This is a genomic window from Streptomyces sp. NBC_00442 (assembly GCF_036014195.1).
Taxonomy (GTDB): Bacteria; Actinomycetota; Actinomycetes; order Streptomycetales; family Streptomycetaceae; genus Streptomyces.
Genome location: NZ_CP107918.1, coordinates 5,933,719 through 5,991,389 on the forward strand (window position 1 = coordinate 5,933,719; position 57,671 = coordinate 5,991,389).

The 57,671-nt window shown below is 71.0% G+C and carries 45 protein-coding genes and 1 tRNA gene (2 of these 46 only partly in view); 23 read left to right on the forward strand and 23 right to left on the reverse strand.

Annotated features, from left to right (window positions below):
- The 7 genes from OG432_RS26605 to OG432_RS26635 form a co-directional block, all read right to left on the reverse strand.
- Positions 1-1,023: the 5' portion of an ABC transporter ATP-binding protein gene (locus OG432_RS26605; RefSeq protein WP_328313494.1), read on the reverse strand. It extends 51 nt beyond the left edge of the window; 1,023 of the gene's 1,074 nt are visible here — the first part of the coding sequence; it begins with the start codon at positions 1,021-1,023; the stop codon falls past the left edge of the window.
- On the reverse strand, positions 1,020-1,934 hold the full coding sequence (locus OG432_RS26610) for an ABC transporter permease (protein WP_328313495.1): 915 nt from the start codon (positions 1,932-1,934) through the stop codon (positions 1,020-1,022). Before OG432_RS26610 ends, OG432_RS26605 begins: the two co-directional genes overlap by 4 nt.
- Positions 1,922-2,815 (reverse strand): ABC transporter permease, encoded by an 894-nt coding sequence (locus OG432_RS26615; RefSeq protein ID WP_328313496.1) that lies wholly within the window; start codon positions 2,813-2,815, stop codon positions 1,922-1,924. The genes OG432_RS26610 and OG432_RS26615 overlap by 13 nt, the downstream gene beginning before the upstream one ends.
- A gap of 10 nt (positions 2,816-2,825) precedes the next feature.
- Positions 2,826-3,989, reverse strand: coding sequence for an ABC transporter substrate-binding protein (locus tag OG432_RS26620; protein ID WP_443058465.1), 1,164 nt, complete (start codon positions 3,987-3,989; stop codon positions 2,826-2,828).
- A gap of 387 nt (positions 3,990-4,376) precedes the next feature.
- A complete protein-coding gene (locus OG432_RS26625) occupies positions 4,377-5,528 on the reverse strand; it encodes a sensor histidine kinase (protein ID WP_328313497.1) in 1,152 nt (383 codons plus the stop codon).
- A gap of 7 nt (positions 5,529-5,535) precedes the next feature.
- Entirely contained in the window at positions 5,536-6,189 is a 654-nt protein-coding gene (locus OG432_RS26630; RefSeq protein WP_328313498.1) for a response regulator transcription factor, read from the reverse strand.
- Positions 6,190-6,276: 87 nt separating this feature from the next.
- Entirely contained in the window at positions 6,277-7,071 is a 795-nt protein-coding gene (locus OG432_RS26635) for a S1 family peptidase (RefSeq protein WP_328313499.1), read from the reverse strand.
- Between the two features lie 293 nt (positions 7,072-7,364).
- On the opposite strand from OG432_RS26635, the gene OG432_RS26640 reads away from it, so the two are divergent.
- Positions 7,365-8,258: a hypothetical protein gene (locus OG432_RS26640; protein WP_328313500.1), complete on the forward strand. Its 894-nt coding sequence runs from the start codon at positions 7,365-7,367 to the stop codon at positions 8,256-8,258.
- A 318-nt stretch (positions 8,259-8,576) separates the two neighbouring features.
- Positions 8,577-11,657 carry an endo-alpha-N-acetylgalactosaminidase family protein gene (locus OG432_RS26645; RefSeq protein ID WP_328313501.1) on the forward strand — a complete coding sequence of 1,027 codons (3,081 nt, stop codon included), beginning with the start codon at positions 8,577-8,579 and terminating at the stop codon, positions 11,655-11,657.
- 473 nt (positions 11,658-12,130) lie between these two features.
- Here the strand turns inward: OG432_RS26645 and OG432_RS26650 are convergent, their stop codons facing one another.
- Positions 12,131-13,912: a glycoside hydrolase family 35 protein gene (locus OG432_RS26650; protein WP_328313502.1), complete on the reverse strand. Its 1,782-nt coding sequence runs from the start codon at positions 13,910-13,912 to the stop codon at positions 12,131-12,133.
- A 128-nt stretch (positions 13,913-14,040) separates the two neighbouring features.
- Between OG432_RS26650 and OG432_RS26655 the strand changes: the two genes are divergently transcribed.
- From OG432_RS26655 to OG432_RS26680, 6 genes are all read left to right on the forward strand, one after another.
- Positions 14,041-14,928 (forward strand): helix-turn-helix domain-containing protein, encoded by an 888-nt coding sequence (locus tag OG432_RS26655; protein WP_328313503.1) that lies wholly within the window; start codon positions 14,041-14,043, stop codon positions 14,926-14,928.
- 11 nt (positions 14,929-14,939) lie between these two features.
- Complete coding sequence (locus OG432_RS26660) at positions 14,940-15,242, forward strand: chorismate mutase (protein WP_267053774.1); 303 nt, start codon at positions 14,940-14,942, stop codon at positions 15,240-15,242.
- Between the two features lie 109 nt (positions 15,243-15,351).
- Positions 15,352-16,227, forward strand: coding sequence for an arylamine N-acetyltransferase family protein (locus OG432_RS26665; protein ID WP_328313504.1), 876 nt, complete (start codon positions 15,352-15,354; stop codon positions 16,225-16,227).
- A gap of 78 nt (positions 16,228-16,305) precedes the next feature.
- Complete coding sequence (gene pepN / locus OG432_RS26670; RefSeq protein ID WP_328313505.1) at positions 16,306-18,792, forward strand: aminopeptidase N; 2,487 nt, start codon at positions 16,306-16,308, stop codon at positions 18,790-18,792.
- 300 nt (positions 18,793-19,092) lie between these two features.
- Positions 19,093-20,523: a pyridoxal phosphate-dependent decarboxylase family protein gene (locus tag OG432_RS26675; RefSeq protein WP_328313506.1), complete on the forward strand. Its 1,431-nt coding sequence runs from the start codon at positions 19,093-19,095 to the stop codon at positions 20,521-20,523.
- Positions 20,520-21,923: a lysine N(6)-hydroxylase/L-ornithine N(5)-oxygenase family protein gene (locus tag OG432_RS26680; RefSeq protein WP_328313507.1), complete on the forward strand. Its 1,404-nt coding sequence runs from the start codon at positions 20,520-20,522 to the stop codon at positions 21,921-21,923. The genes OG432_RS26675 and OG432_RS26680 overlap by 4 nt, the downstream gene beginning before the upstream one ends.
- 43 nt (positions 21,924-21,966) lie before the next feature.
- Here OG432_RS26680 and OG432_RS26685 read toward each other — a convergent pair whose 3' ends face one another.
- Positions 21,967-23,787 carry a bifunctional metallophosphatase/5'-nucleotidase gene (locus OG432_RS26685; protein ID WP_328313508.1) on the reverse strand — a complete coding sequence of 607 codons (1,821 nt, stop codon included), beginning with the start codon at positions 23,785-23,787 and terminating at the stop codon, positions 21,967-21,969.
- 180 nt (positions 23,788-23,967) lie between these two features.
- On the opposite strand from OG432_RS26685, the gene OG432_RS26690 reads away from it, so the two are divergent.
- Positions 23,968-24,663: an SIMPL domain-containing protein gene (locus OG432_RS26690; RefSeq protein WP_328313509.1), complete on the forward strand. Its 696-nt coding sequence runs from the start codon at positions 23,968-23,970 to the stop codon at positions 24,661-24,663.
- Between the two features lie 158 nt (positions 24,664-24,821).
- Positions 24,822-26,258 (forward strand): pyruvate kinase, encoded by a 1,437-nt coding sequence (pyk, locus tag OG432_RS26695; RefSeq protein WP_328313510.1) that lies wholly within the window; start codon positions 24,822-24,824, stop codon positions 26,256-26,258.
- Positions 26,259-26,306: 48 nt separating this feature from the next.
- On the opposite strand, the gene OG432_RS26700 is transcribed toward pyk, so the two are convergent.
- Together OG432_RS26700 and OG432_RS26705 are read right to left on the reverse strand one after the other, a co-directional pair.
- Entirely contained in the window at positions 26,307-27,092 is a 786-nt protein-coding gene (locus OG432_RS26700) for a transcriptional regulator (RefSeq protein WP_328313511.1), read from the reverse strand.
- A 110-nt stretch (positions 27,093-27,202) separates the two neighbouring features.
- Positions 27,203-27,275 (reverse strand) — tRNA-Leu (locus tag OG432_RS26705).
- Between the two features lie 99 nt (positions 27,276-27,374).
- On the opposite strand from OG432_RS26705, the gene OG432_RS26710 reads away from it, so the two are divergent.
- Positions 27,375-28,028, forward strand: a complete 654-nt coding sequence (locus OG432_RS26710; protein WP_328313512.1) for an ANTAR domain-containing response regulator — start codon at positions 27,375-27,377, stop codon at positions 28,026-28,028.
- Between the two features lie 82 nt (positions 28,029-28,110).
- Here OG432_RS26710 and OG432_RS26715 read toward each other — a convergent pair whose 3' ends face one another.
- From OG432_RS26715 to OG432_RS26750, 8 genes are all read right to left on the reverse strand, one after another.
- Complete coding sequence (locus tag OG432_RS26715; protein WP_328313513.1) at positions 28,111-28,827, reverse strand: ABC transporter ATP-binding protein; 717 nt, start codon at positions 28,825-28,827, stop codon at positions 28,111-28,113.
- Entirely contained in the window at positions 28,824-29,684 is an 861-nt protein-coding gene (locus tag OG432_RS26720) for an ABC transporter ATP-binding protein (RefSeq protein WP_443058608.1), read from the reverse strand. Before OG432_RS26720 ends, OG432_RS26715 begins: the two co-directional genes overlap by 4 nt.
- 5 nt (positions 29,685-29,689) lie before the next feature.
- A complete protein-coding gene (locus OG432_RS26725; protein WP_328313515.1) occupies positions 29,690-31,492 on the reverse strand; it encodes a branched-chain amino acid ABC transporter permease in 1,803 nt (600 codons plus the stop codon).
- A 5-nt stretch (positions 31,493-31,497) separates the two neighbouring features.
- Positions 31,498-32,427, reverse strand: a complete 930-nt coding sequence (locus OG432_RS26730; protein WP_328313516.1) for a branched-chain amino acid ABC transporter permease — start codon at positions 32,425-32,427, stop codon at positions 31,498-31,500.
- 100 nt (positions 32,428-32,527) lie between these two features.
- Positions 32,528-33,745, reverse strand: a complete 1,218-nt coding sequence (locus tag OG432_RS26735; RefSeq protein WP_328315249.1) for a branched-chain amino acid ABC transporter substrate-binding protein — start codon at positions 33,743-33,745, stop codon at positions 32,528-32,530.
- Positions 33,746-34,156: 411 nt separating this feature from the next.
- The gene (locus tag OG432_RS26740; protein WP_328313517.1) at positions 34,157-34,684 is read right to left on the reverse strand and encodes a hypothetical protein; all 528 of its coding nucleotides are present in this window, start codon (positions 34,682-34,684) and stop codon (positions 34,157-34,159) included.
- A gap of 104 nt (positions 34,685-34,788) precedes the next feature.
- Positions 34,789-35,256: a PaaI family thioesterase gene (locus OG432_RS26745; RefSeq protein ID WP_328313518.1), complete on the reverse strand. Its 468-nt coding sequence runs from the start codon at positions 35,254-35,256 to the stop codon at positions 34,789-34,791.
- 117 nt (positions 35,257-35,373) lie between these two features.
- On the reverse strand, positions 35,374-37,671 hold the full coding sequence (locus OG432_RS26750; protein ID WP_328313519.1) for an FdhF/YdeP family oxidoreductase: 2,298 nt from the start codon (positions 37,669-37,671) through the stop codon (positions 35,374-35,376).
- A gap of 126 nt (positions 37,672-37,797) precedes the next feature.
- Between OG432_RS26750 and polA the strand changes: the two genes are divergently transcribed.
- From polA to OG432_RS26770, 4 genes are all read left to right on the forward strand, one after another.
- Positions 37,798-40,509: a DNA polymerase I gene (gene polA / locus OG432_RS26755; protein WP_328313520.1), complete on the forward strand. Its 2,712-nt coding sequence runs from the start codon at positions 37,798-37,800 to the stop codon at positions 40,507-40,509.
- Positions 40,510-40,775: 266 nt separating this feature from the next.
- Positions 40,776-42,548: a lytic transglycosylase domain-containing protein gene (locus OG432_RS26760; protein ID WP_328313521.1), complete on the forward strand. Its 1,773-nt coding sequence runs from the start codon at positions 40,776-40,778 to the stop codon at positions 42,546-42,548.
- Positions 42,549-42,685: 137 nt separating this feature from the next.
- A complete protein-coding gene (locus OG432_RS26765) occupies positions 42,686-42,841 on the forward strand; it encodes an SPW_0924 family protein (protein ID WP_107090671.1) in 156 nt (51 codons plus the stop codon).
- Positions 42,842-42,876: 35 nt separating this feature from the next.
- Entirely contained in the window at positions 42,877-43,872 is a 996-nt protein-coding gene (locus tag OG432_RS26770; RefSeq protein WP_328313522.1) for a DUF3068 domain-containing protein, read from the forward strand.
- Here the strand turns inward: OG432_RS26770 and hrpB are convergent.
- Positions 43,862-46,366 (reverse strand): ATP-dependent helicase HrpB, encoded by a 2,505-nt coding sequence (gene hrpB, locus OG432_RS26775; protein ID WP_328313523.1) that lies wholly within the window; start codon positions 46,364-46,366, stop codon positions 43,862-43,864. The genes OG432_RS26770 and hrpB overlap by 11 nt on opposite strands.
- A 171-nt stretch (positions 46,367-46,537) precedes the next feature.
- Positions 46,538-47,386, reverse strand: coding sequence for a class I SAM-dependent methyltransferase (locus OG432_RS26780; protein ID WP_328313524.1), 849 nt, complete (start codon positions 47,384-47,386; stop codon positions 46,538-46,540).
- A 375-nt stretch (positions 47,387-47,761) separates the two neighbouring features.
- Here OG432_RS26780 and rpsA point away from each other — a divergent pair, with 375 nt between their 5' ends.
- The 5 genes from rpsA to OG432_RS26805 all read left to right on the forward strand — a co-directional run bounded on the left by rpsA (position 47,762) and on the right by OG432_RS26805 (position 52,178).
- A complete protein-coding gene (rpsA, locus tag OG432_RS26785) occupies positions 47,762-49,261 on the forward strand; it encodes a 30S ribosomal protein S1 (RefSeq protein WP_053729297.1) in 1,500 nt (499 codons plus the stop codon).
- 243 nt (positions 49,262-49,504) lie between these two features.
- Positions 49,505-50,386, forward strand: coding sequence for a PAC2 family protein (locus OG432_RS26790; RefSeq protein WP_443058610.1), 882 nt, complete (start codon positions 49,505-49,507; stop codon positions 50,384-50,386).
- Between the two features lie 22 nt (positions 50,387-50,408).
- Positions 50,409-51,008: a dephospho-CoA kinase gene (coaE, locus tag OG432_RS26795; RefSeq protein ID WP_328313526.1), complete on the forward strand. Its 600-nt coding sequence runs from the start codon at positions 50,409-50,411 to the stop codon at positions 51,006-51,008.
- 275 nt (positions 51,009-51,283) lie between these two features.
- On the forward strand, positions 51,284-51,670 hold the full coding sequence (locus OG432_RS26800) for a DUF3592 domain-containing protein (protein ID WP_328313527.1): 387 nt from the start codon (positions 51,284-51,286) through the stop codon (positions 51,668-51,670).
- Positions 51,671-51,767: 97 nt separating this feature from the next.
- Complete coding sequence (locus OG432_RS26805) at positions 51,768-52,178, forward strand: tetratricopeptide repeat protein (RefSeq protein WP_328313528.1); 411 nt, start codon at positions 51,768-51,770, stop codon at positions 52,176-52,178.
- A gap of 42 nt (positions 52,179-52,220) precedes the next feature.
- Here OG432_RS26805 and OG432_RS26810 read toward each other — a convergent pair whose 3' ends face one another.
- The gene (locus OG432_RS26810; protein ID WP_328313529.1) at positions 52,221-52,484 is read right to left on the reverse strand and encodes a DUF6343 family protein; all 264 of its coding nucleotides are present in this window, start codon (positions 52,482-52,484) and stop codon (positions 52,221-52,223) included.
- Positions 52,485-52,741: 257 nt separating this feature from the next.
- Between OG432_RS26810 and OG432_RS26815 the strand changes: the two genes are divergently transcribed.
- On the forward strand, positions 52,742-53,638 hold the full coding sequence (locus OG432_RS26815; protein ID WP_328313530.1) for an acyltransferase domain-containing protein: 897 nt from the start codon (positions 52,742-52,744) through the stop codon (positions 53,636-53,638).
- A 38-nt stretch (positions 53,639-53,676) separates the two neighbouring features.
- Here OG432_RS26815 and OG432_RS26820 read toward each other — a convergent pair whose 3' ends face one another.
- Positions 53,677-54,048, reverse strand: coding sequence for a hypothetical protein (locus tag OG432_RS26820; protein WP_328313531.1), 372 nt, complete (start codon positions 54,046-54,048; stop codon positions 53,677-53,679).
- A gap of 381 nt (positions 54,049-54,429) precedes the next feature.
- Between OG432_RS26820 and OG432_RS26825 the strand changes: the two genes are divergently transcribed.
- Both OG432_RS26825 and OG432_RS26830 read left to right on the forward strand, forming a co-directional pair.
- The gene (locus tag OG432_RS26825) at positions 54,430-55,884 is read left to right on the forward strand and encodes a carboxylesterase/lipase family protein (RefSeq protein ID WP_328313532.1); all 1,455 of its coding nucleotides are present in this window, start codon (positions 54,430-54,432) and stop codon (positions 55,882-55,884) included.
- A gap of 271 nt (positions 55,885-56,155) precedes the next feature.
- Positions 56,156-57,671 carry the 5' portion of a DEAD/DEAH box helicase gene (locus OG432_RS26830; protein ID WP_328315250.1) on the forward strand. Its footprint extends 1,448 nt past the window's final position, so the window shows 1,516 of its 2,964 coding nt (coding positions 1-1,516); the start codon lies at positions 56,156-56,158; the stop codon falls past the right edge of the window.

Below are 57,671 nucleotides of genomic sequence, written 5' to 3' on the forward strand. Positions count from 1 at the left end.
GACGCCCGCGCCCGCGCCGAGCGACCCCGCGGCGTGCGAGGGCAGGTCGGCCTTGACCTCGGTGCCGTCCGCGAGGCGAATGCTCAGGCGGGTGCTCGCACCGTGGAAGGAGGAGGCCGTCACCGTGTCGGGGCCGCCCTCCGTGACCTCCAGGGCCTCCGGGCGCAGCAGGAACACCGAGCCGTTCGCCGATCCGTCCGCGCGGCCGTCGGCCGGGCGATCGACCGGAAGGCGCACGCCCAGCACCTCGGCGAGACCGTCGGAGGTCACCGTGCCGGGGACGCGGTTCATCGTCCCGATGAACGACGCCACGAACGCGGTCGCCGGACGGTCGTACAACTCGGCGGGCGCCGCGCACTGTTCGAGCCGGCCGCCGCGCATCACCGCGACCTTGTCCGCCATCGAGAGGGCCTCCTCCTGGTCGTGGGTGACGAAGACGGTGGTGATCCCGAGCTCCCGCTGAAGGCGCCGGATCTCCTCACGCAACTGCACGCGGACCTTGGCGTCAAGGGCGGAGAGCGGCTCGTCGAGGAGCAGCAGCCTCGGCCGGAGGGCGAGCGCGCGGGCCAGTGCCACCCGCTGCTGCTGGCCGCCGGACAGCTGGTGCGGGAAGCGCCCGCCGTGCTCGGGCAGGCCGACAAGGTCCAGCAACTCCGCCGCACGTGCCCGGCGTTGGGGCGCCGCGACCTTACGCATCCGCATGCCGAACGCCACGTTGTCGGCGGCGTTCAGATGCGGGAAGAGGCTGTAGGACTGGAAGACCATGCCGGTGTCGCGCCGGTTGGCCGGCACCGGCACGATGTCCTCGCCGTCGAGCAGCACCTCGCCCGCGTCGGGCCGTTCGAAGCCCGCGAGGACGCGAAGCGCGGTGGTCTTGCCGCAGCCCGACGGCCCGAGCAGCGCCAGGAGTTCACCCGGCGCGACGTCGAGGTCGAGCCCGTCGAGGGCCACGGCGGACCCGAAGGCGCGGCGCAGGCCCCGGATGGTGAGGGCGGTGCCGGTGCGCGGCGGTGCGGTGGTCATCGGACGGCTTCCTTCCTGCGAGTGGTACGTGTGGTGCGGGTGGTGCGCGTGTGTGCGGATGAGGCGAGGGGGCGGGTGGTGCGGGCCGGACGGCCGGTGGCGCCGCGGGTACGGGCGAGGCCCGTCACGACGAGCAGCAGTCCCCACGTGAGCAGCAGGCTGAGCAGCGAAACCGCCACCGACAGCTGGGCGTTCGCCCCGGAGGCCTGCACGATCCACACCGCGAACGGCTGGAACCCGAGCAGCGAAGCCACCGTGAACTCGCCGAGCACCAGGGCCAGCGCCAGGAACGAGGCGTTGAGCAGCGCGGTGCGCAGATTGGGCAGGACGACCGCGAACAGCGCCCGCGGCCAGGACGCGCCCAGATCGCGGGCCGCCTCCACCAGGGTGCGCACCTCCACGGCCCGCAGGCCCGCGTCCAGGGAGCGGTACACGAACGGCAGCGCCATCACGACGTACGCGAAGACCAGGACCAGCGGGAACGACGGGTTCTGGATCGCCACGAACGTCTCGTACAGCGGGGTAGTCGCCAGGTGGTCGGGACCCCATTTCAGGACCGTGCCCAGACCCGCGACCAGCGCGACCGGGGGCACCACGAGCGGCAGGGTGCACACCACTTCGAGCGCCGCCCGCAGCCGGCCCGAGCCCGAAAGGCGCACCGCGAGCGCGGCCGGCACCGTCAGGAACAGGGCGAGCGCCACGGTGGCCAGGGCCAGGCCCAGCGACCTGAGCAGGGCCGCGGTGAATCCGTCGGCGGCGAAGATCTGCGTGTACGAGCCGAGGGTGAAGCCCTGGCCCGGCACGTCCACCGTGAACACCAGGGAGGCGAGCAGCGGCACCGCGAAGTAGGCCCCCGCGACGAGCAGGACCGCGCCGCGCCACGGGCGCGGGGGATGGGTCAGGCGAGCCATCGGGCGCTCCTTCGCTGAAGCGGCAGGTGCACGGCCATCACCAGCAGGGCGATGATCACCATGTCGAGGCTGAGCGCGAGCGCCACGTTCTCCTGTCCGACCAGGACGTTGCCGGACAGCGCGTCCGCGATCTGCAGGGTCACCAGCGGCACCGAACTGCCCACCATCGAGGCGGCCGTGGCATACGCGGCGAACGCGCTGCCGAACAGCAGCACGAAGCCGCCGAGCAGGGTGGGCAGCAGCACCGGGATGCCGACGTGGCGCCAGTACTGCCAGGCGCTCGCCCCGCTGTTCTGGGCGGCCTCGCGCCACTGCGGGCGCAGCCCGTCCAGGGCCGGCGCCACGGTGAGGACCATCAGCGGAACGAGGAAGTAGAGATAGGTCAGGGCCAGGCCCCAGAAGCTGTAGAGGCTCCAGCCGTGGTCGGTCAGGCCCAGCTCGGTGGTGAGGACGCCCGCGTTGCCGAGCGTGGCCACGAAAGCGAAGGCCAGCGGTACGCCGCCGAAGTTGGCGAGCACCCCCGAGGCGGTGAGCACGGCTTCGCGCAGCGCCGTGCCGCGCGAGGTCACGACGGCCTGCGCGAGCAGAAGGCCCAGCACGGCGGCGATGGCCGCGGTGGTGGCCGAGAGCTTCACGCTGCCGAGCAGAGCGGTCCGGTAGGCGCCGTGCACGGACTGGCTCATGGTGGCGAGCCCGTACGCGCCGTCGACGGACAGCGCGCCGTTCAGCATGGCGAGGGCCGGCAGGCCGAAGGCGAGCGCGACGAAGGCGAGCAGCGGGAGCGCGGCGAGCCAGGCGCCGGGCCGTCTGCGGCTCCGGCGCCCCTTCGGCCGTTCAACTGCCGTCGTGGTGCGAGGCGTTGATGTGATGGAGATCGTCATGATGGAGTGATCAGCCCGAGATCGCCTTGGCCCAGCCGCCCGCGAGGGTCGTCTTGGCCTTGGTGTTCTGCGCCTCGGTGGGGAAGGCGGGGGTGCCGGAGACCTGCGGGAGCTTGGCCGCCGCGGTCCTGTCGAGCGTGCCGTCCTTGTCCATGGCGGCCATGAGCGCGGGGCGGGCGTACCCCTTGAGCCACAGGTTCTGGCCCTCGGCGGAGTACAGGTACTCCTGCCACAGGCGGGCGGCCGCCGGGTGCGGGGCGTCCTTGTTGACGGCCTGCGAGTAGTACTGCGCGTAGACGCCGTCGGTGGGGACCGCGGTCTTCCAGTCGAGGCCCTTGCCCCTGAACTGGTCGGCGTAGCCGGCGTTCAGGTAGTCCCAGTCGATGCTGATCGGGGTCTCGCCCTTCTCGACCGTGGCCGGGGTCGACTCGACCGGGTTGTAGTTGCCGGCCTTCTTCAGCTTGGCGAAGAAGTCCAGGCCGGGCTGGATGTCGTCGAGCGAGCCGCCGTTGGCCAGCGACGCCGCGTACACCCCGGCGAAGGCCGAACCGGACTTGGTGGGGTTGCCGTTCAGCGCGACCTGGCCCTTGTACTCGGGCTTGAGGAGATCGGCGAACGTCGTCGGGCACACCTTGACGCGCTTGGCGTCGCAGCCGATGGACACGTAGCCGCCGTAGTCGTTGAACCAGCGGCCCCGCGGGTCCTTCTGCGCCGCGGGGATCTTGTCGAAGCCCTCGACCTCGTACGGGGCGGTCAGGCCCTGGTCACCCGCGGACTGCGCGAACGAGGCGCCGAGGTCGAGGACGTCGGGGGCGCGGTCCTGGCCCTTGCGGGTCTTGACCGCGTTGATCTCGTCGGCGCTGGTGCCGTCCGGGTTCTCGACGGCGACCCTGATGCCGTACTTCTTCGTGAAGCCGTCGATGAGCGCGCCGTAGTTCGCCCAGTCGCGCGGGATGGCGATCGCGTTGAGCGTGCCCTCCTTCTTCGCGGCGGCGATCAGCGCGTCCATGCCGCCCGCGTCTTTCGCGGAGGTGGCGGCCGCGGGGCTCTTGCCGCCCTTGGCGCCGTCGGCCGCGCTGGTCGAGGCGTCGGACTTGGCACCGCAGGCGGCGAGGGCGAGCGCGGAGGCGGCCAGGGTCGCGGCGAGGGCCGCGGGGCGGAGGCGGGGGATCACGGGAGCTCCAAGTTGTACGGACAACTGTTGTGCAGACAGACCCATTACGAGGGGGGTGGGTGTCGGCCCGGTGAACGCGGGGCGGCGCGCGCGAAGCCCTTGCCAGGCTTTCCCGGACCCCGCCCCCTGGGGCTCCGCGCCAGCCCCCGTTCGCGCCTTGAGAGCGCTCGTCCTCAGTCGCCGGACGGGCTGGGATGTCCATGCGGGCCGGCACCGAGTAGCCAGGGGCGCGGGGAACTGCGCGAGACGCGGGCACGGTCCGCACCCGAAAGCCGGCCGTTCAAGGGGCGCGGGGAACTGCGCGGGAAGCGGGCACGGTTCGCAGGCGAGGCGAGGCGAGGCGAGGCGAGGCGAGGGCCGGGTTGGGGGCGGGGGCGGGGGCGGGGGCTATTGGATGTCCAGGGGCAGGGTCATGACGACCTGCCAACCCCCCTCACCCCCCGGCCCCGCCACAAGCTCACCCCCCATCGCCAAGACCCGCTCCGCGAGTCCCACGAGGCCGAAGCCGCCGCCGCGGGCCTGGGCGGCGAGGGGAGCCGCGTGCGAGCCGTCGTCGGTGACGCGCACGTCGAGGCCGCGGCCACCCCCGGTCCCGCGGATCGCGACGCGTACGCCCGTCGCGTCCGCCGCGTGCTTGCGGGCGTTGGTGAGGGATTCGCGCACCACCCGGTGGGCGAGGGCGGCCGCGTCGCCGGGCAGCCGCTCCTCCAGGCCGGGCTCCACGTAGAGGGTGACGGGGGGCCCGGCCTGGGAGAAGCGGGCGGTGAGTTCGCGGATCTGGGCGATGCCGGCCACCGGCTCGGTCTTCGGCTCGCCCTCGCGCAGCACCCGTACCAGGCGGCGCATCGCGCCGAGCGCCTCGCTGCCCGCCTCCTCGATGCGGGCGAAGGACTCGGCGGCGCGTTCGCCCGTGACCGAGGTGTAGCGGGCGGCCTGCGCCTGGACGACGATGCCGGTGACATGGTGGGCGACCAAGTCGTGCAGTTCGTGGGCGAGTTCGAGGCGTTCGGCGGTGCGGACGGCTTGCAGGTCGCGTACCCGCTGGCCCGACTGGGCGCGCAGGAGCAGCGAGTACGCGCTGACCACGACGGCCAGGACGGCGAAGAGCAGGGTGAAGCGGCCGGGGTCGGCGTCGCGGACCGGCACGGCCACGCAGCCGAGTCCGAGGACCGGGCCGAGGAGCGCGGCGGTGCGGGCGGGGGCGTACAGCAGGACGGAGGAGAGCAGGACCAGGAGCGCGATCGCCTCGCCCATGCCCCAGACGATCTCGGGCCGGTCGGCGAGGAGCAGGACGGTCGCGGTCCAGCTGAGGGCGGCCGCGGTCCAGGCCCGGGGCACGAGCGGGAACCTCGCCCAGGGCACCGCGCACAGGCAGACGGCGATGCCCGCGCTCCACACGATGGCGTGCGGCCGGGTGGGCTGGCGGGCCAGGGCCACGCCTTCGTAGGTGACGAGGGCGACGAGAACGGCGGCGAGCAGTGGGCGTGCGGTGGCCGCGGTGCGGGGATGGCGGCGCAGCCAGCTGCGTACGGGGCTCATGGGTGGCTCATGCGGCGTTCGTGGCGAGTCCGCTCTCCCAGGCCCAGGCGGCGATCTCGACGCGGTTGCGGGCGCCGAGTTTGCCCTGGACGTTGGCGAGGTGGGTCTTGACGGTGGACAGCGAGACGTACAGTTCGCGGGCGATCTCGGCGTTGGTCGCGCCACGGGCCAGGCAGCGCACCACGTCGCGTTCGCGTTCGGTGAGGGGCTCGGCCGGTGCGCGGACGCCTTCGGCGGGGCGGGCCGATGCGAGCTCTTTCAGGAGGCGCACGGTGATGGCGGGCGAGACGAGGGAGTCGCCGGCGGCCGCGGCGCGTACCGCCTCGACGAGCATTTCGGGGCTCGCGTCCTTGAGGAGGAAGCCACTGGCTCCGCCGTGCAGGGCCGCGTGGACGTATTCGTCGAGGTCGAAGGTGGTGCAGATGACGATGTGGGGCCGGTCGCGGCCGGCCAGGCGGCGGGTGACCTCGAGCCCGTCGAGGCCCGGCATGCGGATGTCGAGGAGCAGTACGTCGGGCTGGAGGCGCTCGACGGCTTCGAGGGCGGCGTTCCCGTCGTCGACGTCGGCGACGACGTCGAGATCGTCCCTGCTCTCCAGGATCATGCGGAATCCGGTCCTGACCATTTCCTGGTCGTCCGCGATGACCACCCTGATCGACATGCCCCTATATGAGCAGGTTTGGCCGGGCGTCCGCAAATGCGGGACGCCCGGCCGGGCCGGGCGAGCGGCCCCGGGGCGGGGGCGGCGCTAAAGCGTCGAGGCCGCCTGGGCTATGGCGGAGGCGAAGGTCGAGACCTCGGAGTAGACGCCGGGGTAGCCGGGCTCGGCGCATCCGTTGCCCCAGCTCACGATGCCGACCTGGATCCAGGCGCCCGCGTCGTCCTTGCGGAACATGGGGCCGCCGGAGTCGCCCTGGCAGGTGTCGACGCCGCCCTGGGCCACGTAGCCGGCGCAGATCTCGTCGCTCGGGACCAGGTCGCCGCCGTACGCCTGCTGGCACTGGGCGTCCGAGACAAAGGGGACGGTCGCCTTGTAGAGGTAGCGCTGCTGGCCGCCGCCCTCGCTGCGGGCGCCCCAGCCGGCGATGGTGAAGGTGCCGCTGTTGTAGGCGGTGCTGGTGGCGATCTTGAGGGTGGGCTGGTTGATGGGCTTGGCGAGCTTGATCAGCGCCCAGTCCTTGCCCTTGCCGTTGTAGCCGGGGGCCTGGAGGACCTTGGTGGACTTCACCTTGACCGCGCTCGAACTCTGCAGGTCGACGACGCCGCCGGTGGCGGTGATGGAGGTGTTGGCGCCGCTCCCGTCGACGCAGTGGGCGGCGGTGAGGACGATCTGCTGCGTGTAGAGCGCGCCGCCGCAGCCCATGGAGAGCCGGACCATGAACGGGAACTCGCCCTGTGCGGCGCGGGTGCCGCCGACCACGGGCCGGGGTGAGGCCGGGGACGCGGTCGACGCGAGGGCGTCGGTGGCGGGCAGGGAGACGGTGGCGGCGAGGACGGCCGTGACGGTCAGGCATCTGCGCAGCGCTCGCATGATCTTCTTCAACTGACTGCCTCTCGTGGGGGGTTGGCTGTCGGTGACGCACGGACATGGCCCCGATATGTCATGGGCGCGTCAATGCGTTGCGGGGATTATGGGGAGGCCTCCCCACCCCTCACAAGGGCCACTTTCCGGCCAGCGCCCGCACAGGTCGGCAGAGGACCGGCGCCCTTACAGTGGAATCGGGTCCGCGGTACGGAACGGGTCGGCACGGAAGTGATCGGTACGGGGCGGAACGGATCGGTACTGGGTGGTTCGGAACGGATCGGTACGGGGCGGTACGGAACGGGGGTGACGGCGTGGGCACGTCGAGCCCGGTCGTGCACGGCTATCCACATCTCGCCACGGTGCGCGCGGCCATCACGGCGCTGCACAAGCGCCTGTCCTTCGACGGGCTCCAGGGGTACGCGACCAGCGTGCTCCCCGCCGACGTCGCCTTCGACGACCACGAGGACCTGCACCTGGGCGCCCAGCGGGTGGCCCGCGCGCTCGTCCAGCACCTGCGCCTTCCCGACGCCCGGATGATCGTGGGGTACCGCGAGATGCAGCACGCGGCCGGCGTCGAACTGGCCGCCGGGCCCGAGTACTTCATCGAGCTGAACAACCGCTTCCGCACCCACCGAAGGGACATCGGGGCGGCCCTCGCGCACGAGATCACCCACGTGCTGCTGCACCGCCTGGACCTGACGTTCCCCGGCACCCGCGACAACGAGATCCTCACCGACACCGTGACGACGTACCTGGGCGCGGGCTGGCTGCTGCTCGACGCGTTCCGCGAGGACGGGGTCTCCAGCCAGAAGCTGGGCTATCTGACGCCGGAGGAGTTCGGATACGTCCTGGCCAAGCGGGCCGGGCTGTTCGGCGAGGACCCCTCGCCCTGGTTCACCAGCCCGCAGGCGTACCCCGCGTACGCGGCGGGCGCGGCCCTGGCACGGCGGGAGGCCCAGCAGCCTCCGCTCGTCGCGGCGGGCTGGTCGGGGCGACGGCGCTACGCGAAGGACCGGCGGTGCGCCCAGGAACACGGCGGTACCCGGGCAGGGCCCGGCTCCCCCTACTCCTTCGAGTCCGGCCCGGACGGGTTGCGGGTGTCCTTCGCCTGCCCGACCTGCTGCCAGCGGATTCGGGTGGGGGTGCGGGGGCGGGTCCGGGTGCGGTGCGGGGTGTGCGGCGGGGTACAGGACTGCGACACCTAGCCCCCACACCCCGCGCCCCCCCCCAACCCCGCTTTCGTGTGCGGCCCGTGCACGGTTGCCCGCGCAGTTCTCCGCGCCCCTGAGGTATCCGGTGCCGGGCGGCATGGGCCACCTCAGCCTGTCATGGGGGTCCCCCCTGCTCATTAAGAGCTTGGGGGAGGGTGGGAAAGCGCGTTGGGGTCTGGGGCGGAGCCCAGGGAGGAGGGGGTCGGGGAACCGTTAGTCCAAGACGTTCCGCCGCTTTGTCCATGGGCACACCCACCCCCCGCGGAACAACGTGGTCCGCACACCCAAGCCCCCACCACAAGGAGCGCGCGCGTGAACCCCGAACAGCACGGGCCGAAGCGGAGGACCGTCGTCGCGGTCACCGCCCTCGCCGGAGCCGGCGCCGCCCTGGGCATCCCCGCACCGGCGCTCGCCGCCGGCCCGACGCCGGGGGAGACGGTGCTGCGCTCCGCCGGCCTCGACGTCCGCGTCGCCACCACCTTCCCGCGCATCGTGTCGTACACCGACCAGGCCACCGGCGCCGTCCTGCACGGCCAGGAGGACACCGTCACCGTCGTGCTCATCGACGGCGCCCCGCACACCCCCCGGGTGACCTCGATCCCGTCCCGCGACCGCATCGCGTACACCCTCGCCTTCGACGGCGGCACCCGCATCGGCGTGGAGATCCGCGTGAGCGGCCACCGCGTCGACTGGCGCGTCACCCGCATCGACGACACCCCGGCCCTGCGCGTCGGCACCCTCCAGATCCCCGGCCTCGCCCTGCTGTCCGTCCGCAGCGATCAGCCCGGAGCCCAACTCCTGGCGGCGCAGCTCCAGTTGGACAAGGCGAAGAGCGGCGACACCCTCGTCGAGCCCACCGCCGCCTCCGCCCCCGACGCCCAGCCCATCGGCTGCGCCTACGCCGTCCTCGCCCACCACGCGCTCGGCGGCGCCGTCGAGACCAACACCGTCTACGACAACCCCGCCGACACCCCCGGCGCCACCTGGGAGAACGGCCGGCTCTGGCGCCAGACCCTGAAACGGGACGGCTACGTCAAGACGCAACTAGCCCCCGGCCAGTGGACCCACCGCGCCGCGACCGCCCCCACCGGCGCCACCGAGCCCCTGCCGTACGCCACCGTCATCGTCACCGGAGACCGCAACAAGGACGGCGTCGTCGACTGGCAGGACGCCGCCATCGCCTTCCGCGACATCATGGTCGAGCCCCTCGGCGCCGACACCCAGCACCTGCGGGTCGTCCCGCACATCCCCTACAACTTCGCCTCGCAGGCCACCAACCCGTTCCTCACCACCCTCGACAACGTCAAGCGCGTCTCGCTGGCCACCGACGGACTGCGCCAGTACACCCTGCTCAAGGGCTACCAGTCGGAGGGCCACGACTCCGCCCACCCCGACTACGCAGGCAACTACAACCAGCGCGCGGGCGGCCTCGCCGACCTCAACTCCCTGGTGCGCGAGGGCAAGAAGTGGAACAGCGACTTCGCCGTCCACGTCAACGCCACCGAGTCCTACCCGGTCGCCCACGCCTTCTCCGACACCCTCGTCGACAAGAACAACCCCCAGTGGGACTGGCTCGACCAGTCCTACCGCATCGACCAGCGCCGCGACCTCGTCTCCGGCGACATCATCAAGCGCTTCGCCGCCCTGCGCCGCGACGCCGACCCCGCGCTCGACGCGCTCTACCTCGACGTGTTCCGCGAATCGGGCTGGACCTCCGACCGGCTCCAGCGCGCCCTGCGCGACCAGGGATGGCTCGTCGCCTCCGAATGGGGCCACGGCCTGGAACGCTCCTCGCTGTGGTCGCACTGGGCCAACGAGACGGACTACGGTCCCGACACCTCGCGCGGCATCAACTCCCGGCTGATCCGCTTCATCCGCCACCACCAGAAGGACGTCTTCGCCAACAAGTGGCCCACCCTGCTCGGCCACGCCCACATGGGCAACTTCGAGGGCTGGACCGGGAAGACCGACTGGAAGACGTTCTACGACCTGATCTGGACGGAGTCGCTGCCCGCGAAGTACCTCCAGGCCCACCCCATCGAGCGCTGGACCGACCACGAGGTCACCTTCGCCGGCCCCACCGCGACCTCGGTCAGCGACGTCACCGGCGCGCGCCGCATCACCACGGACGGCCGCCTCGTCTACGACGCCGGCACTTACCTCCTGCCGTGGGAGCCCCGCAACGCCACCGACCCGGCGAAGCTCTACCACTACAACCCCGCTGGAGGCAGCACCAGTTGGCGTCTTCCGCGCGGCTGGTCGGGCCTGCGTACGGTGGCCCTCTACCGGCTCACCGACCAGGGCCGGGCGCACGTCGCCGACCTCCCCGTCCGCGCCGGCGGCGTGACGATCCCCGACGCGGCGGCCGGACAGCCCTACGTCGTCCACCGCACCCGCGCCCGCGCCCAGGGCGATCCGGCCTGGGGCCAGTTCACCCCCGTGCACGACCCCGGGTTCCACTCGGGAACACTCGACGGATGGCAGGTGACCGGCGCCGCGCGGGTCGCCCTCAACGCGCTCGGCGACTACGAACTCGTCCTGCCCGCAGGGGAACCGGCCACCGTCGGCCAGCGCCTCGCCCGTCTCGCACCCGGCACGTACCGCGCCTCCGTGCAGGTCGAGGTCGGCGAGAAGGCGGGGGAGCGGCGCCGGGCCGCGCTCGACGTCCGCACGGCCGACGGCGTCACCGCCACCAACTGGACCGACACCTCCACCGCGGTCAACTACGTGGCCGCCGACCGCAAGCACGACTCCCGATTCCAGCGCATGTCGGTCCCCTTCACGGTGCCCGCGGGCGGCGGCCCGGTCACCCTCACGCTGCGGGCCGGCGCGGGCGCGGCCCGGGTCCGCTTCGACAACGTACGCGTCGTACGCGCCGAGCCGACCGCCAAGCCCGGCACGATCGCCTACGAGGACTTCCAGCACGTGCCGTCCGGCTGGGGCCCCTTCGTCAAGGGCGACGCGGGCGGCTCCACCGACCCCCGCACCCACATCGCCCAGCGGCACGCGCCGTTCACCCAGCGGGGCTGGAACGGCAAGGCGGTCGACGACGTCGTCGACGGCACGGAGTCGCTGAAGTCGCGGGGCGAGAACGACGGGCTCGTCTATCGCACGGTCGACCACACCGTCCGCTTCCGGGCCGGGCGGCGCTACCGGGTCTCCTTCCGGTACGAGAACGAGAAGGCCGGCCAGTACGCCTGGATCACGGCCGTCGACGAACCGGCGCCGCGCGAGCTGAGCCGGGTCGCGCTGCCGGTCGCGACCGAACCCACCTTGTTCTCCTACGAGTTCACCGCCCCGGCGGCCGGGGTGGCCTGGGTCGGCCTGCGGAAGGTGGGCGACGACGGGGTGGCGGAATTCATCCTGGACACCTTCGAATCCCGCGAACTGTAACGCTGGGGGCGCCGGAGTCGGGCACCCCCAACCCCCCCCGGGACTCCGCCCCGGACCCCGTATCGCGCGTTTTCCCACCCACCTCCCGTGCGGCGGGGTTGGCGACGGCCAGGCTCCCCGGGGCTCCGCCCCGGACCCCGTATCGCGCCTCAAGGGCGCTCGTCCTCAAACGCCGGACAGGCTGAGGTGGCCTCTGCGGCCCGGCACCGAGCAGTCCGCCGAGCCGAGGATGTCCGCGCCGGCCGTCACCGGATAGTCAGGGGCGCGGGGAACTGCGCGAGCAACCACGCACGGCCCGCAGCCGAACCGAGGTCTTCAAGGGGCGCGGGGAACTGCGCGAGAAGTGGGCACGGTCCGCACACGAAGGCGGGTCAAGGGGCGCGGGGAATGCGGAGCAAGTCCGCACGGCCCGCGCCCGCAAGCGAGCCGGGTTCCGGGGCCTGGGACCGGCCCCCCCCGGGACTTGGCCGGGGTCAGGTGCCCAGGGTGAGGCCCGCCGGGTCGTGCGCTTCGTCCAGTTCGAGCACCCACACCTCATTACCCCCCGCCCCCAACACCGCCCCCGGCACATACAGCCCCCGCTGCGGCCCAACCCCCCAGTACCGCCCCACGCAGAACCCGTTCACCCACACGAACCCCCGCCCCCACCCCGGCAGCCGCAGCCACGCGAAATCCGCGTCGGACGCCGACGCCGGCAGGTCGAGCCGGCCCCGGTACAGGCCGGTCGTACCGGACGACGTCGGCGGCACCTCGCCGAGGGGGAGCTTCGCCACCGCGCCAGGGACGGAGAGCGCGTCCAGGCGCAGTCCCCGCGCCCGCACCCCGTGCAGATACTGCCGCTCGTGCAGCACCCCGCCCGTGATGCCCTTCGACTCCCCGCCGCGCGGCCCGTAGTTGACCCGCCCCAGCGACTCCACCCACATCTCGACCTCCGCCCCGCCCGGCACCGGGTCCGCGAGCGTCGCGTCCTCGCTGTCCAGGACGCCCGCGCGTACCCCGTCGACGTACACCGTCGCCACGTCGCGCAGCCCCAGCACGCCCAGCGGGTACGGCTGCCGCCCGCCGGGCACGTCCAGGCGGTAGCGGACCAGGCCACGGTCCACGTCGAGCTCCTCGAACGTGGGCGGCACCGGCGACTCGCTCTCCTCGCCGCCCAGGACGTCCACGACGTCGGAGAGGGAGGTCCAGCCCTCCCACGTCGCACCGAACGAACCCGTCAACAATGCTGGTTCCGGCGGAAGTCGAGGAAGGGAGTCGGCACCGTTGTCCTGGTGGGCGGCCAGCGCCTCGCGGAAGAGCCAGAACTTCTCCGTGGGCCGGCCCGCCTCGTCGACCGGCGCGTCGTAGTCGTACGACGTCGCCGTCGGCTCCAGCGCCCCCACATGCAGATCACCGGCCCGGTTCGCACCCGACCAGCCCGCGAAGTTGGTGCCGCCGTGCGCCATGTAGATGTTCACCGACGCCCCGCACGCGAGGATCTCGCGCAGCGTCTCCGCAGCGTCGGCCGCGTCCCGCACCACGTGCTCCGCACCCCAGTGGTCGAACCAGCCGCACCAGAACTCCATGCACATCAGCGGCCCCGACGGCTGATGGCGGCGCAGGACCTCGAAGCCCTCGCGCGCCCGGCCGCCGAAGTTCGCCGTGGCGAGGACACCCGGCAGCGAACCCCCGGTCAGCATGTGGTCCTCGGGCCCGTCCGAGGTGAACAGCGGCACCGTGATCCCGCAGTCGTGCAGCAGGTCGGCCAGGTGACGCAGATAGCCCCGGTCGGTGCCGTAACTGCCGTACTCGTTCTCCACCTGCACCATCAGCACGGGACCGCCCCGGTCGATCTGCCGCTCGGCGACCTGGGGGAGCAGCGCACGGAACCACCGGTTCACATGCACCAGGTACTCGGGGTCGTCCGTGCGCGCCCGCCGCCCGAGGCGGCCCGTCAGCCAGTGCGGCAGCCCCCCGTTCTCCCACTCGGCGCAGATGTAGGGCCCAGGCCGCACGATCGCCCACAGGCCCGCCTCCCGCGCGGCGTCCAGGAACCGGCCGAGCGCGGCCACGTCGTGGTAGCGGCCGAGGAACGGCTCGTGCAGATTCCACGGCACGTACGTCTCGACACAGTTCAGGCCCATCGCCCGCAGCATCGCGAGGCGGTGCCCCCACTGTGCCTCGTGCACCCGGAAGTAGTGCAGCGCCCCCGAAAGGAGCCGCACCGGCCGCCCGTCGAGCAGAAAGTCCTCGTCCCCCACCGTGAAGTCGGCCACCGGTCAGCCCCGCCCATCTCTCTCGATCGCTACGCCGGGCCACTCTCGCCCCCTGGCGCGGCACCGGTCCATGGACAAAGATCGGCGCTGATTGGACGCAAGGGGGACGGCAGAGAACGGAAAGCGGCATGTATCACACCTGGATGCGGTATTTCACCCCGAGTCCGGCCCATCATCGGCTCGGCCTGGTCTGCCTCGGCGTGGGACTGCAGCACGGCGCGCTGCCCACCGTCGGACCCCGCACCCTCGACCACCACGTCGCCGTCGTCATCGGCGCCGGCAGCGGCTGGTTCCGCGGCGCCGACGGCCGCCGCGTCCCCGTCACCGCGCCCGCCCTGATCTGGCTCACCCCCGGCGTGCCCCACCACTACGGCCCCGACCCGGTCACCGGCTGGGACGAGTCCTTCGTCGACTTCGCCGGGCCCGCCACCACCACGTACACCGAACTCGGCTACATCGACCCGGACCGGCCCGTCGTCCCGCTCAGCGACACCGTCGCCGCCCGCGCCGCCGTCGGCCGCATCGCCAGGGCCGCCCGCCGCGGCAACCCCCTCCTGGAGGTGGAGACCGCCGCCGCCGTCCACGAACTGCTCGTCGCGCTGCGCCGCGCCCGCGCCGACGTCGCGCCCGACGGCGACCCCGTCCTCGACGCCCTGGCCCGCGACGCCTTCCAGCCCCTTTCGGTGGCCGAACACGCGGCCCGGCACGGCATGACCCCCGCCGAGCTGCGCACCGCGGTGCGCAGAGCCGCCGGATGCAGCCCCAAGGACTACCTCCTCGGCATCCGCCTCGGCCGCGCCAAGGAACTCCTCGCCGTCACCGAACTGCCGGTCGCCGCCGTCGCCCGCCGGGTGGGCTACGACGACCCCGCCTACTTCTCCCGCCTGTTCACCCGGCGTGTCGGCATCGCACCCGTGCGCTTCCGCGAGCAGCAGGGCCGGGCCGTCCCCGGTGGCTGGAGCAGCAGGATCCCGGATCCTGAACACCCGCCGACCATCGCGGGCCACGCCACGTAAGCTCGACGACCATGACCACGATCGACCCCTCCGTGCAAGCAGAGCTCTCCCGGCTCCGCGACAGCATCGACAACATCGACGCCGCCGTCGTGCACATGCTGGCCGAGCGCTTCAAATGCACCCAGCAGGTCGGCCACCTCAAGGCCGAGCACCGGCTTCCCCCGGCCGACCCCTCCCGCGAAGCCGAGCAGATCGCCCGCCTGCGCCGCCTCGCCGAGAGCGCCAAACTCGACCCTGCCTTCGCCGAGAAGCTCCTCAACTTCATCATCGCCGAGGTCATCCGCCACCACGAGACGATCGCCAACTCCGGCTGACCCGGCCCACCGCACAGACCTCACCGCACAGCGCCCACCGCGCAAGCCGCGCCGCACGAAGCGACGAAACCCAGGGCATCGCACCGCATCCCGGTGCGATGATCTGCCCGTGACGACACCACCGGTGGCCGACCGCGCCCGGCCGACCGACGCCGACATGGCCGGCTACCTCCGGCGCCTCGGCGTGGAGCGGCCCCAACAGCCCACCGTCGACGCCCTGTTCGCCCTCCACCGCGCCCAGATCGAACGCGTGGCGTACGAGAACATCGACACCTACCTCGGCCGCCCCGCGGGCATCGACGAGCTGCTCTCGCTGCGCCGCATCGCGGCCGGGCACGGCGGCTACTGCTACCAGGCCAACGGCGCCCTCGGCCTGCTGCTGCGCACCCTCGGCTTCGACGTCACCCGCCACTACGCCGGAGTGCACGCCACCCCCGAAGCCGAAGGCGCCCGCGGCAACCACCTGGCCCTCACCGTCCGCATCGGGGACCAGGAATGGCTCGTGGACGCGGGCCTCGGTGACGGCATCCACGAACCCCTGCCCCTGGTGGCCGGCTCCTACCGCCAGGGCCCCACCACCTTCCGCATGGCACCCTCCACCGCCGAGCCCGGCGGCTGGCGCTTCCATCACGACCCCGCCGGCGGATTCCACCACATGGAATACGACCCCCGTCCCGCCGGCACGAGCGCGTTCGACGGCGAGCACACCCGGCTCACCACCTCACCCGAGTCCGGCTTCGTCAAAAGCCCCGTCGTGGCCCGCCGCGACGCGACCGGCATCGACGTCCTGCGCGGCCGCGTCCTGCGCCACACCGACGCAGACGGCACCAGCGAGCACGAACTCGCCACCCCCGCCGCCTGGTTCGAGGCCCTCCACGACCTCTTCCACCTCGCGCCGCGCACCCTCACCGACGACGACCGCGCCGAACTGTGGGCCCGCGTCACCCGCTCCCACCAAGCGTGGCTCGCCACCCGCACGGCCTGACCCCGGTCCACCCGCACCGCCTGAGCCCGGTCCGCCCGCACGCTGGGCTGCCCCGCCCGCATCAGGCAGCATGGCCCCATGTCCGTACTGACGCGCGACGAAGCGCAGACCCGAGCCCATTTCCTCGACGTACAGCGGTACGCGATCGAACTCGATCTCACCACTGGCGACGACACGTTCGTATCCCGCACCGCCATCGACTTCACCGCCCGCGCCGCCGGGGACACCTTCGTCGAGCTCAAGCCCGCCACCCTGCGCTCGGCCACCCTCGACGGGACACCGCTCGACCCCGGCACCCTCGTCGAGAACCGGCTCCCGCTGACCGGCCTTTCCACGGGGCCCCACACGCTGCACATCGACGCCGTCATGAACTACTCCCACACCGGCGAGGGACTGCACCGCTTCACCGACCCCGCCGACGGCGAGACGTACGCCTACACCCAGCTCTTCATGGACGACGTCCAGCGCGTGTTCGCCGCCTTCGACCAGCCCGACCTCAAAGCCGTCGTCGACCTCACCGTCACGGCCCCCGACACCTGGACCGTCCTGGCCAACGGCGTCACCGCCCAGCAGGACGACGGCCGCTGGAAGGCCGCCACCACCCCCCTCATCTCCACCTACCTCGTGGCCGTCGCCGCGGGCCCCTGGCACTCGGTGACCACCGAACACGCCGGGCTCCCCTTCGGCCTGCACTGCCGCCGCTCCCTCGCCCCCCACCTCGACGCCGACGCCGACGAGCTCTTCGAGATCACCCGGCAGTGCTACGACCGCTACCACGAGAAGTTCGACGAGCCCTACCCCTTCGACTCCTACGACCAGGCGTTCGTCCCAGAATTCAACGCCGGCGCCATGGAAAACCCCGGCCTCGTCACCTTCCGCGACGAATTCGTCTACCGCTCCGCCGTCACCGACACCGAGCGCCAGACCCGCGCCATGGTCGTCGCCCACGAAATGGCCCACATGTGGTTCGGCGACCTCGTCACCCTCCAATGGTGGGACGACATCTGGCTCAACGAGTCCTTCGCCGAATACATGGGCTACCAGACCCTCACCGAAGCCACCCGGTTCACCGACACCTGGGTCGACTTCGCGATCGCCCGCAAATCCTGGGGCTACGACGCCGACCAGCGGCCCTCCACCCACCCCGTCGCCCCCGCACCCGACGCCGTTCCCGACACCGCGTCCGCGCTGCTCAACTTCGACGGCATCTCCTACGCCAAGGGCGCGTCCGCACTGCGTCAACTCGTGGCCTGGCTCGGCGAGAAGGACTTCCTCGCGGGCATCAACACCCACTTCGCCCGCCACAAGTTCGCCAACGCCACCCTCGCCGACTTCATCGACTCCCTCGCCTCCACCACCGACCGCGACGTCCACGCCTGGGCGAAGGAATGGCTCGGCACCACCGGAGTCGACACCCTCATCCCCACCGTCGCCGAGAGCGAAGGACAGTGGCACCTCACCACCACCCATCAGGGCCGGCGCCCCCACCGCCTCACCGTCGGCGCCTACGACCGCGACCCGCACCACGGCCGCGACCTCGTCCTGCGCGAGCGCTTCGACATCGACGTCCCGCACGGCGAACCCGTCACCCGCCCCGGCCCGCGCCCCGCCCTGCTCGTCCTCAACGACCAGGACCTCAGCTACGCCAAGGTCCGCCTCGACGAGACCTCCACCGAAGCCGCCCTGCGCTCCCTGTCCGGCGTCCCCGACGCCCTCACCCGCGCCGTTCTGTGGAACGCCCTGCGCGACATGGTCCGCGACGGCGAACTCATGCCCGGCGACTACCTGGAAACCGCCCGCGCCCACCTCTGCGAGGAAACCGACCTCGCCATCGTGCAGGGCGTCCTCACCTTCGCCGCCACCCAGATCACCGACCGCTACCTCACCCCCACCGACCGCCCCGCCGCCCTCGCCCTCCTCACCGACCTCACCCGCGACCTGATCCGGCGCACCGAGGACGGCGCCCACCCCGGCCTGCGCCTCATCGCCGTACGCCACTTCATCGACGCGGCCACCCAGCCCGACACCCTGCGCGCCTGGCTCCAGGACGGCCATGTGCCCGGCGGCCCCGAACTCGACCCCGAACTGCGCTGGCGCGTCCTCACCCGCCTCGCCGTGCTCGGCGCCACCGACGAGAAGGAAATCGCCGCCCACCTCGCCGACGACCCCAGCGCCACCGGCGAGGAAGGCGCCGCCCGCTGCCGCGCCGCCCTGCCCACCCCCGCCGCCAAGGAAGCCGCCTGGAACGCCATGTTCCACGGCGACACCCTCTCCAACTACCTCTTCACCGCCACCGCCCAGGGTTTCTGGCAGCCCGAACAGGCCGACCTCCTGCGGCCCTACGTCGCCCGCTACTACGAGGACACCGTCCCCTTCGCAACCCGCCGCGGCCCCGCGATGGCCCAGGCCGCCGGCTACTACGCCTTCCCGCTGTTCGTCGTCGACGAGGAGAACCTGCGCCTGGGCGAGGCCTGTCTGACCCACGAGGACCTCACGCCCGCCCTGCGCCGCCGGCTCGCCGACCAGGTCGACGACCTCGGCCGGGCCCTTCGCGTCCGCGGCTGACCCCGGGCCGCCCGCGTACGCACCTGCCCCCCGGGCCGCACACGTACGCGGCCCGGACCCGCACCCGGCGCGCGGGACGCCCGCATCCGGTCCGCCGGACCCCGCACCCGGCGCGCCAGCCCCCACCCCCGGCGCCGGCGGACCCGCTTCGGGTCCGCCATACCAGGAACCCCCCGCCCCAACTCGCCCTCACCGCAAGGCGATACCACTTTCGGGTTGAGATCGTTGTGCACAGCGGCTTCACCGGCCCGCGCAGGACCACGCTGGTGAAGTCGCTGTCCACACCCCCGAAGGAACCCCATGCACAGCCCGCCCCTCGCCGGAGGCACCGCAGGGCCGGCGGCCCTGCGCCCCCTCCTCGACGTCGTACTCGACGCCCTCGACCACGGGGCGAAGACCCGAGGCGGCCCGCTGCCCGCCGGCGGACCCCAAGCCGTCGCCGAGCGCGTCCACCACGCCGCCCGCGCCATCCTCCCCACCCACGGCACCGGCGCCGAAGAAGCCCTGACCACCCTCGTACGCGCCCTCGCCGAAGGCGCGGCCGACCCCGCCGAGCCCCTCTGCGCCGCACACCTCCACACCCCGCCGCTCGCCGTCGCGGCCGCCGCCGACCTCGCCGCGTCGGCGCTCAACCCCTCCCTCGACTCCTGGGACCAGGCCCCCGCCGCCTCCGCGCTCGAAGCCCTCCTCACCCGGGCCGTCGCCCAGGAGATCTGGCCCCACGGCGACGCGCTCATCACGACCGGCGGCACCGAGTCCAACCAGCTCGCCCTCCTCCTCGCCCGCGAACACCACGACCGCGTGCAGATCGTGTGCGGCGCCCACACCCACCACTCGGTCCAACGCGCGGCCTGGCTCCTCGGCCTGCCCCGACCCGTGGTGGTCCCCGCCCCCACCGGCACCACCGATCTCATGGCTCTCGACCACACCCTCAGCGCGCTCCGTCCGCCCGCCCTCGTCGTCGCCACCGCCGGCACCACCGACGCCGGAGCCATCGACGACCTCCCCGCCATCGCCGGCCTGTGCGCCCGTCACCACGCCCGCCTCCACGTGGACGCCGCCTACGGCGGGCCCCTCCTCTTCAGCGAGCGCCACCGCCCCAAACTCGCCGGCCTCCACCACGCCGACACCGTCACCCTCGACCTGCACAAACTCGGCTGGCAACCCGTGGCCGCAGGCCTCCTCGCCGTCGCCGACCCGGGCCACCTCGCGCCCCTCGCGCACACCGCCGACTACCTCAACGCCGACGACGACACCCACCACGGCCTGCCCGACCTCCTCGGCCGCTCCCTGCGCACCACCCGCCGCCCCGACGCCCTCAAAATCGCCGTCACCCTGCGCGCCCTGGGCCGCGACGGCCTCGCCCACCTCGTCGACCGCGTCTGCGCCCACGCCGCCGACCTCGCTCAACTCATCGAGCAGCAACCCCAGTTGGAGCTCCACCGGCGCCCCGCCATCTCCACCGTCCTCTTCCGCCCCCGCCACGCCACCGACGCCACCGTCGCCCATATCCGGCGCACCCTGCTCACCCACGGCACCGCCGTCCTCGGCCGCGCCCACGCCGACGGCCGCCTCTGGCTCAAGGCCACCCTCCTCAACCCGCACCTCACCCCCGACGACCTGCGCACCCTGCTCACCCTCACCCTCGAAGCCGCCTCAACCTCCAGCACCCCACCCCCCAGCACCCCACCCCCCATCACCCGGCCCCCCACGGAAGGCGTCCCGCAATGACCCCCCAGCCCGAAGACCAACCCCACGACCTCGTCGGCATCGGCATCGGCCCCTTCAACCTCTCCCTCGCCGCCCTCGCCCACGGCGTACCCGGCGGACTCGACACCGCCTTCTACGAACAGCGCCCCGCCTTCCACTGGCACCCCGGCCTCCTCATCGAAGGCACCACCCTCCAAGTCCCCTTCCTCGCCGACCTCGTCACCCTCGCCGACCCCGCCAACCCCTGGACCTTCCTCAACTACCTCAAGCACCGCGAACGGCTCTTCCCGTTCTACTTCGCCGAAAAGTTCCACATCCAGCGCACCGAATACGACGCCTACTGCCGCTGGGTCAGCGAAAACCTCGCCGACCTCCACTTCTCCCACCAGGTCGACGCCGTCCGCTGGAACGCCGAACGCGCCGTGTTCGAGATCGACTACACCCACCTCGACCTGAACGGCGAAGCCCAGGCGCTCGGCCGCGCCCACACCCGCCACCTCGCCATCGGCATCGGCACCCAGCCCCACGTACCCGAACCGCTCAAGCCCCTCGCCGACGCCCCCACCGTGCCCGTCCTGCACTCCGCCGACTACCTCGACCACCGCGCACGCCTGCTCACCGCCGAACACATCACCGTCATCGGCTCGGGCCAGTCCGGCGCCGAGGTCTTCCTGGACCTCCTGCGCAACCGCCCCCAGGGCGCCGAGAAACTCACCTGGCTCACCCGCAGCGAAGCGTTCGCGCCCATGGAGTACTCCAAGCTCGGCCTCGAACACTTCACCCCGGACTACACCCGCTACTTCCACGCCCTGCCCGAAGGCGTACGCGACCAGCTGCTGCCCCGCCAGGGGCAACTCCACAAGGGCATCGACGCCGACACCATGGCCGCCATCCACGACGAGCTCTACCGCCGCACCCAGCACGGCGGCTGGCCCGACATCACCATGACGCCCGGCGTGAGCGTGCGCACCGCGGGACGCGTCGCCACCACCAAGGTCGAGCTCCACCTCGAACACGCCCAGCAGGGCACCCGCTCCCGCCTCACCACCGACGCCGTCGTCCTCGCCACCGGCTACCGCGAACGCCCCCTCGGCCGCATCCTCGCCGGACTCGACCCCTACATGCGGTACGACAGCTCCGAACGGCCCCGCGTCGACCAGGACTTCAGGCTCGTCCTCGACCCCTCGGTCACCGGACACGTCCACGTCCAGAACGCCGAACAGCACACCCACGGTGTCGGCGCCCCCGACCTGGGCCTGGCCGCCTGGCGCAGCGCCACCATTCTCAACTCCCTGACGGGGAAGGAGCCCTACCCGCTGCCGGCCCGCACCGCCTTCACCACGTTCGGCCTCGACAAAAAGAACCAGGCCCGCCCGGCACACCACCCGGGAAGCCTGGTTCCACTCGTCGAACAGCCGTGACGTTTCGCCGCCCGACGGCACGGGACCTGCCGGCAACGACGGCTCAGAACACCGCGACACCGTTCTGCGTCAGCTTCCAGTCCACCGAAGCGAACTCCGCCTGATCGATGACACCCTTCGCCTTCACCCACGCGATCATCGTGTTCCGGATCTCGTCGGAGTTCGCCCACAGCTGCTTGGCGGTGGCCACCCCCGGGAAGTTACCGCCACCATTGGCCCGGTAATTGTTCACCGCCAGCACGAACTGCGCCGCGTCGTCGACCGGCTTCCCCTCGAACATCACCTTCGACACCCGCGACCCCGCCGGCTTCGCGATGTCGACCTCGTACGACACACCGCTCACCACGTCGTAGTTGTAGTCCGGCGTGCTGTTCGCGTTGGTGATCTTCGCCGGGTCCACCGCGCCCGTCGTCTGCACGTAGTAGTTCGCCGAGAACTCGATGTACGCCTTCACCTGAGCACCCGTCAGAAGCCGTGCCTCCAGGGTGTTCTCGTACACGTACAGACCGGCGACGTCCTTGATCGTCACCTTGCCCGCGGGAATCACCGCGGAACGCGAGAAACACGCCGCCTGCGACAGCACCGGCAGCGTGGCGTACTCCGACGACGCCAGCGCCGTCCTCACCGTCTCCGCCTGGATGTGGTTGATCAGATCGATGATCGGCACATCCTTGAACGGGGCCTGCGTCGACCGCATCTCCGCCGCATTCGTGCCCACCACCTGGTTCACATACGCCACGACCTTGTCGTGCTCCGCCTTCACCAGACGCCTCACCACCGGATCCTCGGCCACCGCGTTGGCGTTGCGCACATCCGCCGTCACCGACGCGACGTGCCAGCGGCCCCGCGAGAACTCCAGCTCGAAGTCGAAGACACTCAGCCGCATGCCCCACATGTACGGCTCGGACAGCACCACGGACGTGCCGGTCTCCTTGTTGACCACCGTCCGCGACGCCACCTCCTTGTGCGTGTGGCCCACCAGAATCGCGTCGATCCCCGGCACCTGCTCCGCCACCAGCGACGAGGCGTTCTCCGGATACGGCAGCGCGTCCCCGTACGACGTGGCACCGTCGAGACCCGAGTGATCCGTACAGATCACCACGTCACACCCCAGAGCCCGGAGCTTGGGCACAAAGATCTTCGCCTGCTCCACCAGGCCGGGGAACGTCATCTTCCCCTGCACATTGGCCTTGTCCCAGATCGCGATCCCCGGGTTGGTGAGCCCGAGGATGCCCACCTTCACATCCGGCCCGTGCGGCACCTTCAGCCGCCGCACCGTGTACGGAGGGAACGCCGGCTTCAACGTCTTCGCATCCAGCGCGTTCGCGCCGAGCAGCGGGAAGTCCAACTGGTCCTGGAACGCGCGCAGCGTCGGAATCCCGTAATTGAACTCGTGGTTGCCCAGCGCCGCCGCGTCGTAGCGCATGTGGTTCATGGCCAGCGCCATCGGATGCTTCGGACCCCGCTTGCCGCCCGAACCCGTGATCGGCTCCACCCGCGCGTAGTAGTACGACAGTTGGGTGCCCTGGATGATGTCACCCGCGTCGATCAACAGCGTGTTGTGACGGCCCTTCTCCTCGCGGACCTGGTCCACCAGCGTCGAGATCTTCGCCAGCCCCACGTCGTTGTGCGCCGCGTCGTCGTACTCCGCGTCCGTGAAGTAGTCCCAGTTGAAGACATGACCGTGCAGATCCGTCGTGCCCATCACCGAGAACGCGTACCGCTTCGGCGGACGGCCGTGCCCGTGATCCCGATCCTGGTTCCGGGTGTCGGCCTCGGCGGGCAGCGCCGTACCCCCGGCCACGGCCACCCCGGCCCCGGCGGCGGCCGTAGTGCCCAGGAACGTCCTGCGGTTCAGCGGCATGCTTTCTCCCTGAAGTCGTGTGACGCGCGTAGAAGTTGAGCGGACGGCGACGCGCGTAGATCCACGGATTCTGACGCAGAACCAGTCGGCCGCAACACCCCTCGCAGGTTGCGATCTGATGACCGGCCTCCGACATCGGGCCCACCGACGCGAAGCGCCCACCAGTGCCACAGTGGACCCATGACCGACACCCAGCCCTACGGAACCCCCGACCAGCCCCGCCTCGCCGTCCACGGCGAAGCCCACCTCGAAGTCGACCCCGAACTCGCCGGCATCACCATCACCATCGCCACCCGCGGCCCCGACCGCCGCGCCACCCTCGACGACCTCACCCGCCGCAACACCTACGTCGTCGACCTCATCAAGACCTACGGCGACACCGTCGAAAAGCTCGAAACCGGCGCCTTCACCCTCACCCCCGAGCTCACCCGCCACGGCCGGGGCGAGCGCGTCCGCACGTACCACGGCAGCGTCCGCATCACCACCGAACTCACCGACTTCACCGCACTCGGCGAACTCACCACCCGCCTCGCCGACCTCGAACTCACCCGCGTCGACGGCCCCTGGTGGCGCCTGCGCCGCGACTCACCCGCCCACACCGAAGTACGCCGCCGCGCCGTCCACCAAGCCGTCGCACGCGCCCGCGAATACGCCGACGCCCTCGACACCACCCTCGCCGCCCTCGTCGAACTCTCCGACCCCGGCGCCGAAGTCCCCACCCCCGGCTACGGCATGGCCCCCGCCGGCGGCAGGTCCTTCAGTCCTGGAGCCGCCGGAGCCGCCGAACCCGCCCCCGCCCTCGACCTCGAACCCCAACGCCAAACCGTCCGCGCCCGCGTCCACGCCCGCTTCATCATGACCCCGCCCAGCCTCTGACACCCCGTCGCGCCACCACACGCCGGGCGCCCCGAAACCGCTCATCGGAGCGCCCGCGCGCACACTTCAACACTTGTCAACCACCCTTCACGCAAAGGTTGTTGAGCAGTAACCCGCGACCAAATACCTACCCGACGGTAAGCCCCTAGGCTCACCCCATGCGCCGAGCCAAAATCGTCTGCACCCTAGGGCCCGCCACCGACACATACGACCAGATCAAAGCCCTGGTCGAAGCCGGAATGGACGTCGCCCGTCTCAACCTCAGCCACGGCAGCTACGCCGAACACGAAGAGCGCTTCCACCGCGTCCGCAAGGCCTCCGAAGAGACCGGCCGCAACGTCGGCATCCTCGCCGACCTTCAAGGCCCGAAGATCCGCCTCGGCCGCTTCCGCGAAGGCCCCGTACTCCTTGAACGCGGCGACGAGTTCACCATCACCGTCGAACCCGACACCCAAGGCGACCGCCACCTCTGCGGCACCACCTACGCCGGCCTCGCCGCCGACGTCACCACCGGCGAACGGATCCTCGTCGACGACGGCAAGGTCGCCCTCGACGTCACCCGCGTCGACGGCCCCCACGTCCACACCCTCGTCATCGAAGGAGGCATGGTCTCCGACCACAAGGGCCTCAACCTCCCCGGCGTGGCCGTCTCCGTCCCCGCCCTCTCCGACAAGGACGAAGAAGACCTCCGCTGGGCCCTGCGCACCGGCGCCGACATCATCGCCCTCTCCTTCGTCCGCAGCGGCCACGACATCCACGACGTCCACCGCATCATGGACGAAGAGGGCCGACGCCTCCCCGTCATCGCCAAAATCGAAAAACCCCAGGCCGTCGACAACATCGACGACATCGTCGCCGCCTTCGACGGCATCATGGTCGCCCGCGGCGACCTCGGCGTCGAAATGCCCCTCGAACAAGTCCCCATCGTCCAAAAGCGCGCCATCAAACTCGCCAAGCGCAACGCCAAACCAGTGATCGTGGCGACCCAGATGCTCGACTCCATGATCGACAACGCCCGCCCCACCAGGGCCGAAGCCAGCGACGTCGCCAACGCCGTCATCGACGGCACCGACGCCGTCATGCTCTCCGGCGAAACCAGCATCGGCAAACACCCCGTCGAAACCGTCAAGACGATGAGCCGCATCGTCGAAGCCGCCGAAGAAGACGTCCTCGCCAAGGGCCTCCCGCCCCTCACCGACCGCAACAAACCCCGCACCCAGGGCGGCGCCGTCGCCCGAGCCGCCGCCGACATGGGCGACTTCCTCGGCGCGAAATTCCTCGTCGCCTTCACCCAGTCCGGCGACACGGTCAAACGCCTCTCCCGCTACCGCTCCCCGATCCCGCTGCTCGCCTTCACCCCGGTACCGGCCACCCGCTCCCAGCTCAACCTCACGTGGGGCGTCGAGACGTTCCTCGGCCCGCACGTCGAATCCACCGACGAGATGGTGGCGCAGGTCGACGAGATGCTCCTCAAGGTCGGCCGCTGCCAGAAGGGCGACGTGGTCGTCATCACGGCCGGCTCCCCGCCCGGCGTCGCCGGCTCCACGAACCTGGTCCGCGTCCACCACATCGGCGAGGACGACAGCCCCAAGTAACCCCGGGCCACGGCCCCTTGCCCCACCCCTCGCAGGGGGCCCCTGGGCTCAGTACTTGGGGCCTATGTGCTGGTCCATGAGGGCGACGGATGCCTTGCGGGCGATGGAGACGTTCTGGACGCCCCCGCCCCGGCGCGCGGAGCGCCACTGCAGGCCGACCCGGTCGAGCACTCCGGTGAACAGGTTCACGATGTCGGCGGACGTATTGGTGAAGAAGTACCGCGTGTATTCGTACCGCTTGCGCTCGCCGCCGACGACCTTCTCGGTCCAGTTGGTGATGCGACAGCCGTCGGAGTGGATGAGCCCTCGGAGGAGCTCCCAGGGGTGGGCCTCGACGATGACTTGCTGCCACGGTTCGAGCGCGATGAGGCGATGGTGCTTCTTGCCCGGCCCGTGCTGAGGGAACAGGCAGGGCCAGTGGCGGTCGTAACTGGTCACCGACACGTACCCCTGCCTCTGCAGGTCGTACACGCCGCTCTTCGGGCGTACGGCCTTGATCGCGTTCCGGCACGCCTCGATGAGGCCGGGCCACGCGTCGGCGCACGCGATGCGCAGGTAGTGGCCGACACCTCGCGGGTGCGCGCTGATGCAGCCATCGCCGAGGTAGAGCCCGAGGAGATAGGCGTACGCGGCAGCGTCATCCGGAACGCCGGTGTCAGGGAGGCATCTTGGGCACGGGTTGGCATTGCCCAGCAGGCGGGGAAGCGGCTCGATACGGGTCTGCCAGGCGCGGATCGCTGCGCGGGATATGCCGGTCTGCTTGCTGACGGAGTTCAGGCTGTGGCCCTGGGCAACGAGTGCCAAGGCGTGGCGACGCTTCGATATGTCGTACATGCCTGCGAGATTCTTCGCACGTATGCCTTAGGGCAGCGATTCGACCACATGTTCACTGGGTCGAGTGAAGATCGCCAATCAATGTCTGAACCTTAGAATCGAAGGAGAAGTGCCCCGAGTCGGATTCGAACCGACGCTGTATGGGTTTTGAATCCATCGCCTCTACCGCTGGGCTACCGGGGCCCCTTCGAAACGAAGGATACCGGAGACCCCTCGTATCTCAAACATACAGGAGCTAGGTAGGCTCCTGTAGCAGCACCCTGCCTTTACCAAGGAGCCCCCGTGACCGCCCCCGAGTCGCCCCAGCCCACCGCAGACGACGACGCGTCGCACGTCCCCCCGTTGACGACCCGCGTCGTCATCGCCGAGGACGAGGCCCTCATCCGCCTCGATCTCAAAGAGATGCTCGAAGAAGAGGGCTACGCGGTCGTCGGTGAGGCCGGTGACGGGCAGAAGGCCGTCGAGCTCGCCCGGGAGCACCAGCCGGACCTGGTGATCCTGGATGTGAAGATGCCGGTTCTGGACGGGATCTCGGCGGCGGAGCTGATCGCGAAGGAGTCGATCGCGCCGGTGTTGATGCTGACGGCGTTCAGTCAGCGGGATCTGGTGGAGCGGGCGCGGGACGCGGGTGCGATGGCGTATCTGGTGAAGCCGTTCTCGAAGAGCGATGTGGTGCCGGCGATCGAGATGGCGGTGTCGCGGTTCACGGAGTTGAAGGCGTTGGAGCGGGAGGTCGCGGACCTTTCGCAGCGTCTGGAGACGCGGAAGCTGGTGGACCGGGCGAAGTCGGTGTTGCAGACGCAGTACGGGTTGTCGGAGCCGGCGGCGTTCCGGTGGATTCAGAAGACGTCGATGGATCGTCGCATGTCGATGCAGCAGGTGGCCGAGGCGGTTATTGAGGACGCCGAGGAGAAGAAGGCGGCGAAGGGGGAGTAGCCCCGCTGTCTTACGCGTACGCGTTCGTGAGTGGCCCGCACCCGGGCGAATCCGGGTGCGGGCCACTTTTGTCTGCCGGGGTTCAGTCTTCGCCGAGGTAGGCCTTGCGGACTGATTCGTCGTGGAGGAGGTCCTGTCCGGTTCCGGAGAGGACGATTTTGCCGATTTCCATGACGTGGCCGTGGTCGGCGAGGGAGAGCGCGGCTTGGGCGTTCTGTTCGACGAGCAGGATGGTGGTGCCTTGTGCTTTGAGTTCGGTGATGGTGGCCATGATTTTCTGCATCATGATCGGGGAGAGGCCCATGGAGGGTTCGTCCAGCATCAGCAATTTGGGCTGGGACATGAGGGCGCGGCCCATGGCGAGCATCTGTTGTTCGCCGCCGGAGAGGGTGCCGGCTGCTTGTTTGCGGCGTTCTCCGAGAATGGGGAAGAGGTCGTAGGCGCGCTGGATGTCTTTTTCGATGCCTGCTTTGTCGTCGCGGAGGTAGGCGCCGAGACGGAGGTTGTCCTCGATGGTCATGCGGGGGAATATGTGGCGGCCTTCGGGGGAGTGGGCCATTCCGAGGGCGACGATTTTGTGTGCGGGGACGTTTTTGAGGGGTTTGCCGTCGAAGGTGATGCTTCCGGCGAGGGGTTCGAGGAGGCCGGAGAGGGTGCGCAGGGTGGTGGTTTTTCCGGCGCCGTTGGTGCCGATGAGGGTGACGACTTGTCCTGCTTCGACGCTGAAGGAGATGCCTTTGACGGCTTCGATTTTGCCGTAGGCGACCCGGAGGTCCTCGACTTCGAGGAGTGCGGTCACGGGGTGTCTCCTTCGGTGCGGGTGGTGCTCTGCGCCGTTTCGGCTGCTTCTACTTCGGCGAGTTCCTCGTCTCCGGGTGCGCCTTCGAAGGGGGTGCCGAGGTAGGCGGCGATGACGCGTTCGTCGGCCTGGACGACGTCGGGGGTGCCTTCGAGGAGTTTTTGGCCTTGGACGAGGACGGAGACGCGGTCGCAGAGGTTCATGATGAACCGCATGTCGTGTTCGATGACGAGGACGGCGATGCCTTGGTCGCGGATGGCGAAGATGAGTTCTTCGGCGGCGCGGGTTTCTTGGGGGTTCATGCCGGCGGTGGGCTCGTCGAGGAGGAGGAGTCCGGGTTCGCTGGCGAGTGCGCGGGCGATTTCGAGCTTGCGTTGTTCGCCGTAGGGGAGGTTGCGGCTGAGGTGGTCGGCTTTTGCGGCGAGGCCGGTGAACTCGAGGAGTTCCATGGCTCGTTCGCGGGATGCGTCTTCGGCTTTTTTGAATCCGGGGAGGCGCAGTAGTGCGGACCAGAGGCCTTCTTTGGTGCGGGTGTGGCGGCCGACGAGGACGTTTTCCAGGACGGTCATGTTGGGGAAGAGGCGGATGTTCTGGAAGGTGCGGGCGACGCCGGCTTGGGTGACGAGGTGGGGTTTGGGGGGAAGAGTGGTGCCTTTGTAGGTCACTTTTCCTTCGGTGGGGACGTACAGGCCGGTGAGGCAGTTGAAGAAGGTGGTTTTGCCTGCGCCGTTGGGGCCGATGAGGCCGACGATTTCTCCGCTGTTGACGGTGAGGTCGACGTTGTGTACGGCGGTGAGGCCGCCGAAGCGCATGGTGACGCCGCTGGCGTGGAGGACGGTGTCGGTCGTGGTGGTCATGCTGGTCACGCCCCCGCCTTGGTGACGCCGACGGGTGTGTCGGTGAGGCTGGTTTCTGGTGTGTCGAGTTGGCCGGTCTCGCGGAATTCGAGCTTTTTCCTGCGGTCGGCGACGATGCCTTCGGGGCGCAGGCGCATGAGGACGATGAGGGCTATTCCGAAGAGGAGGAGCTGGTAGTCCTGCATGAATTGGAGTTTGGCCGGGATGAGGTAGAGCAGGGCCGCGCCGATGAGGGGTCCGCTCATGGTTCCCATGCCGCCGAGGATGACGGCGGCGAGGAGGAAGGCGGAGTTGGGGGGTACGGAGCCGGCGAATTGGTATTGCTCGGGGGTGACGGTGCTGGTGAGGTGGCCTTGTACGGTGCCGGCGAGTCCGGCGAGGGTGGCGCCGAGTGCGAAGGCGATGAGTTTGACGCGGAAGCCGTTGATGCCCATGGCGGTGGCGGCGGTTTCGTCTTCGCGGATGGCGACCCAGGCGCGGCCGATGCGGGAGTCGGCGCTGCGTCGGAAGACGGTGACGACGACGAGGGTGATGACGAGCATCAGGAGGTAGTAGTTGCCGGGTTTGCCGAGGGTGAAGCCGGCGACGTCGTGGCTGATGCCGAGGTCGTATCCGAAGATCGTGATGTCGGGGATGGCGGGGATGCCGCGGGAGCCGTTGGTGACGTTGGGTCCGCTGTTCCCGTTGAGGTTGTTCATGGTGATGCGGAAGATCTCGCCGAAGCCGAGGGTGACGATGGCGAGGTAGTCGCCGCGCAGGCGCAGGGTGGGTGCGCCGATGAGGACGCCGAAGACGAGGGATGCGCCGGCGCCGACGAGGAGGGCGGCCCAGAAGGGGAAGTGGACGCCGAGGCTGGAGGTGCTGGCGCCGGAGACGAGGGCCGCGGCGTAGGCGCCGACGCCGAGGAAGGCGACGTAGCCGAGGTCGAGGAGGCCGGCGAGGCCGACGACGACGTTGAGGCCGAGGGCGACGGTGGCGAAGATGAGGATGTTGGCGCCGATGAGGGCGTATTCGTCGCTGGACTGTGTGAAGGGGAAGCAGATCGCGGCGACGAAGGCGGCGCTGAGGGTGACGGTGCGGTGGTGTGCGGTGAGTGCGGAGAGGCGGGCGAGGAGGCCTGCCTGGGTGATGGCGGCGAACGTGAACACGGCGGTGATGAGGAAGCCGATGAACAGTTCGGTGTAGGCGGTGTCGATGCCGTAGGCGAAGACGTACAGGCCTATGGCGAAGGCGGCGACGATGATGAGGATGCCGGCCCAGTCGGGGATCGCCTGGGCGGGGCGGGGGCTGGGGGCGGCGAGGGTGTGCCGGATGCGCTGCCAGGCGTTGTCGCCGGTGGTGTCGGTGGCGGGGGTGTCGCCGGGGAGGGCGAAGGCGGCGATGAGGGCGATGAGGGAGCCGATGCCGGAGACGTAGGCGCCGGGTTCGAGGTTGACGATGCCGCCGAGGTCGCTGGATATCGCGCCGAGGGTGTAGCCGGTGGTGCCGAAGGTGGCGAGGGCGAGGAGGCGGAGGGGGGCGTTGGTGGCGGCGGGGGTGAGCCAGCGCAGTCCTGGGACGCCGTAGGTGGAGAGGGCGAAGAGGATGGTGAGGGCTGCGGTGGTGAGGGTGAGGAGTTGGAGGCCGCCGGGGTAGCCGGTGACGGTGAGGTCGCCGGGGAAGTCGCTGGTCCAGGTCCACGCCAGGAAGGTGCCGATGAGGGCGATGGCGGCGCCGGCGGTGACGGTGTGCCGGGCGAGGGTGGCGGGCAGCGGGATGAGGGGGGCCGCGCTGTCGGCGGCGGGGGTGCTGGGGGTGGTGGTTGTCATGGTGATCACGCCCTGTCCGCGACGCGTTCGCCGAGCAGGCCTTGGGGCCGCACGAGGAGGACGACGATGAGGAGGACGAAGGCCCATACGTCCTTCCAGGCGCCGCCGCCGAAGAGTTCCATGCTGGGGATGTTGCCGATGTAGCCGACGGCGAGTGCTTCGGCGAGTCCGAGGACGATGCCGCCGAGCATGGCTCCGTAGATGTTGCCGATGCCGCCGAGTACGGCTGCGGTGAAGGCTTTGAGGCCCATGATGAAGCCCATGCGGAAGCCGACTTGGCCGTTGTGGAGGCCGTAGCCGACGGCGGCGACGGCGGCGAACGCGGCGCCGATGGCGAAGGCCATGACGATGATGCGGTCGGTGTTGATGCCCATGAGCTTGGCGGTGTCGGGGTCCTGGGCGGTGGCCTGCATGCCGCGGCCGGTGCGGGTCTTGTTGACGTAGATGCCGAGGGCGATCATGCAGACGGGGGCGGCGATCAGGATGAAGAGGTCGCCGCGCTGGATGTTGGCGCCGAGGACGTGGAAGGGGCTGCCGTCGAACTGGGGGAAGGAACGGTCCTTCTTGGCGTCCGGGTACCACTTCCACACGGCCTGCTGGAGGGCGAGGGAGAGGCCGATCGCGGTGATGAGCGGGGCGAGGCGGGGTGCGCCCCGCAGGGGCCGGTAGGCGAAGCGCTCGGCCGCGGTGGCGACGAGTACGGAGACGATGACGCCGCCGATGATCATGAGCGGGATGGCGGCGAGGAGGGAGAAGCCCGCCGGGAGGGCGAGGAAGACGGTGAGGGCCCCGAAGCCCCCGACCATGAATATCTCGCCGTGGGCGAAGTTGATGAGCTGGACAATGCCGTAGACCATCGTGTAGCCGATCGCGATCAGTCCGTACATCGCGCCGAGGATGAGTCCATTGGCCAGCTGTTGCGGCAGTTCGTGCACCGCGGGGCCTCCGTGAATGTGAGCGGATATGGCACCGCGCGGGAGCGCTGGTGGCGCTCCCGCGCGGTCCTTGGGTTGCGGCGTGGCGGGATTCGCCGGGTTACGGCTTGTAGGCCTCGCTGAGCTCGGGCTTCCAGGCGCCGTCGGTGACCTTGTAGGCGGTCATCATGGTGTTGGTGGTGTCGCCGTATTCGTCGAAGGAGACGGGGCCGGTGACTCCGTCGAACTTGACCTTGCCGACGGCGTCGAGGACCTTGGCGCGCAGGTCGCTGTCGGGGACCTTGCCGCTGTTGCCGGCGACGACGGCCTTGACGGCTTCGATGATCGCCCAGGTGGCGTCGTAGGTGCCGCCCCCGTAGGCCTCGTAGGCGTCCTTGTAGCCGGCGCCCTTGTAGTTGGCGATGAAGGTCTTCGCGGAGTCGAGCTGTTCGACGGGCTTGCCGACGGAGGTGGCGAGGTCGCCCGCCGCCTTCTTGTTGAGCTTGATGAAGTCGGCGCTGTAGATGCCGTCGCCGCCCATGAGCGGGATGTTGGTGCCGCTGTCCTTGAGCTGCTGGGACAGGGGGCCGGCGGCGGGGTATTCGCCGCCGTAGTAGAGGGCCTTGGCGCCGGTGGCCTTGACCTTGGCGACGATGGCGTTGAAGTCGCGGTCGTCGGGGTTGATGTGGTCGCTTCCGACGATCTTGCCGCCGAGCTTGGTGAAGGTGTCCTTGAAGGACGCGGCGAGGCCGGCGCCGTAGGTCTTCTGGTCGTCGATGAGGTAGACCGAGTCGAGCTTGGCGTCGTTGAACAGGTACTTGGCGGCGAAGGCGCCCTGGACCTGGTCGGTGGTGGCGGTGCGGAAGAAGGTCTTGTAGGGGCGCTTCTTCGTGCCGGTCTTCCAGCCGTCGCCCTGGGTCAGCTCGGTGCCCGTGTTGGCGGGGGATATCTGGGTGAGGCCGGCGTCGTTGAGCGGTTTCTGCATGGACTGCGAGACGCTGGAGTTGAGCGGGCCGACGACGCCGACGACGCTCTTGTCGCCGATGAACTTGGTGGCGTTCTGCTGGCCGACGGAGGGCTGGGCCTGGTCGTCGAGCGGCTGGGTCTTGAACTCGACGCCGGGGACGAGGTTCTGCTTGTTCGCCGTCTGGGCGGCGAGGTCGGCGGAGTTCTTGATGCCGAGGCCGAGGGCGGACAGGTCACCCGTGAGGGGTGCGTCTACGCCGATGACGACGGTCTGCTTCTTGCCGCTGCTGTCGTCGCCGCCGCTTTTGTCGCGCGAACCACAGGCGGTGAGCGTGAGTGCGCCTGTGGTGAGCACTGTAGTGAGGATGAGCAAGGAACGGTGTCGCACGGTGGGTCCTTTCCCTGGCGCGGCCTCCTCGTGGCGAGGTGCCGTGTCGGTCGCCGGGCCGTACTGGGTCGTGAGGGGCCGTGCAGCAGTCGCACCCGGCGGCGCGGTGACTGGCCGTGACTCTAAGCGCAGCCGGGGAGGGTGGGGAGCGGCCGGGACAGGATGTGACTTTCTTGTTATGCCAAGGCCAAACCTTGATGGCACAGGGCGGTCAATTTGTACATTTCGGGACACTGGGATTTCTCGCATGATGAGAACGCCCAGTTCCGCTAAGGGGCTTGAGGGGATCATGGTGCTGACAGGCCTCCGGGTGTCCGGAAGCCGGTCGCTGGCCGGGAAGGGGCCGCTCATTGGCCGGAAGGTGCCCTCGGCCTCCCGGTCGTTCGTTACGCAGCGTTACGAAGATGCGGATGGGGTGGGCAGCTTCGTCTGCGCCCAAGGGTCCGTCGTCGGGGCGCCGTTGCGATAGCGCTCGGCGCAACCGTGCTGCGCACGCTCCTCGATGAGCCGGTCGGCGGCGGCCCCGCCGTGCGCCGCGCGCTCTTGGCGTGCGGCGGCCAGTGTGGTCAGGAGGATCTCGTTCTGCCCGTCGGACAGGCCCTTCTCCTGATAGTCGAGGCCGGATCCCTTGCCCTGGTCCAGCTCCTGTTCCGCCCAGTAGACGATCAGGTGGGTACAGAGCTCCGCAGGTGAAGTGGCGTGCGGGGACGGCGAGTCGGAGGAGGAGGAGGAGGAGGAGGAGGGCGGGGGCGGGGACGCGGCGCCGTGCGGGGAGGGGGTGGCGGTGGACGAGCACCCCGCGAGTGCGGCCGACAGGGCGAGCGCTCCCGCGAGGGCCGGCCGCGCCCGTGCCGGTATGCGTGCCCAGGCCCGCGTCCGTACCCGTGGCTGTACCCGCGCCCGCCGCCCCGCTCGGGTCCTCATGACACGACGTTAGAACGCGGTCCGCGACGTGACAATGGCCGGTGAGCGGTCAACTCACCGGCCATGAACCGGAGTTGGATGATCCGGTGCGTTCTCGCGCAGGGTCAGCCCTTCAGGCCGTCGGCGTCGCGCAGCAGGCACGTCAGCCGGGCCGAGCAGACCCGCTTGTCCTGCTCGTCGGTGATGACGATCTCGTACGTGGCCGTCGAGCGGCCGCGGTGCACGGGGGTGGCGACCCCGGTGACCAGGCCGCTCTTCACCCCGCGGTGGTGGGTGCAGTTCAGGTCCACCCCGACCGCGACCTTGCTGATCCCGCCGTGCAGCATCGAGCCCACCGAACCCAGCGTCTCGGCCAGGACCGCGGAGGCGCCGCCGTGCAGCAGGCCGTACGGCTGGGTGTTGCCCTCGACGGGCATGGTGCCCACGACACGCTCGGCGGAGGCCTCGATGATCTGCACGCCCATGCGGGTGCCCAGATGGCCGGCGGAGAACATCGCATGGAGGTCGACGCCGAGGGCCGCGTATTCGTCGACGACTTCCTGCGGGAACTTCACGCTGCTCTGCTCGCCCATGGGCCCGGCTCCGTTCATCTGCGTTACTGCTCGTCTGCGGTTGCTGCGCTGCGCGCACCGTCATAACTGTCCGCACCGTCATACCAGATGGCTGAGCAAACGCTTAGGGCGCGGCTCTCATTCCCCGGCCGTGACGCCGTCCCGCGCCGCGGGCTCGAAGCGCACCACCACCGACTTGCTGGCCGGGGTGTTGCTGACGTCGGCCGTGGAGCCGAGGGGGACCAGGACGTTGGTCTCGGGATAGTAGGCGGCGGCGCAACCCCGCGCCGTCGGGTAGTGCACGACGCGGAAGCCCGGCGCGCGCCGCTCCACGCCGTCCTTCCACTCGCTCACGAGATCCGTGTACGCCCCGTCGGCCAGGCCCAGTGCGGCCGCGTCGGCGGGGTTGACCATGACGACGCGGCGGCCGCCCTTGATGCCGCGGTAGCGGTCGTCGAGGCCGTAGATGGTGGTGTTGTACTGGTCGTGCGAGCGCAGGGTCTGGAGCAGCAGCCGGCCCTCGGGCAGCTCGGGGAACTCGACGGGCGCTGCCGTGAAGTTGGCCTTGCCGGTGGCGGTGGGGAAGCGCCGCTCGTCGCGCGGGGCGTGCGGCAGCTGGAAGCCGCCGGGATGGGCGACCTTGGCGTTGAAGTCCTCGAAGCCGGGAACGACCCGCGCGATGCGGTCGCGGATCGTGGCGTAGTCCTGCTCGAACTCCGCCCAGTCGATCACCGAGGCGGCGCCCAGGGTGGCCCGCGCCATGCGGGCCACGATGGCCGGCTCGGACAGCAGGTGGCGGCCGGCGGGGGTGAGGTTGCCGCGGGAGGCGTGCACCATGGCCATGGAGTCCTCCACCGTCACGAACTGCCGGCCGCTCTTTTGCACGTCCTTGTCGGTGCGCCCCAGGGTGGGCAGGATCAGGGCGCGCCGGCCGGTCACCGCGTGCGAGCGGTTGAGCTTGGTCGAGACGTGCACGGTGAGCGAGGCCCGGCGCATGGCGGCCTCGGTGACGTCGGTGTCGGGGGTGGCGCTCACGAAGTTGCCGCCCATGGCGAAGAACACCTTCGCCCTGCCGTCGCGCAGCGCCTCGATGGACCGCACGACGTCGTAGCCGTGGTGGCGGGGCGGGGCGAAGCCGAATTCCTTCTCCAGGGCGTCGAGGAAGGCTGGGGCGGGCCGCTCGAAGATGCCCATGGTGCGGTCGCCCTGCACGTTGGAGTGGCCGCGCACCGGGCAGACCCCGGCACCGGGACGGCCGATGTTGCCGCGCAGGAGAAGGAAGTTGACGACCTCGCGGATGGTCGGCACGGAGTGGTTGTGCTGGGTCAGGCCCATGGCCCAGCACACGATGGTGCGCTTGGAGGCGAGGACCATCGCCAGGGCCCGCTCGATCTCGGCGCGGCTCAGGCCGGTCGCGGCCAGGGCGGGCTCCCAGTCGGCTTCGCGCGCGGCGGCCCTGAACTCCTCGAAGCCGTGGGTGTGTTCGCGGACGAACAGCTCGTCGACGGCGCCCTCGGTCTCCAGGATCAGCTTGTTGAGGAGACGGAACAGGGCCTGGTCGCCGCCGATGCGGATCTGCAGGAACAGGTCGGTGAGGGCGGCGCCCTTGATCATGCCCTGCGGGGTCTGCGGGTTCTTGAACTTCTCCAGGCCCGCCTCCGGCAGCGGATTCACGGAGATGATCTTGGCGCCGGCGTGCTTCGCCTTCTCCAGGGCGGACAGCATCCGGGGATGGTTGGTGCCCGGGTTCTGCCCGGCGACCACGATGAGGTCGGCCTGGTGGAGGTCTTCGAGGGAGACGCTGCCCTTGCCGATGCCGATGGTCTCGGTGAGCGCCGAACCGGACGACTCGTGGCACATGTTGGAGCAGTCCGGCAGGTTGTTGGTGCCGAACTCGCGGGCGAAGAGCTGGAGCAGGAACGCGGCTTCGTTGCTGGTGCGGCCCGAGGTGTAGAAGAGCGCCTCGTCGGGGGAGGCGAGCGCGGTGAGCTCCTCGGCGATGATCTCGAAGGCCCGCTCCCAGGCGACGGCCTCGTACCGGTCGGCGCCCTCGGGCAGATACATCGGCTGGGTGATGCGGCCCTGCTGGCCCAGCCAGTACCCACTGCGCGTGGCGAGGTCGGCGAGGGGGTGCGCGGCGAAGAAGTCGGGCGTGACGCGGCGCAGCGTGGCCTCCTCGGCGACCGCCTTCGCGCCGTTCTCGCAGAATTCCGCCGTGTGCCGCTTGTCGCCCTCCGGCCAGGCGCAGCCGGGGCAGTCGAAGCCGTCCTTCTGGTTGACCTTGAGGAGGGTCTGCGCCGTGCGGCGCACGCCCATCTGCTGCTGGGCCATGAGCAGGGTGTGACCGATGGCGGGGAGCCCGGCGGCGGCGTGCTTGGGCGCGGCGACCTGCGGCGCGTCCTGGACCGGATCACCTGCGGGCGGCTTGCTGGCCATGGCGCTGCTCCCCTTCGAGCGGACACGAGATGCGTACGCCTCCGATCCTGTCACGCACCGCTGACAGCGAAGGGCCCGGACCGGGACTGGCCAGGATTGTCAGTGGGGCGTGGCAGGATCGGGGTCATGGCTGAGACAGCATCGAAGAAGACCCCGGACCCCCGACCGCGCCTGCTCCTCATGGACGGGCACTCCCTGGCGTACCGGGCGTTCTTCGCGCTGCCCGCGGAGAACTTCACAACCGCGACGGGCCAGCCGACCAACGCGGTCTACGGCTTCATGTCCATGCTCGCGAACACCCTGCGTGACGAGGCACCCACGCATTTCGCGGTGGCGTTCGACGTGTCCCGCAAGACGTGGCGCTCCACGGAGTTCCCCGAGTACAAGGCGAACCGCTCGAAGACGCCCGACGAGTTCAAGGGCCAGGTCGAGCTGATCGGCGAGCTGCTCGACGCGATGCACGTCGACCGCTTCGCCACCGACGGCTTCGAGGCGGACGACATCATCGCCACCCTGGCCACCCAGGCCGAGGCGGCCGGCTTCGAGGTCCTGATCGTCACCGGCGACCGCGACTCCTTCCAGCTGGTCTCCGACCACGTCACCGTCCTCTATCCCACCAAGGGCGTCTCCGAGCTGACCCGGTTCACCCCGGCGAAGGTCGAGGAGAAGTACGGCCTGACCCCGGCGCAGTACCCGGACTTCGCGGCCCTGCGCGGCGACCCGTCCGACAACCTGCCGGGCATCCCCGGCGTCGGTGAGAAGACCGCCGCGAAGTGGATCAACCAGTTCGGTTCGTTCGCGGAGCTCGTCGAGCGAGCCGAAGAGGTCAAGGGCAAGGCAGGGCAGAACTTCCGCGACCACCTCGACGCGGTCAAGCTCAACCGCCGCCTCACCGAGATGGTCAAGGACGTCGAGCTGCCCAAGGGCCCGGCCGAGCTGGAGCGCGCCGCCTACGACCGTGCCGCGGTGACCGGCGTCCTCGATGTCCTGGAGATCCGCAATCCGTCGCTGCGCGAGCGCCTCCTCGCCGTCGACCCGGGCGCGGGCGAGGCCCAGGCCCCCGAGCCGGCCGCGGGCGTCGACGTCGACGGCACGGTTCTGGGCGCGGGCGAGCTCGCTCCGTGGCTGGCCGAGCACGGTGGGCAGCCGCTCGGCGTGGCCACCGTCGACACCTGGGCGCTCGGCACCGGAAGCGTCACGGAGATCGCGCTGGCCGCGGCGGACGGGGCGGCCGGCTGGTTCGACCCGGCGCTGATCGACGAGAGCGACGAGCGGGCCTTCGCCGCCTGGATGGCCGACGCCGCCCAGCCCAAGATCATGCACAACGCCAAGGCCGCCATGCGGGTCTTCCCCGAGCACGGCTGGAGCATCGCCGGCGTCACCATGGACACCGCGCTCGCCGCCTACCTCGTCAAGCCCGGCCGCCGCTCCTTCGCCCTGGACGCCCTGTCGGTGGAGTACTTGGGCCGAGAGCTGGCCCCGGCCGGCGCCGCCGACGGACAGCTCGCGTTCGGCGCGGACGACGAGGCGGAGGCAGCCGCCCTGATGACGCAGGCGCGCGCCGTCCTCGACCTGGGCGGTGCGTTCACCGAGCGGCTCAAGGAAGTCGGCGCCGCCGACCTGCTGCACGACGTGGAGCTGCCCACCTCCCTCCTCCTGGCCCGTATGGAGCGGTACGGCATCGCCGCCGACCGCGCCCACCTGGAAGCGATGGAGCAGCAGTTCGCCGGCGCGGTCCAGCAGGCCGTGAAGGAGGCGCACGCCTCGGTGGGTCACGAGTTCAACCTGGGCTCGCCCAAGCAGCTCCAGGAAGTCCTCTTCGGTGAACTGGCGCTGCCCAAGACGAAGAAGACCAAGACCGGCTACACCACCGACGCCGACGCGCTGGCCTGGCTCGCCGCCCAGACCGAGCACGAACTGCCCGTCGTCATGCTGCGCCACCGCGAACAGGCGAAGCTGCGCGTCACCGTCGAAGGCCTGGTCAAGACGATCGCGGCGGACGGCCGCATCCACACCACGTTCAACCAGACCGTCGCCGCGACCGGCCGTCTCTCCTCCACCGATCCCAACCTGCAGAACATTCCCGTCCGCACCGACGAGGGCCGTGCGATCAGGCGGGGCTTCGTGGTCGGCGAAGGCTACGAGTCGCTGCTCACCGCGGACTACAGCCAGATCGAACTGCGCGTGATGGCCCACCTGTCGGAGGACGCGGGCCTGATCGAGGCGTTCACCTCCGGCGAGGACCTGCACACCACGGTCGCCTCCCAGGTCTTCGGCGTCGCCAAGTCCCAGGTCGACCCGGAGATGCGGCGCAAGATCAAGGCGATGTCGTACGGCCTGGCGTACGGTCTGTCCGCCTTCGGTCTCTCGCAGCAGCTGAACATCGAGGCCGGCGAGGCGCGCGGCCTGATGGACACGTTCTTCGAGCGCTTCGGCGGCGTACGGGAGTATCTGCAGCGCGCCGTCGAGGAAGCCCGCGCGACGGGCTACACGGAGACGATGCTGGGCCGGCGCCGCTACCTGCCCGACCTCAACAGCGACAACCGCCAGCGCCGCGAGATGGCCGAGCGGATGGCTCTCAACGCCCCGATCCAGGGCACGGCGGCCGACATCGTGAAGGTCGCGATGCTGAACGTGGACCGCGCCCTGACCGAAGCGGGCCTCACTTCCCGTCTGCTGCTCCAGGTCCACGACGAAATCGTCCTGGAAGTCGCACCGGGGGAGCGCGAGCGGGTCGAGGCCCTGGTCCGCCGCGAGATGGCGGGAGCGGTGCAGCTGCGCGCCCCGCTGGACGTGTCGGTGGGCTCGGGCGACGACTGGGAGTCCGCGGCCCACTGACGAGGCGGGCGGGGGTTCGGCTTCATGGGGCCGCGGCCGGTGGGAGTGTTCCCCCGGCCGCGGCCCCTCGCGTTAGCCGTCCGTTAGCGGTGAGCCGTTGGATGGCAGTCGCCGCCCGGCTGTCATGCGTCGGTACGGGCACATGGCGAATCAGTGAAAACCGGTCGGACAGCGGTGCCGCGGCACAGCAGGTTGCCGTAGGGTCACCTGAGTTCATGCAGCGCCGGGGAGCGCGAACATTCGAGTACCGGGGAGGGACTTGACGTATGGCACCGCACATGGGCCGACGACTGCGCAAGGGAGCGGGCACCACGGCGGTGGCCGCGCTGGCGGTGGCGGCGCTTTCCGCATCGCAGGCGCCGGGGGTCGTGCACGCGAGCAACCCGACCGACCAGGCGGCCTCGGACGTGACGCCGACCCCGGCGCCCGACGCCCCGGCCTCGGGCAACTCCCCGTACTACACCGACCTTCCGCCCCTGGTGTCGCCGACGCCGCCGCCGAACGCCTCGGCCCCGCCGATCGGTCAGCTCCCCGCCGGTGACCAGCAGGGCATACCGGCGACGGTGCTCGACGCGTACCAGAAGGCGCAGGCGGCCCTCGCGCGCGACAGGCCCGACTGCCACCTTCCCTGGCAGCTGCTCGGCGGCATCGGCAAGGTCGAGTCGGGCCACGCCAACGGCGGCCGGGTCAATGCCAACGGCACCACGCTCACCCCGATCCTCGGCCCGGTGCTCAACGGCGCCGGGTTCGCCAACATCAGCGACACCGATGGCGGCGTGTACGACGGTGACAAGGTGCACGACCGGGCGGTCGGGCCGATGCAGTTCATCCCGTCGACCTGGGCGCACTCCGGCCGGGACGGCAACGGCGACGGTGTCAACGACCCGAACAACGTGTACGACGCCGCGCTCGCCGCCGGCTTCTACCTGTGCGGCAACGGTCGCGACCTCGCGGTCAAGGCCGATCTCGACAAGGCGATCCTGAGCTACAACCAGTCGCAGGAGTACCTGACGACGGTCACGACGTGGTTCGACTTCTACCGGCGCGGCACCCACGAGGTTCCCGACGGCACGGGCTCGCTGCCGAGCGGCCGCAGCGACCAGAACGCCGGCAAGCGGTCGACGCCGTCGGCGCCGCCGAGCACCCCGGCGACCAAGCCGGGCTCGAAGCCGGGCTCCAAGCCCACGACCAAGCCGACGTCACCCGCGACGCCGACCGCTCCGCCGGCCAAGCCGCCGGTCACGCCCACCAAGCCGGGCGGCGGCGAGGGCACACCGACGCCGGTGCCGAGGGCCAAGACGCTGGAGAACGCGGGCACCAAGGAGCTGACGGCGTTCGCCGGCGGCGCGTTCTCCGGGCAGCCGACGGTGCGCGTCAAGGACGACTCCGGCAAGGCGATGGCGCAGGCGACCGTGAAGTTCGAGATCGTCGGCGACACCGACACCCGCTTCGCCGGCGGCGCGACCACCGCGTCCGTGCCCACCGCGGCCGACGGCACCGTGGCGGCCCCGGCGTTGAAGGCCGGTGAGAAGACCGGCACGTTCACCGTGCGCGCCACGGTCGTCACGTCCTCCGTGCCCGCCGTCGAGTGGAAGGCGACCGTCGTCGCCCGCCAGGCCGACGTGCTCACCCGCGGCGACACGAAGGCGCTGACGGCGGCTCCCGGCGCCGAGTTCGCGGACGTCGTGTCGCTCAAGGCGACCTACAAGGGCGCCGCGGCCTCCGGTGTCGCGGCCTCCGCCACCATGATCGCGACCCCGGCCGCGGGCGCCGACCCGAAGGCCGCGCCGAAGACCAACGACCCCAAGAGCAACGACCCCAAGAGCAACGACCCCAAGGTCAACGACAAGGGCCCGTACTTCAAGGACGCCAAGGGCAACCCGGTCCGCGAGCTGAAGGATCTGAAGACCGACGACAAGGGCGTGCTTGCCCTGCCCAAGATGTACGCGGACGGCGAGAGCGGCACGTTCCTGCTGCGCGTCACCACCGAGGGCGGCGCCACGATCACCGTCGAACTCAAGGTGGCCGCCGCCTCCTGACGGGCCTCCCGGTCCCCGCTTGTCCAGCAGCCCCTTCGCCGCCCCGCGGCAGAGGGGCTGTTCGACGTGTTCTCATCTCGGCCGTGCGTTGCTACGGTGCCCACTCCTGACGACCCATCAGTTTGTGGAGGCCGAGCATGCGCGCCCTGATAGCCGCCGCGATCGGTCTTGCCGCCGCCCTCGCCCTCGTCCTGACCGTCTCGGCCATCGGCGCCCCCGAGGGCAAGACTTCACCGAAGCCCCTGCTCACCACCGTGCCCAGCGCCCCCGGGAAGATCACCCAGACCAAGTAGCGATGTCCCAGAGCCAGTTGAGGGAGAGCAGGTCCATGCGACGCAAAGCCGGTCTCGTCCTGCTCGCCCTTGCCGTGTTCTTCGCCGCCCTCTCACCCCTGCTGCGCTGGTACGCCTTCCCACGGCTGGCGAAGATCCCGCCGAGCCAGTACCAGGAAGCGGTCCTCGAAGCGAAGAACGCCACCCTCATCGACTACGCCACCATGCAGTCCAGGACGGTGCCCAAGGTGACGGTCGTCCAGACGCTCAAGGGCAACGTGGAGGCGGCCAAGGAGATAGAGAAGAGCGCCGGCAAGGACGTCGTCGTGTGGGACACCCTCTCCTATGTGCAGGGACCCGACGGCAAGATGGTCTCCCAGATACCCGAGCGCTACATCTTCGACGCGCACACCCAGGCACCCGTCCACGCCACCGGCGAGATGGTCGACGGCGACGCCGTCCAGCGCAAGGGCATCGAGTTCAAGTGGCCGTTCCTGACCGAGAAGCGGGACTACGAGTACTTCGACTTCCAGGCCCGCACCTCCGCGCCCATCCACTACCAGGGCACCCAGAAGTTCCACGGACTCGACGTCTACTACTTCGAGCAGACCATCCCCTGGACTAAAGTGCCCTACCCGAAGAAGATGCCGCTGCCCGGCATCGACTCCAGCACGCTGGAGAAGACCACCGGCACCTCCCTCTGGTACACCACCACCCGCAAGTTCTGGATCGACCCGGTCACCGGCGCTCCGGTCAACGGTGAGGAGATCAACAAGGAGGAGATGCGCGGCGGCACCCTCCTCGGTGGCCGCGACAAGGTCACCGTGTTCGCCGGCGACGTCAAGATGCGCGACGACTACGTCCGTTACACCGTCGACCTGGTGAAGAAGAACCGCACCCTGGTCCTGCTGCTCACCTCCTATCTGCCCTGGGGGTTCCTCGGACTCGCCCTGGCCCTGCTCGCGCTCTCCCTCTGGCTGGAGGCACGCGGCAGGCGCCCCGGCGGCCCGGCTCCCGACGCGACGCAACCGCTCGAACCCGTCATGACCTGAGCCGCGCCGTGGTGAACCGCGTCGCCTGCGCCCGGGTCGGATCCTCCGGCCACGGATGCTTGGGATAGCGGCCGCGCAACTCGGCCCGCACGGCCCGGTACCCCTCGCGCCAGAAGTTCGCGAGGTCGGCGGTGACGGCGGCCGGGCGGCCCGCGGGGGAGAGCAGATGGACCAGGACGGGCACCCCGGCCACCTCCGGCGTGCCGTCCAGGCCGAACATCTCCTGCAACTTGACGGCGAGGACGGGCTGTTCGCCCCCGTACTCCACCCGTATCCGTGACCCGCTGGGCACCTGGATCCGCTCCGGGGCCAGCTCGTCCAGGCGCGCCGCCTCCCCGCCCGCCCACGGCAGCAGCCGGTTGAGGGCCGCGCCGGCCTCGATGCGGCCCAGGTCGGCCCGGCGCCGGGCCCGGGACAGCTCGGGTTCGAGCCACGCGTCTGCTTGGGCGAGCAGTGCCGTGTCGGCGACATCCGGCCAGGGCCGGCCCCGTACCCGGTGCAGGAAGGCGAGCCGCTCGCGCAGGTTCTCCGCGTCACGGGTCCAGCGCAGAAGCCCGAGCCCGTCCCGCGCGAGCCCGTCGAGCAGGGCGCCCCTCACGAGCGCGGCGTCCGGATTCCTCAAGGGGCGTACGGACAACTCGACCGCGCCGAGCCTGGCCACCCGGCGGGCCACGACGTCTCCGTCCTCCCAGTGCACCTCCTCGCCCTCGGCCAGCAGATGCCCCGCCGCGAACCGGGCGGTCCCCTCGTCGACGACGGCGGCGAGCCGTACCCGGGCCGACGCCGCCTGCACCGGCCGGTTGGCGACGGACACCGCGAGCCAAGCGGCGCCGGCCAGACCCGACCCGCCGGCCACCTCCGCGCCCGTCCCGGACACCATCAGGAACGAGCCGCCCCCGCGCGCCCGCGCCACCCGTTCGGGAAACGCCAGCGCCGCGACCAGCCCGGCGGCGCTCTCGTCGGAACCCCGCGCGCAAGCACTCTCCGCGCGGCTCCCGGCAGCGGAAGTCAGACGCCGCACCTCCTGGAGCCAGCGCGCCGCATACCCGTCCCCGCCACGGCGGGCGGTGCGCCATGCCGCCGCCAGATCGTCCCCGTACTCCCGCGGCGGCTCCTCGCTGAGCAGCGCCACCACCTCGGCGGCCCGCCTCCCGCCGACCTCCGAAGCGCCGTCGAGGAGGGCCCGAGCGAGCCGGGGGTGCAGTCCCAGCCGGGACATCCTGGCGCCCCGGTCGGTGGCGCGGCCCTGCTCGTCGACCGCCCCGATCGCCGCAAGGACGGCTCGGGCCGCGGCCATCGCGCCCGCGGGCGGCGCGTCAAGCAGGGCGAGGTCTTCGGCCGACGGGTCGCCCCAGCAAGCGGCCTGCAGGGCGAAGGCGGCAAGGTCGGCGACCTTGATCTCGGGGGCCGGGAAGCGGGGAAGCCGGCTGTTCTCCGCCTCGGTCCAGCAGCGGTAGACCGCACCCGGGGCCTCGCGCCCGGCCCGGCCCGCGCGCTGGCGGGCCGCCGCCCGCGAGGCCCGGACCGTGGTCAGCGCGCCGAGCCCCCGGGCATGGTCGACCCGCGGTTCGCGGGCCAGGCCGCAGTCCACGACCACCCGCACCCCCGGGACGGTCAGCGACGACTCGGCGACCGAGGTCGCGAGAACGACGCGCCGTCCGACCGACCCGGCGAGCACCGCGTCCTGCACCGACGCCGGAGCGCGGCCGTGGACCTGGAGGACCTCGATGCCGGGCAGATCGCCCAACTGCCGTGCCACACGGCCGATTTCACCCACCCCGGGCAGGAAGCAGAGCACATCGCCGTCCCGCTCCGACAGCGCCCGGCGCACCGTGGAGGCCACATGGGAGAGCAGCGCGGGGTCCACCCGCATGCCGTGCGGCGGGCGGACCGGCTGGGCGGGCGGCGCCCACACCACCTCCACCGGGTGGGCCACCCCGGCCGCCTCGACGACCGGGGCGTCGCCCAGCAGCTCGGACCAGCCCCCGGCGTCCGTCGTCGCGGACGCCGCCACCAGGCGCAGCTCGGGCCGGAGCGCCGCCCGTACGTCGAGAAGGAAGGCGGCGACCGTGTCCGCGTCCAGGTGGCGCTCGTGGCATTCGTCGAGGACGACGACATCGACGCCCGCCAACTCCTGGTCGCGCTGCAGGCGTTGGAGGAGCACGCCGGTGGTGACGACCTCGACGACGGTGCCGGGTCCCACCGACCGCTCGCCGCGCACGGTGAACCCGACCCGTCCGCCCGTCCGCTCGCCGAGCAGCCACGCCATCCGGCGCGCGGCCGCCCTGGCCGCTATGCGGCGGGGCTCGGCCACCACGACCCGTCGCGCGGGGCCGCCGCCCACCAGCCCTGCGAGAACCAGCGGTACCAGGGTGGTCTTGCCTGTGCCGGGCGGAGCGCACAGCACGGCCGTCCCGTGCCCGTCGAGCGCGGCGAGCAGCTCGGGCACGGCCTCGCTGACGGGGAGGGCGTCGAGTGCGTCGGTTCGGATCATGCGCTCAGTGTCGTACGTCCCGCCGGGCCGTGCGGCGCTCTGTCCACAGAGACGGTGGGCTTGTATGACCAATACCGGGTGTGTGCGGGTCGGGCGGCGTCCACGCCCGGTTCGGGAGCGCCGCGTCGGGCCCGTGCGCGTGGGGCACGTGCGGGTCGGACGGGGCCCGCGTCAGGCCCGTACGCACACGAAGATCGCGGTCCCGGGGATCAGATTGCCCCGGAGCGGGGACCAGCCGCCCCACTCCTGGGAGTTCCAGGCCGGCCATTCCGGCTCGACGAGGTCCTTCAGGTGGAAGCCGCCCGCGACCACGTCCCGCACCCGGTCGCCGAGCGTGCGGTGATGCTCCACATAGACGGCGCGACCGCTCTCGTCCTGCTCGACGTAGGGCGTCCGGTCGAAATAGGAGGCCGCGACGGACAGGCCCTCGGGGCCGGGCTCGTCGGGGAACGCCCAGCGGATGGGATGCGTGACGGAGAAGACCCAGCGACCGCCGGGCCGCAGTACCCGGCGCACCTCGCGGAAGACCTTCACGGGGTCCGCCACGAAGGGGACCGCGCCGTAGGCCGAGCACGCCAGGTCGAAGGAGCCGTCCGCGAAGGGCAGCGCGCCCGCGTCCGCCTCCACCAGGCCGAACGTGCCCCCGTCGATGCGCAGCGCGTGCTGGAGCTGGCGGTGCGAGAGGTCGAGTGCCACCGGGCGGGCGCCCTGGGCGGCGAGCCACCGCGAACACTGGGCGGCGCCCGCGCCGATCTCCAGGACGTCGAGCCCCTTCAGGGACTCCGTGGGGCCCAGGAGCTGGACGTCCGCCTCGTCCACGCCCTCGGGGCCCCACACGAAGCGGTCGTCGCCGAGGAACGCCCCGTGATCGGTCTGGTACTCGTCGGCGTTGCGGTCCCACCAGCCGCGGCTGGCCCGGCTGCTCTCCGTGTCGCTCGCGGCACGACGCGTCGCCTCCGGCTCGAAACCGGCTGCGTTTCCGGAGTTCTCGGACTCGTACGCATGGATCTCTTGGCTCATCGTGCCCGTCGTTGTAGTTTGCGCGGAACGCGACCTCGTGTTCGCGAAGGCCCTCGAAAGAGGTTCCCGGAGCCCATCGTGGCCTCGGGGAACCTTAGTTGTGCCGGGATTGCGCGGATCCGCCCCGGGTGTGCGCCTTCGCGCATTGACCCTGTCCGGCTGCCCCCGTATGCTACAAGTTGCGCTGCGAGCCTGCGCACCTCAGACCTAGCAGGCGCGCCTCCATCTGTTGCATGTCCCCTCGGTTTGTCGAGGCACCATCCGGACCGACCCGGATCGGTGCTTCCCTGGCTGTCCGGCTTCTGCAGAGGCGATACGGGCTTACGGCGTGGCAGTACCTACGACTTTCTGTCCGTAACCGGAGCCCTTTCCCACATGACGAGCAGCACCGAGACCACCTCTACCACTCCGCAGGTAGCGGTCAACGACATCGGTAACGAGGAAGCCTTCCTCGCCGCGATCGACGAGACGATCAAGTACTTCAACGACGGCGACATCGTCGACGGCGTCATCGTGAAGGTCGACCGGGACGAGGTCCTGCTCGACATCGGTTACAAGACCGAAGGCGTGATCCCGAGCCGTGAGCTCTCGATCAAGCACGACGTCGACCCGAACGAGGTCGTCAAGGTCGGCGACGAGATCGAGGCCCTGGTTCTCCAGAAGGAGGACAAGGAAGGCCGTCTGATCCTGTCCAAGAAGCGCGCTCAGTACGAGCGTGCCTGGGGCACGATCGAGAAGATCAAGGAAGAAGACGGCATCGTCACCGGTACCGTCATCGAGGTCGTCAAGGGTGGTCTCATCCTCGACATCGGCCTCCGTGGCTTCCTGCCGGCTTCCCTCGTCGAGATGCGCCGCGTCCGCGACCTCCAGCCCTACGTGGGCAAGGAGCTCGAGGCGAAGATCATCGAGCTGGACAAGAACCGCAACAACGTGGTCCTGTCCCGCCGCGCCTGGCTCGAGCAGACCCAGTCCGAGGTTCGCCAGACGTTCCTCACCACCCTGCAGAAGGGTCAGGTCCGCTCCGGCGTCGTCTCCTCGATCGTCAACTTCGGTGCGTTCGTGGACCTGGGTGGCGTCGACGGTCTCGTTCACGTCTCCGAGCTGTCCTGGAAGCACATCGACCACCCGTCCGAGGTTGTCGAGGTCGGCCAGGAAGTCACCGTCGAGGTCCTCGACGTCGACATGGACCGCGAGCGTGTCTCCCTGTCGCTGAAGGCGACGCAGGAAGACCCGTGGCAGCAGTTCGCCCGTACGCACCAGATCGGGCAGGTCGTCCCCGGTAAGGTCACCAAGCTCGTTCCGTTCGGTGCGTTCGTGCGCGTCGACGAGGGCATCGAGGGCCTGGTCCACATCTCCGAGCTGGCCGAGCGCCACGTCGAGATCCCGGAGCAGGTCGTCCAGGTCAACGACGAGATCTTCGTCAAGGTCATCGACATCGACCTCGAGCGTCGCCGGATCTCGCTGTCCCTGAAGCAGGCCAACGAGTCCTTCGGTGCCGACCCGGCGTCGGTCGAGTTCGACCCGACCCTGTACGGCATGGCCGCGTCCTACGACGACCAGGGCAACTACATCTACCCCGAGGGCTTCGACCCCGAGACCAACGACTGGCTCGAGGGCTACGAGACCCAGCGCGAGGCGTGGGAGGGCCAGTACGCCGAGGCGCAGTCGCGCTTCGAGCAGCACCAGGCCCAGGTCATCAAGTCCCGCGAGGCCGACGAGGCCGCCGCTGCCGAGGGTGCTGCCGCCCCGGCCGGTGCCCCGGCGGGCGTCTCCGGCGGTTCGTACTCCTCGGAGTCGGACGACAACTCCGGCGCCCTGGCGTCGGACGAGGCGCTGGCTGCCCTGCGCGAGAAGCTGGCGGGCGGCCAGAGCTGACGCTCCGACCCCGGCTGGTAGATAGCTGAAAGCAAGGCCCGCTCCCCCTCCGGGGAGCGGGCCTTGCTTCATGTCCGGGGTCAACTCGCCCCGCCCCGCGCCGGTTTCGGTGAAAGCGGCGCGTCGCGGGAATGCCCCGGACCCGACGGTCGTTCTTCCAGGTGAACACGAGGAGGAGCGGTAATCGTGCTTGATCCGCAGGATTTGTACGAATGGGAGCCGAAGGGCCTCGCCGTCGTCGACATGGCGCTCGCGCAGGAGTCGGCCGGCCTGGTCATGCTGTACCACTTCGACGGCTACATCGACGCGGGTGAGACCGGCGAGCAGATCGTCGAGAAGCTGCTCGACACACTGCCCCACCAGGTGGTGGCCCGGTTCGACCACGACCGGCTCGTGGACTACCGCGCCCGCCGCCCACTGCTCACGTTCCGGCGCGACCGCTGGACCGACTTCGAGATCCCCTCGCTGGAAGTCCGTCTGGTGCAGGACGCCACGGGCGCGCCCTTCCTGCTGATGTCGGGCCCCGAGCCGGACGTCGAGTGGGAGCGCTTCGCGCTCGCCGTCCGGCAGATCGTCGAGCGCCTCGGCGTCCGACTGGCGGTCAACTTCCACGGCATCCCGATGGGCGTACCGCACACGCGGCCCGTGGGCCTCACCCCGCACGGCAACCGCACGGACCTGATGCCGGGCCACCGTTCGCCGTTCGACGAGGCACAGGTCCCGGGCAGCGCCGAGTCCCTGATCGAGTACCGCCTGATGGAGGCCGGCCACGACGTCCTGGGCGTCGCCGCACACGTCCCGCACTACGTGGCGCGCTCGTCCTACCCGGACGCGGCGCTGACCGCCCTCGAAGCCGTCACCGCCGCCACGGGCCTCGTCCTGCCGAGCGTCGCGCACGGCCTCCGTACGGAGGCGCAGCGCACCCAGACCGAAATCGAGCGCCAGATCGGCGAGGGCGACGAGGAACTGGTCAGCCTGGTACAGGGACTTGAGCACCAGTACGACGCGGTGGCGGGCGCCGAATCGCGCGGCAACCTGGTCGCCGAACCGGCGGACCTCCCCTCCGCGGAGGAGCTGGGCATGGAGTTCGAACGCTTTCTCGCCGAGCGGGAGGGCGACCTGTAGCGGCGGCGCCTAAGCTTCGGCCATGCTGAAGGTGGGCCTGACCGGCGGTATCGGCGCCGGCAAGAGCGAAGTGTCACGGCTCCTCGTCTCCTACGGAGCCGTACTGATCGACGCGGACAGGATCGCGCGGGAGGTCGTCGAGCCCGGAACGCCGGGCCTGACGGCGGTGGTCGAGGCCTTCGGCCCCGCCATCCTCTCCGCGGACGGCACGCTCGACCGCCCCAAGCTGGGCGGCATCGTCTTCTCCGACCCCGAGAAGCTCGCGACCCTGAACAAGATCGTGCATCCGTTGGTCGGCGCGCGGTCGGCGGCGCTCGAATCGACCGCGGGCCCCGACTCGGTGGTCATCCACGACGTGCCGCTCCTCACGGAGAACGGTCTCGCGGCCCTGTACGACCTGGTCGTCGTCGTCGACGCATCACCCGAGACCCAGCTCGACCGGCTCGTGCGCCTGCGTGGCATGACGTCCGACGAAGCCCGCGCCCGCATGGCCGCCCAGGCGGACCGGGCCCAGCGGCTGGCCGTCGCCGACCTCGTCATCGACAACGACGGCGCCCTTGCGGCCCTTGAACCACAGGTGCGGAAGGTCTGGGCCGAACTGGTGGAGCGCGCCGAAAGCTGAGGAGCCCGAGCCGCGAGCCCGGTAGGTCCGCGTGCGGCGTGGTCTGCTGCGGCGGGGTCCAAGAGCGGCGCGGCCAACCGAGGCCCGTGGCCATGGGTGCGGCGCCCGCAGGGCCGGGCGGAGCGTACACGGCGCGCTCGTCCGCCGGGCCGGGGGAGCGCACACGGCGCGCACTCCCGAACCGGCGCGCATCCGGATCGCGGGGATTCCCTCATCATGCTGGGTTTCCCGCGCTTGGCCCGCCGTCCGGGGCCGCGCGGCCTACGATCCGGACTGTGCTCTTCGTACTGGCGGGTTTCACTGTCCTCGGCGGCCTGGTGGCACTGCTCGCCGGGGCGTACGGGCTACGGGAGACCCGGCGCGTCGAGCGGGCCGGCGCGCTCGCGTGGGCGCTGGTGAAGCCCGCTCCACAGGGCTCCGAGCGCCCCCTCCTGCAGTTCGAGACCGCCGACGGCGATGTCCTCGAACTTCCCTCGCCCGTCCCGCCCAGCCGCCGCGAACCGCTCCCCGCCGGCTCCGGCGTCCGGGTGTCCTACGACCCGGAGGATCCGCGCACCGTCGTCGTGCTGGGCCGCGAACGCACCGTCGTGGACCGGGCGTTCGTGGCCTCCGGCGCGGCCATCGTGCTGCTGGGACTGGCCCTGGCAGCGGCCGCGCTCTGAGCCGCGCGCCCGCTGCCACCGCCTTCGGTGCGCATGCCGCGCCGCCACCGGCTTCGACTGCCTGCTTCGGCACGCATACGGAATACCGCAGCCGGGCATGGCGTTGACATCGCGCAGCGAGGGAAAGGAAAGGCACGTGGGCGAGAACACCCCCGAGACGCACGTCATCGACTTCCGCGCCGCCGAGCAGCTCCTGGCAGCCCGGGATCCGCGCGGTGCCGTCAAGCTTCTCGACTCGGTCGTCGCGGCCCACCCCGAGAACACCGCGGCCCGCCTGCTCAGGGCGCGCGCCTTCTTCGCGTCGGCCCAACTCCGTGCCGCGGAAATGGAGTTCCAGCTGGTCCTGGAGCGCGAGCCGGACAATGCCTTCGCCCACTTCGCGCTGGCCCGCACCTACGAGCGCCAGGCCCGCCCCGACCAGGCCAAGCGCCACTTCCGCCTCGCGGCGGCCCTCGATCCCAAGCCGGACTATCTGGCGGCGGCGCGGTTCGAGGACGAGGCGGAGTAGCCGCACGGAAGGCGCGCGAGCGGCGTCACGTCAGGCGCCGCGTCAGCGGGTGCGCGGCGGCTCGTACGGAGGGATGTCGCGGCCCGGCTGATAGTGCGGGCCCTGCCGCATATGGCGAACGATCATGACGAGGTCGACGACGATCACGGCGGCCAGCACCGCACAGGCGGCCATCCACCCGGGCCGTCCCTCGACGGCGAACCCCACCGTGCCTCCGACGGCCCAGATCAGGCCCCAGACGCTCAGCCAGAGCCGCATCCGCAGGGGGCTGCGGGCGGTGATCGGTTCGTTACCCGTGCGCGGCATGGTGCATCGCCTCCCTAGAGGTGTACCCGCTGGGGTCCCAGGTGAAAGCTGTTGAGCACGGCCGATCCGTGCGACGGCACGGCCGATCCGTGCGACAGCCGGCCACCGCTCGTGGGGTCAGCCACCGCCCGTGGGGCCGGGGCGCGCGGGGGTCACGGGTGCGCGCCACGCGACGCGCGGCCGGGGAACAGAGACGGAACGGATGCGCGTCGCCCAAGCCGGGGCGCGGGGCGGACAGGGTGGCTAGGGTGGCGCGCATGCTGCTCCTCGACGACCTCCCCGAGACGCTGCTCGACCTTGCCGTACCGCACGAGGACATCAACGAACTGACCTCACTGGCCGCCCGGTTCACCGCAGAACCCGAGCTGGCTGACCTCCTGGAACAGTCCGCACGTGCCCTCGTCGAGGGCATCGGCACGATCGGTGCCCGACCCGAACCGCCGCCCCTGCCCGAGGGGTTGGGCGATCTGGAGCGCTGGTTCCCCGTGTACGTCGCCGTCGCCGCGCTGCCGTACACCAGGGCGTACCACCGTGAGCGGGGCATCCCCGACGACATCGCCCGCCGTACGCTCGCCGACCTCGGGCGACAGATCGCGCTGCACCACAGGCGGCACGGAATCGGCGGCCTCAACGCCCCGCACTGGCTGCGGCTGCACTTCCGCGGGGAGATCTACCAGCTCGGCCGGCTCCAGTTCCAGCGCGCGGAACTCGGGGAGCGCACGAGCCGGGCCGTCCGCGCGGCGGGCTTCGACGCCCAGCGCGGCGACCCCTGCCTGAATCTGCACATTCCCGACTGCCAGGGCCCCTTGACGCCCCGGGCGTGCGCCGACTCCATCGCTCGGGCCAAGACGTTCTTCGCCCGCCACTTCCCCGAGGAGCGCCACCGTGTGGCGGTGTGCCACTCGTGGCTGCTCGACGACCAGCTGCGGGACCACCTTCCCGAGGACTCCAACATTGTCCGCTTCCAGGGTTTGTTCCGTATCGACCACAGAAGCGACGAGCCGGCCGACAGCGAGCCTGTCGGCTTCGTCTTCGGCGATCCCGAACTCCCCGTGGCGGGACTTCCCCAGCGCACCGGGGTGCAGCGCGCCGTCACCCGGCACCTTCTCGACGGCGGGCACTGGTACCTGGGCCACGGCTGGTTCCAGCTGTAGGTGCCGGCCGGCGGGACCGGTTCCGTCGGCGGCCTCGCTCAGTGCACGAAGCTGTAGCTGCGCCAGGGCGGGGCCTGCGGTGCGACATTGTTGGTGAGCCGGCTGCCGATGTACGTCGTGTCCTTGCCGGTGCAGTCGGGTGTCCGGTACATCACCATGTCGACCAGGGTGTTGTTGAAGACCTCGTTCGTGCCGGCCGGCAGCACCCGGTGGCAGCCCGTCACCTTCGGGCTGGTCAGCGAGACGGCGGCGTTCCGCCCCACCGGATAGCTGACGGTGCCGACCGCCGTCCGCCCGAGGCTGGAGCAGGCGGTGGTGGCGAGGGTGAGCAGCACGGCCCCGGCGGCGATCCGCGTACGGCGACGACGGCGCGAGGCGGGGGCGGGGGACTGGGACGCGGTCACGGACATGAGTGGTCCTCGTCTGTACGGCATGGCTGCGGCGGTCAGTGTCGCCAGCCTGCCCCGTGTCGCCGTACCCGGCATCCGGGGTGCCCCGCGGATAGCCCGGCCGGGCGACCGGGCCTGTCGCGAGGCAACCTCGCTGCTTCGGACACCCCCCCCCGCAACTTTGGACACCCCCGCCACTTCGGACGCCCGTAGCGCTCCGCGGCACCGGTTCCGCCGGGCTCGTTTCGAGTCACCCGGCCCCGGGTGGGGTCTTTACACCGGGCGGGCGCCGGGGTACGAGAGAGATTGCGCTGCCCGCGGCCGGGCACGCGGTCCCTGTCGAACGCCCCGAGAACGCGGCGCGGCACCGCTCGAAACCCTGTCGGAAGGCGCACGAACCTGATGGAACCCATCCGTACGACCCACCAGGGAGCGGTGCGAGGACGACTCGTCGCCGACGACGTGGCCGCCTTCCTCGGCATCCCTTTCGCCGCACCCCCCTTCGGTGAGGCACGCTTTCGGGCTCCGGCACCAGCCGTCCCCTGGGACGGCGTACGCGAGGCGCACTCCTACGGGGCGAGCGTCCCCCGGGCCCCCTACGCGCCGCCCTTCGACGCCCTCATCGCGGACGAGGGGCCCCAGGGCGAGGACTGCCTCAACCTGAACATCTGGACCCCGCACCCGGCCTCCGGCGGCGGGCTCCCTGTCATGGTGTGGATCCATGGTGGAGCCTTCGCCAACGGCTCGGGCTCCGCCTCCTCCTACGACGGAAGCGCCTTCGCACGCGACGGCGTCGTCTACGTCAGCATCAACTACCGGCTCGGCGCCGACGGCTTCCTGAAGCTGCCCGACCGGCCGGACAACCGCGGTCTGCTCGATCAGATCGCCGCCCTCGAATGGGTGCGCGACAACATCGAGGCCTTCGGCGGCGACCCCGGACAGGTGACCGTGTTCGGCGAGTCCGCGGGCGCCATGAGCATCGGCGCCCTGCTTTCCCTGCCCCGCGCCCGCGGCCTGTTCCGGCGCGCCATCCTGCAGAGCGGCGCCGCCCACCACTTCCTTCGCCCCGCCTCCGCCGACCTGATCACGGCCCGCCTCGCCGAGAAGCTCGGCATCGAGGCGAGCGCCGAGGAGTTCGCCGCCGTCCCCCTGGACACGCTGCTGCCCGCCCAGGCCGAGCTGCGGGGCGAGATCGGGGCACGCCCGGACCCCGCGCTGTGGGGTGAGGCGGCGCTCAACATGATGCCGTTCGAACCCGTCCTCGACGCGTTCGCGCTCCCCGGCCAGGACTGCGGGGTGGAATTCCTCGTCGGCAGCAACCGCGAGGAGTACCGGCTGTTCCTGGTGCCCACCGAGCGCCTCGACGCCCTGTCGCATTCCAGGCTCCGCCTGGCGACGGCGGCGTACGGGCTCGACCCGGACAAGGCGCTGCCCGTGTACGCGGAACGCCGTCCGGACGCCGTGCCCGGCGAGCTGTTCGACGCCGTCACCACCGACTGGTTCTACCGGATCCCCGCCCTGCGCATCGCCGAGTCGGTTCCGGGTTCGTACGTGTACGAGTTCGCCCGGCGCTCCCCGGCGTACGACGGCCGGCTCGGTGCCTGCCACGCCTCCGAGCTCGCCTACGTCTTCGACCGGCTCGACGACCCCGCCTATGCCCCGATGGTCGGCCCGCGCCCCCCGCAGTCCTTGGCGGACGCGATGCACGGCGCCTGGGTGGCCTTCGCGAAGACGGGCGACCCCGGCTGGGCACCCTACGACCTGGAGCGCCGCGCCACCCAGGTCTTCGACACCGACCCGAGCGTCGAGGACGACCTTCGCGGCAATGAACGCGCCTTGTGGGAGGGGGTGCGCTGAGGCCGTGGGGCCCATTGTCAGACCCCGCCCGTAAGGTCGTAGATCAGTCGTCGCGCATCACGCGACGGGTCATGACCGTGCGGACGAAGGGAGGTGACCGGCGATGGACCGGCCGACACCGATGCGGCACCCCGAGCGCGAGCCGGTCGCCTCAGGACCCGCCGGGCCCGCCCGGCGCGATCATCCGGACCGGCGGCCCGAGCGCGGAACGGCCCTCACCCGGCCGTCCGGCGCCTCGTCGGCCCGTACCCGGACCGGCGGCCCCGAGGGCATGACCCGCACGTGGCCCGGTGTGACGGCGGCCGCCGTGTTCTTGCCCGCCGGGCTGCCCCGCGAGGGCAAGGTCGCCTTCTGGGTCCCGGACCAGGGCCCTCTCGCACACGGAGCCGACGGCCCAGCGGGAGAGGTGGCCGAGCTGACGGTGGTACGCCGCCACGGCGGAGGAGCCCGCAGCCGCAAGGTCGCCGCCCTGCTCGTGCCCGTCGCCGAAGCGCTCCCCCTGCTGATCGAGGCCAGGAGCCACCCCGCGGCCCACCCGACGGCCGCGTGCTGGGGCGCCGCAGCGCTGCACGCCCTGCACCTCGTCGCGCGCGGCCGGCTGCTGCCCGGCCTCACCCCCACCAGCCACGACGCCTGGCGGGCCGGCCCGCTCGACGCGGACGACATCGCCCAGCTGCGCGCCATCGCCGCCGCCATGCCGTACGAGGCGTACGGCGTGCCCGTCCCCGGCCGCGGCGCGCTCCAGCTGCCCGAGCCCGAAGCCCTGGTGCGCGCCTTCCTCGACGCGGTCGCCGACACCCTGCCGCGCACCCCGGCCGCCGCCCACGCCGCCGGGGCGCCCTTCGCCGCGCCCACCGCCCAGCACCTGCCGGCCGCCCACGCCTGGGCGGCGGAGGCGGCCGCGGGGATGGACGCGGGCGTACGGGTCTCCCTGCGCCTCGACCTCGCCGGATTCGAGCTGTTCGACACGGCCGCGGAAGAAGAGGGCGAGGCGAGGCGCGCCGGCTCGGCGATCGTCCAGGTGCACAGCCTCGCCGACCCCACGCTCGTCGTCGACGCCGCCCGCCTCTGGTCGGACGACGTCCCCCAAAGCACGGCCACCACGGGGCCACGACGGTCCGCGACCACGACCGGGTCCGCCACGGGCCACGGCGGACCCACGGCCACGGCGTCGACGGGCACCCCCCAGCGGCAGCCCGCACCCCCAACGAGCGGCGCGGAAAACGGAGTTGACGCCTTCGGTCCGCGTGCCCGGATCGACGCGCTGCTCGCGCTGCGCCGCGCCTCCCGCGTCTGGCCACCGCTCGGGCTGCTCCTGGAGCGCAGCGTCCCCGACGTCCTGCCCCTCACCGAGGCCGAGCTGTACGAGCTGCTCGGCGAGGCGTCGGCACGGCTGGCCGCGGCGGGCGTCACCGTCCACTGGCCGCGCGAGCTGGCCCGCACGCTCAGCGCCACCGCCGTCGTGCGCCCGGCACCAGGCTCGGCCACCGACGGCACCTCCTTCTTCGATGCCGAGGAACTCCTTTCCTTCAACTGGCAGTTGGCGCTCGGCGGCGAACCCCTCACCAACGCCGAGATGGACGTGCTCGCCGAGTCCCACCGCCCGATCGTGCGCCTGCGCGACCAATGGGTGGTCGCCGACCCCGAGCTCGTCCGCAAGGCCAGAAAGCGGGACCTGGGCCTGCTCGACCCGGTGGACGCCCTGTCGGTCGCCCTCACCGGCACCGCCGACGTCGACGGCGAGACCGTCGAGGCGGTCCCGACCGGGGCGCTCGCGGTGCTCCGCG

Excerpts from the sequence above, each read along its gene's own strand:
- OG432_RS26610 (WP_328313495.1), bottom strand. The coding sequence starts at position 1,934 with ATGGCTCGCCTGACCCATCCCCCGCGCCCGTGGCGCGGCGCGGTCCTG.
- OG432_RS26615 (WP_328313496.1), bottom strand. The coding sequence starts at position 2,815 with ATGACGATCTCCATCACATCAACGCCTCGCACCACGACGGCAGTTGAA.
- OG432_RS26625 (WP_328313497.1), bottom strand. The coding sequence starts at position 5,528 with ATGAGCCCCGTACGCAGCTGGCTGCGCCGCCATCCCCGCACCGCGGCC.
- OG432_RS26630 (WP_328313498.1), bottom strand. The coding sequence starts at position 6,189 with ATGTCGATCAGGGTGGTCATCGCGGACGACCAGGAAATGGTCAGGACC.
- OG432_RS26655 (WP_328313503.1), top strand. The coding sequence starts at position 14,041 with ATGTATCACACCTGGATGCGGTATTTCACCCCGAGTCCGGCCCATCAT.
- OG432_RS26660 (WP_267053774.1), top strand. The coding sequence starts at position 14,940 with ATGACCACGATCGACCCCTCCGTGCAAGCAGAGCTCTCCCGGCTCCGC.
- pepN (WP_328313505.1), top strand. The coding sequence starts at position 16,306 with ATGTCCGTACTGACGCGCGACGAAGCGCAGACCCGAGCCCATTTCCTC.
- OG432_RS26675 (WP_328313506.1), top strand. The coding sequence starts at position 19,093 with ATGCACAGCCCGCCCCTCGCCGGAGGCACCGCAGGGCCGGCGGCCCTG.
- OG432_RS26680 (WP_328313507.1), top strand. The coding sequence starts at position 20,520 with ATGACCCCCCAGCCCGAAGACCAACCCCACGACCTCGTCGGCATCGGC.
- OG432_RS26685 (WP_328313508.1), bottom strand. The coding sequence starts at position 23,787 with ATGCCGCTGAACCGCAGGACGTTCCTGGGCACTACGGCCGCCGCCGGG.
- OG432_RS26690 (WP_328313509.1), top strand. The coding sequence starts at position 23,968 with ATGACCGACACCCAGCCCTACGGAACCCCCGACCAGCCCCGCCTCGCC.
- pyk (WP_328313510.1), top strand. The coding sequence starts at position 24,822 with ATGCGCCGAGCCAAAATCGTCTGCACCCTAGGGCCCGCCACCGACACA.
- OG432_RS26700 (WP_328313511.1), bottom strand. The coding sequence starts at position 27,092 with ATGTACGACATATCGAAGCGTCGCCACGCCTTGGCACTCGTTGCCCAG.
- OG432_RS26720 (WP_443058608.1), bottom strand. The coding sequence starts at position 29,684 with ATGACCACCACGACCGACACCGTCCTCCACGCCAGCGGCGTCACCATG.
- OG432_RS26725 (WP_328313515.1), bottom strand. The coding sequence starts at position 31,492 with ATGACAACCACCACCCCCAGCACCCCCGCCGCCGACAGCGCGGCCCCC.
- OG432_RS26740 (WP_328313517.1), bottom strand. The coding sequence starts at position 34,684 with ATGAGGACCCGAGCGGGGCGGCGGGCGCGGGTACAGCCACGGGTACGG.
- OG432_RS26745 (WP_328313518.1), bottom strand. The coding sequence starts at position 35,256 with ATGGGCGAGCAGAGCAGCGTGAAGTTCCCGCAGGAAGTCGTCGACGAA.
- OG432_RS26750 (WP_328313519.1), bottom strand. The coding sequence starts at position 37,671 with ATGGCCAGCAAGCCGCCCGCAGGTGATCCGGTCCAGGACGCGCCGCAG.
- polA (WP_328313520.1), top strand. The coding sequence starts at position 37,798 with ATGGCTGAGACAGCATCGAAGAAGACCCCGGACCCCCGACCGCGCCTG.
- OG432_RS26760 (WP_328313521.1), top strand. The coding sequence starts at position 40,776 with ATGGCACCGCACATGGGCCGACGACTGCGCAAGGGAGCGGGCACCACG.
- OG432_RS26765 (WP_107090671.1), top strand. The coding sequence starts at position 42,686 with ATGCGCGCCCTGATAGCCGCCGCGATCGGTCTTGCCGCCGCCCTCGCC.
- OG432_RS26770 (WP_328313522.1), top strand. The coding sequence starts at position 42,877 with ATGCGACGCAAAGCCGGTCTCGTCCTGCTCGCCCTTGCCGTGTTCTTC.
- hrpB (WP_328313523.1), bottom strand. The coding sequence starts at position 46,366 with ATGATCCGAACCGACGCACTCGACGCCCTCCCCGTCAGCGAGGCCGTG.
- OG432_RS26780 (WP_328313524.1), bottom strand. The coding sequence starts at position 47,386 with ATGAGCCAAGAGATCCATGCGTACGAGTCCGAGAACTCCGGAAACGCA.
- rpsA (WP_053729297.1), top strand. The coding sequence starts at position 47,762 with ATGACGAGCAGCACCGAGACCACCTCTACCACTCCGCAGGTAGCGGTC.
- OG432_RS26790 (WP_443058610.1), top strand. The coding sequence starts at position 49,505 with ATGGCGCTCGCGCAGGAGTCGGCCGGCCTGGTCATGCTGTACCACTTC.
- coaE (WP_328313526.1), top strand. The coding sequence starts at position 50,409 with ATGCTGAAGGTGGGCCTGACCGGCGGTATCGGCGCCGGCAAGAGCGAA.
- OG432_RS26805 (WP_328313528.1), top strand. The coding sequence starts at position 51,768 with ATGGCGTTGACATCGCGCAGCGAGGGAAAGGAAAGGCACGTGGGCGAG.
- OG432_RS26810 (WP_328313529.1), bottom strand. The coding sequence starts at position 52,484 with ATGCCGCGCACGGGTAACGAACCGATCACCGCCCGCAGCCCCCTGCGG.
- OG432_RS26815 (WP_328313530.1), top strand. The coding sequence starts at position 52,742 with ATGCTGCTCCTCGACGACCTCCCCGAGACGCTGCTCGACCTTGCCGTA.
- OG432_RS26820 (WP_328313531.1), bottom strand. The coding sequence starts at position 54,048 with ATGTCCGTGACCGCGTCCCAGTCCCCCGCCCCCGCCTCGCGCCGTCGT.
- OG432_RS26825 (WP_328313532.1), top strand. The coding sequence starts at position 54,430 with ATGGAACCCATCCGTACGACCCACCAGGGAGCGGTGCGAGGACGACTC.